The organism is Limnohabitans sp. Jir61, assembly GCF_003063545.1.
Classification (GTDB): Bacteria; Pseudomonadota; Gammaproteobacteria; order Burkholderiales; family Burkholderiaceae_C; genus Limnohabitans.
On the sequence record NZ_NESD01000001.1, the window covers coordinates 225,631 to 281,278 of the forward strand.

The 55,648-nt window shown below is 56.0% G+C and carries 60 protein-coding genes and 1 tRNA gene (2 of these 61 running past the window's edge); 41 read left to right on the forward strand and 20 right to left on the reverse strand.

The window, feature by feature from the left end; translation table 11 throughout:
- Nucleotides 1-335 carry the start of a S41 family peptidase gene (locus B9Z35_RS01090; protein ID WP_108281827.1) on the reverse strand. It extends 1,126 nt beyond the left edge of the window, so 335 of the gene's 1,461 nt are visible here — the first part of the coding sequence; its start codon is at nt 333-335; the stop codon falls past the left edge of the window.
- Nucleotides 336-412: 77 nt separating this feature from the next.
- Nucleotides 413-1,156, reverse strand: a complete 744-nt coding sequence (gene gpmA / locus B9Z35_RS01095; RefSeq protein ID WP_108281828.1) for a 2,3-diphosphoglycerate-dependent phosphoglycerate mutase — start codon at nt 1,154-1,156, stop codon at nt 413-415.
- 91 nt (nt 1,157-1,247) lie between these two features.
- Between gpmA and B9Z35_RS01100 the strand changes: the two genes are divergently transcribed.
- From B9Z35_RS01100 to B9Z35_RS13135, 6 genes are all read left to right on the forward strand, one after another.
- Nucleotides 1,248-1,655 carry a rhodanese-like domain-containing protein gene (locus B9Z35_RS01100; RefSeq protein WP_108281829.1) on the forward strand — a complete coding sequence of 136 codons (408 nt, stop codon included), beginning with the start codon at nt 1,248-1,250 and terminating at the stop codon, nt 1,653-1,655.
- Between the two features lie 17 nt (nt 1,656-1,672).
- Nucleotides 1,673-1,930: a glutaredoxin 3 gene (grxC, locus tag B9Z35_RS01105; RefSeq protein ID WP_108281830.1), complete on the forward strand. Its 258-nt coding sequence runs from the start codon at nt 1,673-1,675 to the stop codon at nt 1,928-1,930.
- Nucleotides 1,931-2,011: 81 nt separating this feature from the next.
- Nucleotides 2,012-2,458: a protein-export chaperone SecB gene (secB, locus tag B9Z35_RS01110; RefSeq protein ID WP_108281831.1), complete on the forward strand. Its 447-nt coding sequence runs from the start codon at nt 2,012-2,014 to the stop codon at nt 2,456-2,458.
- 21 nt (nt 2,459-2,479) lie between these two features.
- Nucleotides 2,480-3,496 (forward strand): NAD(P)H-dependent glycerol-3-phosphate dehydrogenase, encoded by a 1,017-nt coding sequence (locus B9Z35_RS01115; protein WP_108281832.1) that lies wholly within the window; start codon nt 2,480-2,482, stop codon nt 3,494-3,496.
- Nucleotides 3,486-4,268 (forward strand): hypothetical protein, encoded by a 783-nt coding sequence (locus tag B9Z35_RS01120; RefSeq protein WP_108281833.1) that lies wholly within the window; start codon nt 3,486-3,488, stop codon nt 4,266-4,268. The genes B9Z35_RS01115 and B9Z35_RS01120 overlap by 11 nt, the downstream gene beginning before the upstream one ends.
- Nucleotides 4,269-4,315: 47 nt before the next feature.
- Entirely contained in the window at nt 4,316-4,447 is a 132-nt protein-coding gene (locus B9Z35_RS13135; RefSeq protein WP_255416665.1) for a hypothetical protein, read from the forward strand.
- A gap of 324 nt (nt 4,448-4,771) precedes the next feature.
- Here the strand turns inward: B9Z35_RS13135 and panC are convergent, their stop codons facing one another.
- The 6 genes from panC to metG form a co-directional block, all read right to left on the reverse strand.
- On the reverse strand, nt 4,772-5,635 hold the full coding sequence (panC, locus tag B9Z35_RS01130; RefSeq protein WP_108281835.1) for a pantoate--beta-alanine ligase: 864 nt from the start codon (nt 5,633-5,635) through the stop codon (nt 4,772-4,774).
- A gap of 18 nt (nt 5,636-5,653) precedes the next feature.
- Nucleotides 5,654-6,526, reverse strand: a complete 873-nt coding sequence (gene panB, locus B9Z35_RS01135) for a 3-methyl-2-oxobutanoate hydroxymethyltransferase (protein ID WP_108281836.1) — start codon at nt 6,524-6,526, stop codon at nt 5,654-5,656.
- A gap of 23 nt (nt 6,527-6,549) precedes the next feature.
- Complete coding sequence (locus tag B9Z35_RS01140; protein ID WP_108282764.1) at nt 6,550-7,347, reverse strand: ScpA family protein; 798 nt, start codon at nt 7,345-7,347, stop codon at nt 6,550-6,552.
- 98 nt (nt 7,348-7,445) lie between these two features.
- A complete protein-coding gene (locus B9Z35_RS01145) occupies nt 7,446-7,649 on the reverse strand; it encodes a DUF3460 family protein (protein ID WP_108281837.1) in 204 nt (67 codons plus the stop codon).
- Nucleotides 7,650-7,689: 40 nt separating this feature from the next.
- On the reverse strand, nt 7,690-9,360 hold the full coding sequence (locus tag B9Z35_RS01150) for a SulP family inorganic anion transporter (protein ID WP_108281838.1): 1,671 nt from the start codon (nt 9,358-9,360) through the stop codon (nt 7,690-7,692).
- A 35-nt stretch (nt 9,361-9,395) separates the two neighbouring features.
- Nucleotides 9,396-11,468 carry a methionine--tRNA ligase gene (metG, locus tag B9Z35_RS01155; protein WP_108281839.1) on the reverse strand — a complete coding sequence of 691 codons (2,073 nt, stop codon included), beginning with the start codon at nt 11,466-11,468 and terminating at the stop codon, nt 9,396-9,398.
- 56 nt (nt 11,469-11,524) lie between these two features.
- On the opposite strand from metG, the gene B9Z35_RS01160 reads away from it, so the two are divergent.
- Nucleotides 11,525-11,806, forward strand: coding sequence for a cupin domain-containing protein (locus B9Z35_RS01160; RefSeq protein ID WP_108281840.1), 282 nt, complete (start codon nt 11,525-11,527; stop codon nt 11,804-11,806).
- A 102-nt stretch (nt 11,807-11,908) separates the two neighbouring features.
- Nucleotides 11,909-13,000: an iron-sulfur cluster carrier protein ApbC gene (gene apbC, locus B9Z35_RS01165; RefSeq protein ID WP_108281841.1), complete on the forward strand. Its 1,092-nt coding sequence runs from the start codon at nt 11,909-11,911 to the stop codon at nt 12,998-13,000.
- A gap of 15 nt (nt 13,001-13,015) precedes the next feature.
- Here apbC and B9Z35_RS01170 read toward each other — a convergent pair whose 3' ends face one another.
- On the reverse strand, nt 13,016-17,785 hold the full coding sequence (locus B9Z35_RS01170; RefSeq protein WP_108281842.1) for a hypothetical protein: 4,770 nt from the start codon (nt 17,783-17,785) through the stop codon (nt 13,016-13,018).
- Between the two features lie 244 nt (nt 17,786-18,029).
- Here B9Z35_RS01170 and B9Z35_RS01175 point away from each other — a divergent pair, with 244 nt between their 5' ends.
- The 14 genes from B9Z35_RS01175 to B9Z35_RS01240 all read left to right on the forward strand — a co-directional run bounded on the left by B9Z35_RS01175 (nt 18,030) and on the right by B9Z35_RS01240 (nt 32,337).
- Nucleotides 18,030-18,620, forward strand: coding sequence for a DUF3305 domain-containing protein (locus B9Z35_RS01175; protein WP_108282765.1), 591 nt, complete (start codon nt 18,030-18,032; stop codon nt 18,618-18,620).
- Nucleotides 18,610-19,227, forward strand: a complete 618-nt coding sequence (locus B9Z35_RS01180; RefSeq protein WP_108281843.1) for a DUF3306 domain-containing protein — start codon at nt 18,610-18,612, stop codon at nt 19,225-19,227. The genes B9Z35_RS01175 and B9Z35_RS01180 overlap by 11 nt, the downstream gene beginning before the upstream one ends.
- Nucleotides 19,154-21,253 (forward strand): 4Fe-4S binding protein, encoded by a 2,100-nt coding sequence (locus B9Z35_RS01185; RefSeq protein WP_108281844.1) that lies wholly within the window; start codon nt 19,154-19,156, stop codon nt 21,251-21,253. The genes B9Z35_RS01180 and B9Z35_RS01185 overlap by 74 nt, the downstream gene beginning before the upstream one ends.
- Before the next feature lie 8 nt (nt 21,254-21,261).
- Nucleotides 21,262-21,879, forward strand: a complete 618-nt coding sequence (locus B9Z35_RS01190) for a molecular chaperone (RefSeq protein WP_108281845.1) — start codon at nt 21,262-21,264, stop codon at nt 21,877-21,879.
- 189 nt (nt 21,880-22,068) lie between these two features.
- Nucleotides 22,069-22,287: a formate dehydrogenase gene (locus tag B9Z35_RS01195; RefSeq protein WP_108281846.1), complete on the forward strand. Its 219-nt coding sequence runs from the start codon at nt 22,069-22,071 to the stop codon at nt 22,285-22,287.
- 11 nt (nt 22,288-22,298) lie between these two features.
- Nucleotides 22,299-25,262 carry a formate dehydrogenase subunit alpha gene (locus tag B9Z35_RS01200; protein ID WP_108281847.1) on the forward strand — a complete coding sequence of 988 codons (2,964 nt, stop codon included), beginning with the start codon at nt 22,299-22,301 and terminating at the stop codon, nt 25,260-25,262.
- A 10-nt stretch (nt 25,263-25,272) separates the two neighbouring features.
- Nucleotides 25,273-25,902, forward strand: coding sequence for a formate dehydrogenase FDH3 subunit beta (fdh3B, locus tag B9Z35_RS01205; protein WP_108281848.1), 630 nt, complete (start codon nt 25,273-25,275; stop codon nt 25,900-25,902).
- Nucleotides 25,899-26,120, forward strand: coding sequence for a hypothetical protein (locus B9Z35_RS01210; protein ID WP_108281849.1), 222 nt, complete (start codon nt 25,899-25,901; stop codon nt 26,118-26,120). The genes fdh3B and B9Z35_RS01210 overlap by 4 nt, the downstream gene beginning before the upstream one ends.
- 15 nt (nt 26,121-26,135) lie before the next feature.
- The gene (locus B9Z35_RS01215) at nt 26,136-27,275 is read left to right on the forward strand and encodes a formate dehydrogenase subunit gamma (protein ID WP_108281850.1); all 1,140 of its coding nucleotides are present in this window, start codon (nt 26,136-26,138) and stop codon (nt 27,273-27,275) included.
- Between the two features lie 22 nt (nt 27,276-27,297).
- Nucleotides 27,298-27,663 (forward strand): hypothetical protein, encoded by a 366-nt coding sequence (locus tag B9Z35_RS01220; RefSeq protein WP_108281851.1) that lies wholly within the window; start codon nt 27,298-27,300, stop codon nt 27,661-27,663.
- A gap of 72 nt (nt 27,664-27,735) precedes the next feature.
- Complete coding sequence (locus tag B9Z35_RS01225; protein WP_108281852.1) at nt 27,736-28,614, forward strand: formate dehydrogenase accessory sulfurtransferase FdhD; 879 nt, start codon at nt 27,736-27,738, stop codon at nt 28,612-28,614.
- Entirely contained in the window at nt 28,611-31,190 is a 2,580-nt protein-coding gene (locus tag B9Z35_RS01230; protein WP_108281853.1) for an ABC transporter permease, read from the forward strand. Before B9Z35_RS01225 ends, B9Z35_RS01230 begins: the two co-directional genes overlap by 4 nt.
- Nucleotides 31,191-31,215: 25 nt before the next feature.
- A complete protein-coding gene (locus tag B9Z35_RS01235; RefSeq protein ID WP_108281854.1) occupies nt 31,216-31,905 on the forward strand; it encodes a DNA alkylation repair protein in 690 nt (229 codons plus the stop codon).
- A gap of 24 nt (nt 31,906-31,929) precedes the next feature.
- Nucleotides 31,930-32,337, forward strand: coding sequence for a group II truncated hemoglobin (locus B9Z35_RS01240; RefSeq protein ID WP_108281855.1), 408 nt, complete (start codon nt 31,930-31,932; stop codon nt 32,335-32,337).
- A 38-nt stretch (nt 32,338-32,375) separates the two neighbouring features.
- Here the strand turns inward: B9Z35_RS01240 and B9Z35_RS01245 are convergent, their stop codons facing one another.
- Nucleotides 32,376-33,017, reverse strand: a complete 642-nt coding sequence (locus B9Z35_RS01245) for a Smr/MutS family protein (RefSeq protein ID WP_108281856.1) — start codon at nt 33,015-33,017, stop codon at nt 32,376-32,378.
- Nucleotides 33,014-33,691: a DNA repair protein RadC gene (gene radC / locus B9Z35_RS01250; RefSeq protein ID WP_108282766.1), complete on the reverse strand. Its 678-nt coding sequence runs from the start codon at nt 33,689-33,691 to the stop codon at nt 33,014-33,016. Before radC ends, B9Z35_RS01245 begins: the two co-directional genes overlap by 4 nt.
- Before the next feature lie 64 nt (nt 33,692-33,755).
- Here radC and B9Z35_RS01255 point away from each other — a divergent pair, with 64 nt between their 5' ends.
- The 7 genes from B9Z35_RS01255 to B9Z35_RS01285 all read left to right on the forward strand — a co-directional run bounded on the left by B9Z35_RS01255 (nt 33,756) and on the right by B9Z35_RS01285 (nt 38,890).
- Entirely contained in the window at nt 33,756-34,214 is a 459-nt protein-coding gene (locus tag B9Z35_RS01255; protein ID WP_108281857.1) for a peptidylprolyl isomerase, read from the forward strand.
- A 6-nt stretch (nt 34,215-34,220) separates the two neighbouring features.
- Nucleotides 34,221-35,156 (forward strand): 4-hydroxy-3-methylbut-2-enyl diphosphate reductase, encoded by a 936-nt coding sequence (ispH, locus tag B9Z35_RS01260; RefSeq protein WP_108281858.1) that lies wholly within the window; start codon nt 34,221-34,223, stop codon nt 35,154-35,156.
- Between the two features lie 15 nt (nt 35,157-35,171).
- The gene (gene serS / locus B9Z35_RS01265; protein WP_108281859.1) at nt 35,172-36,494 is read left to right on the forward strand and encodes a serine--tRNA ligase; all 1,323 of its coding nucleotides are present in this window, start codon (nt 35,172-35,174) and stop codon (nt 36,492-36,494) included.
- Between the two features lie 31 nt (nt 36,495-36,525).
- The gene (locus B9Z35_RS01270; protein WP_146178922.1) at nt 36,526-37,005 is read left to right on the forward strand and encodes a hypothetical protein; all 480 of its coding nucleotides are present in this window, start codon (nt 36,526-36,528) and stop codon (nt 37,003-37,005) included.
- 34 nt (nt 37,006-37,039) lie between these two features.
- A tRNA-Ser gene (locus tag B9Z35_RS01275) sits at nt 37,040-37,129 on the forward strand.
- Nucleotides 37,130-37,209: 80 nt separating this feature from the next.
- Nucleotides 37,210-38,445 (forward strand): voltage-gated chloride channel family protein, encoded by a 1,236-nt coding sequence (locus B9Z35_RS01280; RefSeq protein WP_108281861.1) that lies wholly within the window; start codon nt 37,210-37,212, stop codon nt 38,443-38,445.
- Nucleotides 38,446-38,455: 10 nt separating this feature from the next.
- Entirely contained in the window at nt 38,456-38,890 is a 435-nt protein-coding gene (locus tag B9Z35_RS01285) for a hypothetical protein (RefSeq protein ID WP_108281862.1), read from the forward strand.
- Between the two features lie 28 nt (nt 38,891-38,918).
- Here B9Z35_RS01285 and B9Z35_RS01290 read toward each other — a convergent pair whose 3' ends face one another.
- Nucleotides 38,919-39,116 (reverse strand): hypothetical protein, encoded by a 198-nt coding sequence (locus tag B9Z35_RS01290; protein ID WP_108281863.1) that lies wholly within the window; start codon nt 39,114-39,116, stop codon nt 38,919-38,921.
- Nucleotides 39,117-39,136: 20 nt separating this feature from the next.
- Here B9Z35_RS01290 and B9Z35_RS01295 point away from each other — a divergent pair, with 20 nt between their 5' ends.
- From B9Z35_RS01295 to ccmI, 10 genes are read left to right on the forward strand one after another with little or no spacing between them, the layout of a single operon-like run.
- Nucleotides 39,137-40,060, forward strand: a complete 924-nt coding sequence (locus B9Z35_RS01295; protein WP_108281864.1) for a GNAT family N-acetyltransferase — start codon at nt 39,137-39,139, stop codon at nt 40,058-40,060.
- A gap of 3 nt (nt 40,061-40,063) precedes the next feature.
- On the forward strand, nt 40,064-40,702 hold the full coding sequence (gene ccmA, locus B9Z35_RS01300) for a cytochrome c biogenesis heme-transporting ATPase CcmA (protein ID WP_108281865.1): 639 nt from the start codon (nt 40,064-40,066) through the stop codon (nt 40,700-40,702).
- Nucleotides 40,699-41,370, forward strand: coding sequence for a heme exporter protein CcmB (gene ccmB, locus B9Z35_RS01305; protein ID WP_199219747.1), 672 nt, complete (start codon nt 40,699-40,701; stop codon nt 41,368-41,370). Before ccmA ends, ccmB begins: the two co-directional genes overlap by 4 nt.
- Nucleotides 41,367-42,110: a heme ABC transporter permease CcmC gene (ccmC, locus tag B9Z35_RS01310; protein ID WP_108281866.1), complete on the forward strand. Its 744-nt coding sequence runs from the start codon at nt 41,367-41,369 to the stop codon at nt 42,108-42,110. Before ccmB ends, ccmC begins: the two co-directional genes overlap by 4 nt.
- Nucleotides 42,107-42,298 (forward strand): heme exporter protein CcmD, encoded by a 192-nt coding sequence (gene ccmD / locus B9Z35_RS01315; protein WP_108281867.1) that lies wholly within the window; start codon nt 42,107-42,109, stop codon nt 42,296-42,298. Before ccmC ends, ccmD begins: the two co-directional genes overlap by 4 nt.
- On the forward strand, nt 42,298-42,768 hold the full coding sequence (gene ccmE / locus B9Z35_RS01320; protein ID WP_108281868.1) for a cytochrome c maturation protein CcmE: 471 nt from the start codon (nt 42,298-42,300) through the stop codon (nt 42,766-42,768). Before ccmD ends, ccmE begins: the two co-directional genes overlap by 1 nt.
- A complete protein-coding gene (locus tag B9Z35_RS01325; RefSeq protein ID WP_108281869.1) occupies nt 42,765-44,684 on the forward strand; it encodes a heme lyase CcmF/NrfE family subunit in 1,920 nt (639 codons plus the stop codon). The genes ccmE and B9Z35_RS01325 overlap by 4 nt, the downstream gene beginning before the upstream one ends.
- Nucleotides 44,681-45,262, forward strand: coding sequence for a DsbE family thiol:disulfide interchange protein (locus B9Z35_RS01330; RefSeq protein WP_108281870.1), 582 nt, complete (start codon nt 44,681-44,683; stop codon nt 45,260-45,262). The genes B9Z35_RS01325 and B9Z35_RS01330 overlap by 4 nt, the downstream gene beginning before the upstream one ends.
- A complete protein-coding gene (locus B9Z35_RS01335) occupies nt 45,259-45,723 on the forward strand; it encodes a cytochrome c-type biogenesis protein (RefSeq protein ID WP_108281871.1) in 465 nt (154 codons plus the stop codon). Before B9Z35_RS01330 ends, B9Z35_RS01335 begins: the two co-directional genes overlap by 4 nt.
- A 1-nt stretch (nt 45,724) precedes the next feature.
- Complete coding sequence (gene ccmI / locus B9Z35_RS01340) at nt 45,725-47,047, forward strand: c-type cytochrome biogenesis protein CcmI (RefSeq protein WP_146178923.1); 1,323 nt, start codon at nt 45,725-45,727, stop codon at nt 47,045-47,047.
- A gap of 63 nt (nt 47,048-47,110) precedes the next feature.
- Here the strand turns inward: ccmI and B9Z35_RS01345 are convergent, their stop codons facing one another.
- From B9Z35_RS01345 to B9Z35_RS01380, 8 genes are all read right to left on the reverse strand, one after another.
- Nucleotides 47,111-47,704 (reverse strand): response regulator transcription factor, encoded by a 594-nt coding sequence (locus tag B9Z35_RS01345; RefSeq protein ID WP_108281873.1) that lies wholly within the window; start codon nt 47,702-47,704, stop codon nt 47,111-47,113.
- Nucleotides 47,705-47,726: 22 nt separating this feature from the next.
- Nucleotides 47,727-48,923 (reverse strand): tryptophan--tRNA ligase, encoded by a 1,197-nt coding sequence (locus tag B9Z35_RS01350; protein WP_108281874.1) that lies wholly within the window; start codon nt 48,921-48,923, stop codon nt 47,727-47,729.
- A gap of 20 nt (nt 48,924-48,943) precedes the next feature.
- On the reverse strand, nt 48,944-49,615 hold the full coding sequence (locus B9Z35_RS01355; RefSeq protein ID WP_108281875.1) for a site-2 protease family protein: 672 nt from the start codon (nt 49,613-49,615) through the stop codon (nt 48,944-48,946).
- Between the two features lie 46 nt (nt 49,616-49,661).
- A complete protein-coding gene (locus B9Z35_RS01360; RefSeq protein WP_108282768.1) occupies nt 49,662-50,297 on the reverse strand; it encodes an L-threonylcarbamoyladenylate synthase in 636 nt (211 codons plus the stop codon).
- 66 nt (nt 50,298-50,363) lie between these two features.
- Complete coding sequence (locus B9Z35_RS01365; RefSeq protein WP_108281876.1) at nt 50,364-51,221, reverse strand: 3',5'-nucleoside bisphosphate phosphatase; 858 nt, start codon at nt 51,219-51,221, stop codon at nt 50,364-50,366.
- Nucleotides 51,222-51,224: 3 nt separating this feature from the next.
- Nucleotides 51,225-52,043 carry a TatD family hydrolase gene (locus B9Z35_RS01370; protein ID WP_108282769.1) on the reverse strand — a complete coding sequence of 273 codons (819 nt, stop codon included), beginning with the start codon at nt 52,041-52,043 and terminating at the stop codon, nt 51,225-51,227.
- Between the two features lie 30 nt (nt 52,044-52,073).
- Nucleotides 52,074-52,754 carry a lipoprotein-releasing ABC transporter ATP-binding protein LolD gene (gene lolD, locus B9Z35_RS01375; RefSeq protein ID WP_199219748.1) on the reverse strand — a complete coding sequence of 227 codons (681 nt, stop codon included), beginning with the start codon at nt 52,752-52,754 and terminating at the stop codon, nt 52,074-52,076.
- Between the two features lie 8 nt (nt 52,755-52,762).
- Nucleotides 52,763-54,034: a lipoprotein-releasing ABC transporter permease subunit gene (locus B9Z35_RS01380; protein WP_108281878.1), complete on the reverse strand. Its 1,272-nt coding sequence runs from the start codon at nt 54,032-54,034 to the stop codon at nt 52,763-52,765.
- Between the two features lie 60 nt (nt 54,035-54,094).
- Between B9Z35_RS01380 and B9Z35_RS01385 the strand changes: the two genes are divergently transcribed.
- Together B9Z35_RS01385 and recJ are read left to right on the forward strand one after the other, a co-directional pair.
- Nucleotides 54,095-55,114 carry a hypothetical protein gene (locus B9Z35_RS01385; protein ID WP_108281879.1) on the forward strand — a complete coding sequence of 340 codons (1,020 nt, stop codon included), beginning with the start codon at nt 54,095-54,097 and terminating at the stop codon, nt 55,112-55,114.
- Nucleotides 55,115-55,118: 4 nt separating this feature from the next.
- On the forward strand, nt 55,119-55,648 hold the start of the coding sequence (gene recJ / locus B9Z35_RS01390) for a single-stranded-DNA-specific exonuclease RecJ (protein WP_108281880.1). 1,180 nt of this gene lie beyond the right edge of the window; 530 of the gene's 1,710 nt are visible here — the first part of the coding sequence; the start codon lies at nt 55,119-55,121; its stop codon lies off the right edge, out of view.

The window sequence follows — 55,648 nt, forward strand, 5'->3', positions numbered from 1 at the left end:
AAGCCTTCTTCTTGCGTAATTTCAATGCCTACGCCTACAAAGCGGCCCGTCGTGCCTTCGCGGAATTCTTTGAAGGTCTTTTTGTCGTAGTACTGCGAGTGCGGGTCGAGGCTAGCGACCATGCCTGTGATGGCATCGCTGATGAGTTTTTTCTCGTCCACGGGCTCTACGTAGTCGCTCTTGACCATGCTGAACACAGCGGCGAGTTGCTGCAGTTCTTCCAGCGGCAGAGGGGCCATGTTGGCGCGTGCAGCGGTTTGCAGCGAAACAGTGGTCAGTGCACCGGTCAGGGCGCCGATGGCGACCCAGCCTGCAATCTTGAATTTTTGACGCATGTGGCCTTCGAGAAATAACAAATTTAACAGGTACTCAATATACAACGCGCCCAGAAGGCGCGCTGTAAGTCGGACGATTAGGCTTTGCCTTGTGTAGCTACTGCAGCAGCAGCTTTGGCTGCGGCTTCTGCATCACCCAAGTAGTAGTGGCGGATTGGTTTGAGGTTTTCGTCCAACTCGTATACCAAGGGAATGCCGTTGGGGATGTTCAAGCCCACGATGTCTTGGTCGCTGATGCCGTCCAAGTACTTGACCAAAGCGCGAATTGAGTTGCCGTGTGCGGCGATGACGATGCGCTTGCCAGACTTGATGGCGGGGGCGAGGGCTTCGTTCCAGAAAGGCACGACGCGTGACACGGTGTCTTTCAAACACTCGGTCAATGGCACGGGGTTGGGTTCAAAGCGGGTGTAGCGAGGGTCGCTGCGTTCGCTGCGGGGGTCGTTGGCTTCGAGTTCAGGAGGTGGCGTGTCATAGCTGCGACGCCAGACCAGCACTTGCTCTTCGCCATATTGCTTGGCCATGTCGGCTTTGTTCAAGCCTTGCAAGCCGCCGTAGTGGCGCTCGTTCAAACGCCAGCTTTTGACAACGGGCAACCAAGTGCGGTCCATCTCGTCTAAGGCGAGGAACAGGGTGCGAATGGCGCGCTTCAACACACTGGTGTAGGCCACATCAAACTCAAAGCCTTCGGCCTTGAGCAGCTTGCCTGCGTTCTTGGCTTGTTCGACGCCGGTGGGGGTCAGGTCCACATCGGTCCAGCCGGTGAAGCGGTTTTCAAGGTTCCAAGTGGATTCGCCGTGGCGGATTAATACGAGCTTGTACATGGTGATTCAAACAAAGTCAGTGAAAGATTGGTCATGATTTTAGAATGCTGCCCTGACTCGATACTTTTAACCCCCTGAACTGGATTCCCCCGTGAAATTTATTCTCGATAACTGGATGTTGATTGCCGTTGCTGCGAGCAGTGGTTTCTTTTTGCTCTTGCCAGTGGTGCAAGGAGCAACGGCCACCGGTATTTCGCCTGCTGAGGCTGTGCAATGCATGAACCGCGAAAAAGCAGTGGTGGTGGATGTGTGCGGTGCTGACGAATACGCTCAAAGCCACGTCAAAGGCGCCGTGAACGTGCCTTTGGACGAGCTGGAAGCTCGTTTGGACAAGGCCGTGAAAAACAAAAGCACGCCTGTGATCATGGTGTGTGCCGCTGGCGCCCGTTCGGCACGTGCCCAAGCCATTGCCCAAAAACTGGGTTACGAGAAGGTGCATTCGCTGCAAGGCGGACTGAAAGCTTGGAAAGAAGCTAATCTGCCTGTTGCCAAAGCTTAATTTCCGGAGAACCTGCCATGCCCGCCGTCAAGATGTACACCACCGCCGTTTGCCCATATTGCATTCGTGCCAAGCAGCTACTCACCTCGAAGGGCGTGGCCCAGATCGAAGAAATCCGCATCGACACCGACCCCGAGGCGCGTGCCCACATGATGGAAATCACGGGCCGTCGCACCGTGCCACAAATCTTCATTGGCGACACCCACGTGGGTGGCTGCGATGATTTGGTGGCCTTGGATGCCAAAGGCGGTTTGCTGCCTTTGTTGCAGTCTTGAGCTGACATAATTCAGCCATCCCGATTTGCTGCCCGCTTCGGTACTGCCGATGCGGGCATTTTTTTGTTTTAGGAAATCACAATGTCAGACGAACAAGCCACTCCAGTTTTTCAAATTCAACGCGTCTATTTGAAAGACCTGTCTTTGGAGCAACCCAACTCTCCCGCCATCCTGACCAGTACCGAGCAACCTTCGGTAGACATTCAGTTGGGCGTGGGCATGGAACAAGTGGCTGATGGCATCGTGGAAGTGACCGTGACTGCCACCGTGACAACCAAGATTGAAGACAAAACTGTGTTCTTGGTGGAAGCCAAGCAAGCAGGCATTTTTGAAGTGCGCAACTTGCCTGAAGACCAAATGGGGCCTGTCATCGGCATCGCTTGCCCACAAATCATTTACCCCTACTTGCGCGGCAACGTGGCAGACGTGATTCAACGCGCTGGCTTCCCACCTGTGCACTTGGCTGAAATCAACTTCCAAGCCATGTACGAACAACAGCAGCAACAAGCGGCTGGCTCAGTTCAGTAATTGCGCGTTTAGGCTGTCGATATGAAGATTGCCGTTTTAGGTGCAGGCGCGTGGGGCACAGCGCTGGCGATCAACGCTGGCGCACACCACACCGTGACGCTGTGGGCACGTGATGTGCCTCAAGCGCAAGCTATGCAAGCCGAGCGCGTGAACACGCGCTACTTGCCTGACTTGCCCTTCACCGCAGGCGTGCAAGTGTCTTGCGAGCCACTCGGCTCTTGGTTGGCAGAGCAAGATTTGGTGGTCATCGGTTCGCCCATGAGTAGCCTGCGCGGCGTGCTCACGCAACTTGCGCCCATTTTGGGTAGCAAGGTGCCTGTGGCTTGGTTGTGCAAAGGCTTTGAAGCGGTGCAGCCTGATACTTCCTCACACAGTGGTGTTGGTTTGATGGCCCACGAAGTCAAAGCCCAAGTGGCCCCCGCGCTACGCGGCGGCGCTTTGAGTGGCCCCAGCTTTGCGCAAGAAGTGGCACGCGGCATACCCACCGCTTTGGTGGCTGCCAGTGACGATGCCGCAACGCGCGACGCGATGGTGCAAGCCTTTCACAACAACAGCCTGCGCGTGTACGCCAACGACGACATCGTGGGCGTGGAAGTAGGCGGTGCAGTTAAAAACGTGTTGGCCATCGCCACTGGTTTGTGCGATGGTTTGCAGCTGGGCCTCAACGCACGCGCCGCACTCATCACACGCGGCTTGGCCGAAATCACACGCCTCGGCGTGGCGCTGGGTGCCAAGACCGAAACCTTCATGGGTCTGTCGGGCTTGGGCGACTTGGTGCTCACCTCCACCGGTGACCTGAGCCGCAACCGCAAAGTGGGCCTCGCCTTGGCGCAAGGTATGACCTTGCAACAAGCGGTGGACTCACTGGGCCACGTGGCCGAAGGTGTGTATTGCGCCCGTACTGTGGTGCAACGTGCGCAGCACCTCGGCGTGGACATGCCCATTGCTCAGGCGGTGGTGGCGTTGCTCGACGGTCAAATGACTCCCGCACAAGCTGTGGCTGTGTTGATGGGACGCGGAGCCAAGGGTGAAAACTGATCGTTGTGTTGCGGTGTTGCTTCTGGTGGGCTTGCTCGTTGCGCCAGTTAGTTACGCCAGTCAAGACCGCGCCAATATTGACCCTATTGATCCTTTGAACCCAGATCAAGCTGTTGCTTGGAAGGCCACACTCGGCAGTTACCGCGATTCAGTCACCAAATCCAACGCGACCGATATCAACTTACGCGGCAACACCCAAGACACCAAGTTTTGGTTGGGCTACTACCAAGACCAAGACAACTTCACGCAGTCGCGAGCAGGTTTTGAGCAGTCCACCAGCTTGGCCTCTTATGGTCAGTTGATTTCGTCATTGCAAGTGGCGAGTGGCGGCTTTGTGGGCGGCAGCATCACGTGGGATGGCAAGCAAGACAACGTCGATGGCTTTTCACCCTTGCTGGGTTGGGGGCGTACCAATACCAAGACCTATTACAACTTGAACTTCGATCCGAATGATTCGGTGTTGTGGGGTGGTACGTATTCGCAAAGTCAGCTGGGTCAGTTTTCGCTGTATCAAATTTTTGATGACCGTTTGAAAACTGGCCAGCGTGTGACGCACTTGGTGTGGCGTGGCACTTTGCTCAATGCCATGGGCTTGACGCTAGATGCGTTTGAGCGCTCAGGTGCTAGCGATGTGGGCGAGTCGAAGGTCAAAGGCAATGGCCTGTCGGCGACCTTGGACGTACGCAACTACTTTGTGCGAGTGGCGTATGACCAAAAGGCCAATTTCACAGATGCCAATATCACGCGTTTGGCGGTGGGCTTTCGCTTTTGATGCGCTTGGTGTTGCTTCTTTGTGCCCTGCTTAGTGCCTGTGGCGTGGTGACTGAGCAATCCTTCTATGAAGGCATTCGCGCTAACGAACGTGTCAAATCGGCGGGCACGGGGCAGGACGACAAGGCTTTGCCTGACTACGACCGATACCGTCAAGAGCGTGAGTTGTTGAAGAAATAACTTCTGTTTTTCTGAGCACGCTTCTCGCCTAGGGAATGAGCGGGTTCCTCATGCTGGGGTACCAGAAATCGTCACCCGCTCATTCCCTGGACGAGAAGACTGCGGCCGACAACGGGGTGTTTTTAAAACGTCTCGCGCAGGTTAGTTGCGTCAACGTCGCTTTAGTTCTAGCGAAGATTTTTTTATCTAACGATGTCGTGTGCGTGTGGCGCGGCGGCCAACGATTTCTGGTACTCCAGCATGAGGCGGCCGCTGTGCCTCACGCACACGACCTTAGCCGGAGAAAACAACCTCGAGTGCCAAGAAGCAACTCAAAGGCAAACCTCAAACTTCGAGGTTATCAATCAACCGCGTCTTGCCCAACTTAGCCGCCCCCAATACCACCAAGGGCTCAGCGCAGGGGCCGCTTACGGGTGACAAGTCATGCTGGCGGCGCAGGGTGATGTAGTCTGGAGCCCAGCCGCGTTGGCGCAGTGCATCCATCGCCGCGGCTTCGGCAGCAGGAACATCCAGCTGGCCAGCGGCATTGCCTGCACGGGCAGCAGCAGCCAAGCCTTTCAAAGCCATTGACAGTTGCACGGCTTCGGCCCGTTCTTCGGCGCTGAGGTAGCCGTTGCGTGAGCTGAGGGCCAAACCGTCTTCGGCGCGGCGGGTTTCGCCGCCGATGATTTCGATGGGCAAGGCCATTTGCTGCACCATACGGCGGATGACCATGAGTTGTTGGTAGTCCTTCTTGCCAAACACGGCCAAGTCGGGCTGCACGATGTTGAACAGCTTGTGCACCACGGTGCTCACGCCCACAAAGAAGCCGGGGCGGAACGCACCTTCCAAAATGTCGGCCAGCTCGGCGGGTGGGTGCACCTTGAACACTTGGGGTTCGGGGTAGAGGTCTTTTTCAGACGGCGCAAATACCACGTCGCAGCCGTTGGCTTCCAACAGGGCGCAGTCGTTTTCTAGCGTGCGGGGGTAGGTGTCAAAGTCTTCGTTGGGCCCAAATTGAAGGCGGTTCACAAAGATGCTGGCCACGGTCATGCCGTCTGTGCTAGCGCGCTGATCGACCTCTTGGCGAGCCATTTGCATCAGCTCTAAGTGGCCTTGGTGCAGGTTGCCCATGGTGGGCACAAAGGCGCGCAGGGCGGCCGGCTTTAAAGCGCGGCGCAGGTCCGCGAGGGTGTGAACGATTTGCATGAAACGAGAGGCGTTGGGTTAGGCCCACGCGTGTTTGGCGTTGTCGGGGAAGGTGCCGTTTTTCACCGCGGCAACATAGGCGCTCATGGCGGCTTGCACGCTGGCTTGGCCTTCCATGAAGTTGTGAACAAACTTTGGGTTCTTGCCCAAGTTGACGCCCAGCATGTCGTGCATGACCAGCACCTGGCCAGCCGTGCCGTTGCCTGCGCCTATGCCAATGGTGTGGCAAGTGGGCAGCTCTTGCGTGAGGGCGGTAGACAGTGGCTCGGGCACCATTTCCAGCACCAGCATGGTCGCACCTGCGTCTTGAAGGGCTAGGGCTTCTTGGCGCAGCTTGTTGGCCGAGTCGCCACGGCCTTGCACGCGGTAGCCGCCAAGAGCATGCACGGTTTGTGGGGTCAGGCCCAAATGTGCACAGACGGGGATGCCGCGCTCGACCAAAAAATGCACGATGTCGGTGGTCCAGCCGCCGCCTTCGAGCTTGACCATGTGAGCACCCGCTTGCATCAGAACCGTTGCACTGCGTAAGGCTTGCTCTTTGGATTCTTGGTAGCTGCCAAAGGGCAGGTCGCCAATGATCCATGCAGTGCCTTGCACGCGACGGATGCCACGGGCCACGCTTTCCACGTGATAGCGCATGGTGTCGAGCGTCACGCCCACGGTGCTGCTGAGTCCTTGGCAGACCATGCCCAGTGAGTCGCCCACCAAAATGCATTCCACGCCAGCGGCATCGGCCACGGCCGCAAAGGTTGCGTCGTAGGCGGTGAGCATGGTGATTTTTTCACCACGCGCGCGTAGCTCGTTCAAGCGAGGCAAGCTGATGGGTTTGCGAGCGGCGACGGGGGAAGCGGGGGGCAAAGTGCCGTAGGGCGAAGCGTTGGTGTTGCTCATGGTTGCCTCGGTATGGGGCAGTGTTAGGTGGGTGTGTAGGCCAAACGCACGTAAATAGGGGCAAAAGCCTCAGCCTGTGTGATTTCAATCAGCGTTTCTTTGGCCAGCTCAAGCAGGGCGATGAAGGTCACCACCAGCACGGGCACGCCTTGTTCGGGATTGAACAGGTTTTCAAACTCGACAAAGCGTTTGCCTTGCAAGTGCTTGAGCACGATGCTCATGTGCTCGCGCACCGACAGTTCTTCGCGGCTGATCTTGTGGTGCTGCACCAGCTTGGCACGCTTCAAAATGTCTGCCCAAGCTTGCTGCAACTCGACCACATGCACATCTGGAAAGCGGGGTTGCAGCGATTGTTCGATATAGACCTGCGCACGCAAGAAGTCGCGGCCAAACTGCGGCACTTCATTGAGCTTGGCTGCGGCCAACTTCATTTGCTCGTATTCGAGCAAGCGGCGCACCAGCTCTGCGCGTGGGTCTTCGGGCTCTTGGCCTTCAGCCACTTTCTTTGGCGGCAGCAGCATGCGTGATTTGATTTCAATCAGCATGGCGGCCATCAGCAGGTATTCGGCGGCAAGCTCTAGGTTGCGGCTGCGAATCTCGTCCACATAGCTCAGGTACTGGCGCGTGAGCGCGGCCATGGGGATGTCGAGGATGTTGAAGTTTTGCTTGCGGATGAGGTACAGCAGCAAATCCAGCGGGCCTTGGAAGGCCTCTAGGAAAACTTCCAGCGCGTCTGGCGGGATGTACAAATCCTGCGGCATGGCAAACAGCGGCTCGCCATACAGGCGGGCCACGGCCACGTTGTCGATCACCTCTGGCATGACAGAGGCGATGTGTGCCTCGTCGTTAGGCAGGGTGGGGTCGGCAGGATGCACGGTGGGCGCTTAATCGGAAGGGCTTAGGCCAAGACCGAAGGTCTTTAGGCGTTCGTTTGGTAAACGTACGGCTTTTGCGCCACGCGGCCCGCTTGCACGTCTTGCTGGATTTCGGTGTTCACTTGTTTGTCCCACAGCAAAGCGCGGCCATCGCGTTGGGCTTTTTCGAGCTGAGGGTTCTTGGCCTTGAGCGACTCGATGAACTGAGTGGCTTCTGAGGTGTAGTGGTCGCGTTGAAAAATCGACATGGTGAGCTTCCTAATTGGATTTCTTGAGATTGCGTAGATTTTAACGACCGAGGGCCAAGGCCAAACCATGGCTCAAATCGGGCACAAGGTCTGTGTCAGGTAAGGCGTGCAGCAGGCCGCTGCGTTGCGCCATGTCCAGCGGCTGGTGCCCTAGACCACAGACGATGAGGCGCACCTGCTTTTTCTTGCAAGTGCGGGCCAAGGCCAGTAGCGCGTCAGCGCCTGACGAGTCCACATAAATGAGGTTTTTCAGGTCCAACACCACTGCTTGAGCGGGCAGGCTTTCTTCGATGGCCTCCACCAGCTTGACCGCACCAAAGAACAAGGCGCCATACAAACGGTGGGCGTGCACGGCGGTTTCGTGGCCTGCCAGTTCAGGAAATGCATCGGCTTGCACATGTTCAGCACGGCTGAGGCTAGAGATGCGATAAATGAAGGTCAGGCATGCCGCTATCAGGCCGACCTCAACTGCCACTGTCAAATCAACAATGACCGTGAGCAAGAATACCGACAAGAGCGTGGCGCGGTAGGGCAGGCGGAATTGGCGCAGATGAACAAACTCATGCCACTCTCCCATGTTCCAAGCGACGAACATCAAAATGGCTGAGAGTGCGGCCAACGGCACATCGCCTGCCAATGGTGCTGCCACCAACATGACCACCAGCAATGTCACGGCATGCACCATGCCAGCCACAGGGCTGTTGCCGCCGTTTTTTACATTGGTCACGGTGCGGGCAATCGTGCCGGTGGCAGGCATGCCGCCGAAGAAGGGCGTGATGATGTTGGCAATGCCTTGAGCCATCAGCTCTTGGTTGGCATCGTGGCGGTCGCCGTAGGGGCCGTCGGCCATCATTTGGTCGGCAATGCGGGCGCACAACAACGATTCGATCGAGCCCAACAAGGCCAGCGTAGTGGCGGGGATGAGCAAAAACTTGGCGGTGTCCCAGCTGAACTCGGGCCATGCAAAGGCAGGCAAGTTGCTAGGAATGCTGCCAAAGCGAGAGGCGATGGTTTCGACCTCCAGCCCCATTATTTTGGCTGCGACGGTTGCACCCACCAACACCACGATAGAGCCGGGGATGGTGGAGAAGTTTTTGGTGCTGGGCATGGCGTTGGCCAAACGTGGCAAGGCCAGCTGCCAAAACGCGAGCAACACCAAACACACCACAGCCAAGCCCAAGGCTTCGGCGTTGAGCGTGCCAAAGCTGTCGCTCAGTGTGCGCAAGATGCCAAAAAAGTCAGCCGGCATGGCTTTGACTTGTAGGCCAAAAAAGTCCTTGAGCTGCGACACCATGATGAGCACTGCAATGCCGTTGGTGAATCCAATCACCACCGCCACAGGAATGAAGCGAATCAGCGTGCCCAAGCGCAGCAAGCCCATGGCAAACAACATCACGCCTGACATCGCGGTGGCGATGATGAGGTTGGCCAAACCATAGCGCTCCAAGATGCCATAGACGATGACGATGAACGCGCCCGCAGGCCCGCCAATCTGCACGCGGCTGCCTCCCAAAGCAGAAATCAAAAAGCCCGCAATGATGGCGGTGAACAAACCCGCTTCAGGCTTGAGCCCCGACGCAATGGCAAACGCCATGGCCAGCGGCAACGCCACCACCCCAACCGTGATACCCGCGCCCACGTCTTGGTAAAAACGTTGGCGGGTGTAACCCTTCAAAGAGTCGACGACGTGGGGGCGGAAAAAGTTGAGCATGAAGAGTCTTAGAGCTAATCGGGGTCGGAACCCAATTAATGGATACGCATACCGGGTTTTGCGCCGGGCCATGGGTGCAGCACATAAATGCCGGGCTCTGCCTTCTCATCTGCATGGCTAGCGGCAAGCACCATGCCCTCAGACACACCAAACTTCATCTTGCGCGGGGCCAAGTTGGCCACCATCACGGTGAGCTTGCCTTTGAGGTCTTCGGGCTTGTACATGCTGGCCACGCCGCTGAACACATTGCGCGTTTTGCCCTCGCCCACATCGAGCGTGAGGCGCAACAGTTTGGTGGAGCCTTCCACCGCTTCGCAGTTGACGATTTCTGCAATGCGTAAATCGACCTTCGCAAAGTCATCGATGCTGATGGTGGGGGCGATCTCTTCGCCGCCTGGCGTGACTTTTTCTTCCGCCACAGCTGGTGGCTCAAACAAGGCTTCGAGTTGTTCGGGGGTGACGCGTTGCATAAGGTGTTGGTAGGGTTGAATGTTGGCTACATAGCCTGTGGTGTTCCAGTTTTGCATGGACGTGCCGGTGAAGGCTTCGACCGCCTGTGCAAGTGAGGGCAACACGGGCGCCAAGTAGCGGCTCAGCTCGGCAAACGCATTGATGAGCAACGAACACACTTGGTGCAGGGCTTCGTTGTTGGCGGCGTCTTTGGCCAAGTCCCAAGGCTTGTGTTGGTCCACGTATGAGTTGACTTTGTCGGCCAGCAACATGATTTCGCGGGCGGCTTTGCCGTACTCGCGTGCGTCGTAGGCTTGGGCGATGCTCTCTTTGGCAGCGTGAATGTCATTTAGCAACGCAGTGCCTTGCTCGCCAAAACTTTGCGTGAGCTTCCCTTCGAATCGCTTGGTCAAGAAGCCCGCTGCACGCGACGCGATGTTGACGAACTTGCCAATCAAATCGCTGTTCACGCGCAGCATGAAGTCTTCGGCATTGAAGTCCACGTCTTCGTTTTTGCTGTTCAGCTTGGTGGCCAAGTAGTAGCGCAACCACTCGGGGTTCATTCCGAGGCTGAGGTACTTGAGCGGGTCAAGGCCCGTGCCACGGCTTTTGCTCATCTTCTCGCCGTTGTTGACGGTGAGGAAGCCGTGCACAAACACGTTGTTGGGTGTCTTGCGGCCGCTGAAGTGCAGCATGGCGGGCCAGAACAAAGTGTGGAACGTGACGATGTCTTTGCCGATGAAGTGGTATTGCTCCAACTTGTCGTTGGCCATGTAGGCGTCGTAGCTCTCGCCGCGTTTGTCGAGCAAGTTTTTCAGCGATGCCAAGTAGCCCACAGGCGCGTCAAGCCATACATAAAAGTACTTGCCCGGAGCGTCTGGAATTTCGATGCCAAAGTAAGGCGCGTCACGCGAGATGTCCCAGTCGCCCAAGCCTTCGCTGGTTGTGCCATCGGGGTTGGTGCGCACGGTGAACCATTCTTTGACCTTGTTGGCCACTTCGGGTTGCAGCTTTCCGTCTTGTGTCCACTTCTCTAAGAACGCCACACAGCGTGGGTCAGACAGCTTGAAGAAGAAATGCTCTGAGCTTTTCAGCTCAGGCTTGGCACCCGACAAGGCTGAGAACGGGTTGATCAGGTCGGTGGGGGCGTAGACCGCGCCGCACACCTCGCAGTTGTCGCCGTACTGATCGTGGGCGTGGCACTTGGGGCACTCGCCTTTGATGAAACGGTCGGGCAAGAACATGTTCTTCTCTGGGTCGAAGAACTGGTCAATCGTGCGGCGCTCAATCAGCGAGCCGCCTTGCACTTCGGGGATGTCGCGCAAGTCACGGTAAATCTGGCGGGCCAGCTCGTGGTTCTCGGGTGCATCGGTGCTGTGCCAGTTGTCAAACTGAATGTGGAAGCCGTCCAAATACGGTTTGCGGCCTGCGGCGATGTTGGCCACAAACTGCTGCGGGGTGATGCCAGCCTTCTCGGCCGCAATCATGATGGGCGCACCGTGTGTGTCGTCTGCGCCCACGAAATCGACCTTGTGGCCCTGCATTCGCTGGAAACGCACCCAGATGTCGGCCTGGATGTACTCCATGATGTGGCCGATGTGGAAGTTGCCGTTGGCGTAGGGCAGGGCGGTGGTAACAAATAGCTGGCGCTGGGACATTTGGAAGCAAGACCTTTGGGCGAAGGGGATGATTTTAGATCCTGCAGAATGCGCTGATGAACTTACCTAGCTTTGATGAATTCCGCGAAAAAGCCCGAGCTGCTGGCTTTGACGAAGTGATTGAGCGGGATTGGCCGCCCAACACCGTGCTAGAGACCCATAGCCACCCCTTTGGCGTGCATGCGTTGCTAACTCAAGGAGAGATGTGGCTGACCATGAATGGCCACACTCAGCATCTCGTGCCAGGCTCTGTCTTTGAGCTGGAACCCCATGTGCCGCATGACGAGCGGTATGGGCCTGAGGGTGCGGCTTATTGGGTGGCGCGCAGGAACGTCTGAGTATTTTTTAGCGACCAGTCGCCGTGATGACCTGTGCACTGTGCGGTCAAACACACCGCGCTAGACTTGCGCGCAATTTCTATTTCCAAAACAAAGACTTTTATGGCCCTGACCGAACAAACCCTGAGCGCTGCCCTGCAAACCGTGATTGACCCCAACACGGGCAAAGACTTTGTCACCACCAAAGCGTTGAAAAACCTGCAAATTAGCGGCGGTGACGTGTCGTTTGACGTGGTGCTTGGCTACCCCGCAAAAAGCCAAATTGCGGGCTTTCGCAAAGAACTGATTGCCGCTGCCAAAAGCGTGGCGGGCGTGGACAACGTGTCAGCCAACATCACCATGAACATCGTGGCGCACGCCGCGCAGCGTGGTGTGGCCCTGTTGCCGCAAGTCAAAAACATCATCGCTGTGGCCTCGGGCAAGGGCGGTGTGGGCAAAAGCACCACCGCTGCCAACTTGGCGTTGGCCTTGGCGGCTGAGGGCGCAAGCGTAGGTTTGCTCGACGCCGACATTTACGGCCCTAGCCAGCCCATGATGATGGGTATTGAAGGCCGCCCTGAGAGTAGCGATGGCCAAACCATGGACCCGCTGGAGAACTATGGCGTGCAAGTGATGTCCATCGGTTTCTTGGTCGACCAAGACGAAGCCATGATTTGGCGCGGCCCCATGGCCACGCAAGCCTTGGAGCAGTTGCTGCGCCAGACCAATTGGAAATCGCTGGACTATTTGATTGTGGACATGCCTCCAGGTACGGGCGACATTCAGCTCACGCTGAGCCAACGCGTGCCGATGACGGGCGCGGTGATCGTCACCACGCCGCAAGACATTGCATTGCTTGACGCCAAAAAGGGCATCAAGATGTTTGAAAAGGTGGGCGTGCCCATCCTCGGCTTGGTCGAGAACATGGCCGTGCACGTGTGCACCAACTGCGGTCACATTGAACACATCTTTGGCGCAGACGGCGGCAAGAAGCTGGCCGCAAAAGACGGCATGGACTACCTAGGCGCACTGCCACTCAACATGCAAATTCGCTTGCAAGCCGACAGCGGTAAGCCCACGGTGGTGGCTGACCCTGACGGCGAAGTGGCAGGTATCTACAAGGCGGTGGCCCGCCAAGTGGCAGTGAAGATTGCCGCGAAAGCCAAAGACTTTTCTAGCAAGTTCCCTAGCATCAAGATCTCCAAAGAGACTTGATGCTGGAGTGCTTGTTTAGGCGATGTCTCTAGACCAGCCGAGAGTTACCGTCAGAGCTGCAGACTGGGTTGTGTCCACAAACAAGCTGTGTACTTGAGCTGTAGTTAATGCGGCCACTTGATCGCTAGTCAATGCTTTCAGTTGTGCGGTACTTATCACTTTGAATGTATCTGTCGTGATTGCAGATATATCTTGTGTTTCGATCGCACGCAAGTTGGTTGTCGTCAAATTATTGAGTTGTGAACTTGTGAGGGCTGTGACCTGAGCGGTAGTCAAGGCTGCAACTTGTGCTGTTGCGAGCGCTGCTAGAGCAGCGGTATTAAGGCCGTTGATGATGGTGGTTGAGATGACTGCAATATCACCTGTCTCGATCGCTCTGAGGTTTGCTGGATTTGTCGTGCTGAGTGTATTGAGCGATGCCGAGCTCAAGCTGGCGATTTGGTTGGAAGTCAGTGCGACTACTTGAGCTGTTGAAAGCGCTGCTAGAGCAGCGGTATTAAGCCCGTTGATGTTGGTCGTTGAGATGGCTGCAATATCAGCAGTTTCGATAGCATTAAAGTTGGCTGTGTTTGTAGTGCTGAGTGCATTCAACGCAGGCAAACTAAGGCTGCTCACTTGGTTGGAAGTCAGTGCGACTACTTGAGCTGTTGAAAGCGCTGCTAGAGCAGCGGTATAAAGGCCGTTGATGATGGTGGTTGAGATGACTGCAATATCACCTGTCTCGATCGCTCTGAGGTTTGCTGGATTTGTCGTGCTGAGTGTATTGAGCGATGCCGAGCTCAAGCTGGCAATTTGGTTGGAAGTCAGTGCGACTACTTGAGCTGTTGAAAGCGCTGCTAGAGCAGCGGTATTAAGCCCGTTGATGTTGGTCGTTGAGATGGCTGCAATATCAGCAGTTTCGATAGCATTAAAGTTGGCTGTGTTTGTAGTGCTGAGTGCATTCAACGCAGGCAAACTAAGGCTGCTCACTTGGTTGGAAGTCAGTGCGACTACTTGAGCTGTTGAAAGCGCTGCTAGAGCGGCGGTATTTAGCCCGTTGATGTTGGTCGTTGAGATGGCTGCAATATCACCTGTCTCGATCGCACTCAGGTTGGCTGGTCGAGTTGTGCTGAGCGTGTTGAGCGATGCCGAGCTCAAGCTGGCGACTTGGTTGTAGGTGAGTGCAACTATTTGAGCTGTTGAAAGCGCTGCTAGAGCAGCGGTATTAAGCCCGTTGATGTTGGTCGTTGAGATGGCTGCAATATCAGCAGTTTCGATAGCATTAAAGTTGGCTGTGTTTGTAGTGCTTAGCGTATTCAATTGATCTACTGTTAAAGATCTGACTTGCGCAGTTGTCAAAGCTTGAATGTGTGTTGTATCAAGGCCTGCCAAAGCTGCAGTGGAAAGCACTGCAATCATGGTGGTACTAATTTTTTGCAATCCAGCGGTAGATGCATTGTTCAGCGCAGTTGAGGAGAACGTTTTGGTCCTACCATTCGTTGTGATTTTTGTTTGCTGATCCGCGTTCAGTGCCGTCCATTGATCCACAGTGATTTGATCAAGCTGATTCTGGCTAATTTTTGCCAAAACTTCGTCTTTCAGCTTTCCAAAACTAGATGCATTAATTTTTGAAATTTGGTCGGTAGAGACAGAAGCAATTTGCTTGCTAGTGAATGACGCAACTTCTTCGGTCCCTAATGCGCCTAAGACTTTTGTGCTGAGCGCTTTCACTTGATCGCCGTTGAGCAAGCCAAATACTTCACCTGTGAGGCCATTGGCGGCAGTGGTGGTCAAGTATGTAACTTGATTCGTTGTCAAAGCTTTGACTTGGGTTGCGCCAATTGCAGCAAACTGATCTGAACTCAGTTGAGACAGTTGCGTCGTATCGAACGCGCCTAGGGCGATGTTGTTCAGGGCGGCAATGTCATCTGTTTCAATGGCTTGAACTTGTGAGGAGTTCAGCTTTTGGATGAGCGATGAAGTCAAAGCATTGACTTGGGTTGTTGTTAAAGCCTGAATTAAGTCCGTATTTAGGCTGCCGAACTTGGTTGTATCTAGCGCGGCAATATTTTTCTTGCTGATTGCTTGAATTTGATCGGTTGTGAGTTGATCAAGCTCGGCGGTTGTGAGGCTGTTGACTTGGGTGGATGACAGCGTGGCAATTGCCGTGGCCGAAAGTGCAGGAATTTCTTCGTCAGAAAGATTGGCCAATTGCGCCGTTGTCAATAGTTTCACTTGCGCTGCCGTCAAAGCGCTGACTTGATCTGAAGACAGTGTTGCGAACACGGTTGAACTCAAACTTCCCAGTGTGCTGGCGGAAATCACTTGAATGTCATCTGTCGAGATGGCGCGCAGTTGCGTGGAAGTCAGGTTTTCAAGTTGGGTGGAGCTCAGTTTTGCAACTTGTGCGGTAGTTAAAGCGGTGATAAAGCTTTCGTCGAGCTGTTTCAACTTGTCAGTAGCCAATCCGTTGATCGCCGCAGTGCTGAATGCTTGAATTTGATCTGTACTGAGCAACGACAGTTGACCCACTTTGAGCGCGCGAGCTTGTGTGGATGACAGCTTGGCAATGGAGGAGTTTGATAGGCTGCTGATTTCTTCATCAAGCAAGGCTGAAATTTGGGCTGTGCCCAAGGCTTTGGTTTGAGTTGTTGTCAGTGCATTGATCTGCGCTGTTGAGAGTAATTGCAATTTAGTGGTTGTCAAATCTGAAATTGCAGATGTGGTTAGCGCTGCGAAATCTTGCGTTTCGATCGCTTGCAGTTGCTCTTCATTGAGCGCATTCAGTTGCTTAGCTTGCAGGGCATGGACTTGCGCGGTGGATAGCGCAGCAATGACTGAGCCTTCTAGTGAGCTGAATTTAGATGTGCTTAACCCAGCAATGGCAGCAGTGCTGATGCCTGCCAGCTGTGTGCTGTTCAAGGCTAAAAATTGATCAGCCGAAAAACCTTCAAGATTTGTGGCCGTAAACGCTGCAAACTGTTTGCTAGAGAGACCCACCATGGCCTCTTCAGAAATTGCACCGATTTGTGATGGTGTCAGTGCCTTTAATTGACTTGTGCTCAGTGCCGCAATTTGTGAGCTCGTCAGATCATTGATTTGCGTGGTGTTTAACTGGCTCAGCGTGGCTGTGCTGATTTGTGCGAGGTCAGTTGTTTCAATAGCTTTGACTTGTTCTTCGCTCAAGTTATTGAGTTGTGATGTGGTCAGAGCGCGGAATTGCGCGGTTGTGAGTGCTTTGATGGCTGAGTTGTCGAGTTGACCCAGTAAAGCGCCATCAATGACAGATATAGCTCGTGTAGAGATAGCTCCAATTTGTGCGCTGCTCAAGACAGACAGTTGGTCCAATGTCAAAGCTTGGACTAAGCTTGTGGTTAAGCTGGCGACTTGTTTGGTGTCAAGGCCTTTGATGCTGTCTTGACTGATGTTCTGTAGCTGTGTTGTAGAGAGTGCTTTTAGCTGTGTGGATGTGAGCGCTTTAATTTGAGAGCTAGACAGGTAGCTCACATGCGTGGAGTCAAGATTGTTAACTGCAGCTGTTGTCAGCTGGGCCAAGTCTGCAGTTTCAATTGCTTGAATTTGGTCATTGTTCAGGGCGTTTAGCTGAGTGCTACTCAGAGCACGCACTTGTGATGATGTGAAAACAGAAATCGTAGACGTATCTAAGCTTTGCAGTACATCAATATTTAAATTGTTGATGGCTGCTGTGCTCAAAGCTTGAATTTGCTTGGTGCTCAAGGCCGCAATTTGCGTTGCTTGCAAATTGTTCACATGGTTCGTGGTCAGCGCAGCGATTTGGCTTGAACTCAACCCTTTGATGCCATCTTCACTCAGATTGCTAACTTGGTTGGTATCCAAAGCCTTGAATTGAGAAACAGTCAGCGCGCTCACCTGTGTGCTGCTGAGTAAATTGATTTTGGATGTCGACAATCCACCAATTGTGGTTGCAGCAATTGCTGCTAAATCGACGCTTTCGATGGCTTTGAAGTTGTCTTCGGTTAAGCCTTCGAGTTGGTCCAGCGTCAGTGCTTTGACTTGTGTGCTGCTCAAGTCGGTGATGTTTTTGTCGCTCAACTTAGCCAAGCTGTCGGTACTCAATGTAGCCAACGCTTTGGCTGAAATGTTTTTGACTTGCAGTGACGTTAAGCCCAACGAATCTAGAGCGAACAATGCAGACACCTGCTGCGTCGAAAAAGTCGCAAGCTGGGCCCCAGTTAGCCCGCTCACTTGGTCATCGTGGAGCGCTTTGATATCTGCAGTGCTGAATGACGTAATTTGAGTCGCGCTGAGGCTTGAAATTTGCGACGAGGAAAGCGCGGCAACTTGGCTTGTCGTAAATGCAGAAATTTGCAACTGTGTCAGTGCCACCATCTGACTGTTTTTCAGCCCACCAATTTGGTCTTCCGTTAATTTAGCAACTTGCGTGGATGTGAACGATGCTATCTGTGTGGCAGTGAATGCGTTAATTTGTGTTGACGCATCCAGTGCCTGAATTTGTTTGGTGGTAAGCGCCTGAATTTTCGGAACCGCTAAAGAACTCAGCTGTGTGGCCGATAAACTAGCTATCTGATCTGTACTGAGTGTTGCAAATACAGTGGAGGTGATGGCAGCGAGTTGAGCTGTTGTAGCCCCAGAGATGGCATCTGTTGTCAATTTGGCCGCATTTGCTGCAGTCAAAGTGCTGAAAATAGTCGTGCTGAGCGATTTGATGCTTGTTGCGTCTAGTTTGCTGAAATCAACAACAGTAGCTGCTGCCGCAGTCGTAGCAGTGGTTCCTGAGAGTGTGATGTTGTTGATCGAGGACATGGCAAACCTTTGGTTATGAGTTGTGTGCTGCGAGTGATTTCATTCACGCGCTTTTCTACTTAAATTAGCAAGCGTCTTACTGATCGGCACGAAACTGAAAATCTTTAGTGTTTTTGCGAAAATAATTTTTTAATTTAATAAGTTAAACCTTGTGGGCTAAATTAACTTTTCTCTATGAGTCGCTTGGTGCTAGTCAATTACCCTGATGGGCGCATGTTTGGATGAGCTCGCTACCATCATGGCTATGAATCAGCGCCCTAATTTCCAAGTTGCCGTCGTCATGCGTCGAGAGCGTGTGCCGGGTGCTATGAGCCAATGGCAGCCTTGGCGTTGGGTTTTACACGATGTGACTGGACATGAGTTAGTTCCCCACAAGGCGCATTTCGGCACAACGCCTCGCTGCCTTCGCCAAACCGGCGACGAACAAATTTGGTTGCATCCCGGCTTCACGGTGGAGTTGTTCAAAGACGATGCCGAGGGCTATTACCTCAACGCCACATCACCTGCGCCGTGTTGGTTTGTGCTGTGGCGCATGGAGGAAGAGCCGAGCATCGGCGATGAAGTAATGGCTGTGCCTGTCATGGTGAGCCTGAGCTATCACGATGCAGGTCGTTGGCTAGACGCTCAAGAAAACGTAGACCAAGTGCCAGCGCCTGTCGAGGTGGTGGCATGGATGAGCGAATTCACGGATGAGCACTTGGTGGTCGAAGCCAAACGACGCAAGCGCCCCGACAGTTTCCAGCCTTTGCAAGACCGTTTCGGCAATCCAGCCTCTGTGAGCACAGGGAAGTTTCGCGGTGGCGGCCCCAAGCAAGGGGGTAATCATGGCGAGTGATCACGGATCCGATGGCTTTTTAAGCCGTTGGTCACGCCGTAAGGTGGATGTGCGCGAGGGCAGACCGTTAGACGAGCCCAAGCCGGTCCTTGAGGCCGCGTCAGGCAAACCCGCGCCAATGGCGGCCCAGCTCGCTGTACCTGAGTCCGCTGCAAGCCAAGAAGCAACGCCACTGCCATCCCCTACCTTGGTGGATGCACAGCAACTCACGCCAGAGTCAGACTTCAAAGGTTTCATGGCCCGCGGTGTAGCCCCGGAGGTGAAAAATGCCGCCATGAAAAAGCTGTTTGCAGACCCTCATTTCAATGTGATGGATCGCATGGATGTCTACATCGACGATTACGGTTTGCCCGATCCATTGCCCATGGCTATGCTGCGTCAAATGAGCAGCGCCAAAACCTTGAATTTGTTCGATGACGAGCAGGTAGCGTCCAATGATTTCAACATGGGCGACAAACCTGAAATCGAAGAAACCAAAGTCATGGCACAGTCCGTCCCTGCTGAAAACAATTCCAACACCGAGCCCACTACGCATGACCACGCTGATTTGCGACTGCAACCAGACCCAACCGTTAGACCCCAAGGCACTGAGCCAAAGCCTGTCTGAAAACCTCACGCTGCACACTGCACTGTGCCGTCGTGAGGCCGGCGCTTTTCTGCAAGCTGTGCAAGGCGCAGACGATGTGGTGGTGGCTTGCACCCAAGAACAACGCTTGTTTGGCGACTTGGCTGTGGAGGCGCAAGCTAAAACATCGGTCATTAAATTCGTCAACATCCGTGAGACCGGTGGTTGGAGCAGTGATGCCAAAAACGCCTCACCCAAAATCGCCGCGCTACTAGCCGCTGTACATTTGCCAGAGCCCGAGCCAGTGCCCACGGTCACGTTCAAGAGTGCAGGGCGCTTGTTGATCATGGGCCAGATGGACGAAGCTGAAAAAGCTGCAGCTTTGTTGGCTGATACGCTGAATGTGACGATCTTCACCCAAGGCGCAGGCGAGGCTGGCGGCGCACAAAGCCGCACCTACCCCGTGCTGGGTGGCCAAGTGGTGCGTGTGGATGGTTGGTTGGGCGCATTCAAGCTGACTTGGCAAAACAACAACCCCATCGACTTGGACTTGTGCACACGTTGCAATGCCTGCGTGGCCGCCTGCCCTGAGCAAGCGATTGGTCTGGACTACCAAATTGACATGAGCAAGTGCAGCTCGCACCGCGACTGCGTCACAGCGTGCGGTGCGGTGGGTGCGATCAACTTCCAGCGTGAAGCGCAAGAAGAAACAGCAGAGTTCGACCTCGTGCTTGACCTGCGCGAGCAAAGCGCTTTCACGCGCCACGCATTGCCTCAAGGTTATTTCCGTGGCGCCACTGCAGCCAACTTGCTGCGCTTGCGCGAGTTGGTGGGCGAGTTTGAAAAGCCCAAATTCTTTGACTACAAACAAAAGTTGTGCGCACACAGCCGCAACGAAAAAGTAGGCTGCAACGCCTGCGTGGACATTTGCTCGGCCGAGGCTGTTAGCTCGGACAAGTCGCGCCAACAAATCAAGGTCAACCCTAACCTGTGTGTGGGCTGCGGTGCGTGCACCACGGTGTGCCCGACCGGTGCGCTGACCTACGCCTACCCGCGTGCCAGCGAACAGGGTGCGAAGCTCAAGACGCTGCTGAACACATACCAAAAAGCAGGCGGCAAAGACGCGGTCATCTTGCTGCACAGCCAAGATGCGGGCCAAGCTTTGGTCAATGAGCTGGGCCGTGCGGCTCAACTTAAAGTGGCCAAAGGTTTGCCCGCGCATGTGATTCCCGTGTCGTTGTGGCACACCGCCAGCCTTGGTTTGGATGTGTGGCTCACCGCCTTGGCTTATGGTGCAGCTCAAGTGCTGGTGCTCAACACCGCCGAAGAAGCGCCGCAATATGCGGACGGCTTGCAAGCGCAAATGGCGCAAGCGCAAGCCATGCTTGAAGGTTTGGGCTATGCCAAGGCAGGCCACATGCCTGTGCAGTTGGTGCACGCCACACAAGCCATGGAACTCGATGTTGAGCTGCAACGCCTCACCACCGGCAAGCAACGCTTCAGCACCACTGTGCCGGCTGCCACGTTTGCCGTGATGGCGGACAAGCGCAGCACGCTCAGCATGGTGATTGACCATTTGCTGGAGCATGCGCCGGTCTTGAAAATTGCTGCGGCTCCCGAAGCCTTGGCCTTGCCCAAAGATGGTTCGCCGTTTGGCTCGGTGGAAGTCAATAAAGACAGCTGCACCTTGTGCATGAGCTGTGTCAGCGCCTGCCCCGCCAACGCGCTGCAAGACAACCAAGCTGCCCCACAGCTACGCTTCTTTGAAAAGAACTGCGTGCAGTGCGGTTTGTGCGTCAGCACCTGCCCCGAGAAAGCGCTCAACCTAGTGCCGCGTTTGTTGCTCACGCCCCAGCGCAAAGAAGTGCGTGTGCTCAACGAAACCCAGCCTTATGGCTGCGTGCGTTGCGGCAAACCCTTTGGCACGCTCAAAGGCATCGAGGCCATGATTGGCAAATTGGCAGGCCACTCGATGTTCCAAGGCGAGGCCTTACAGCGCCTGAAGATGTGTGGTGACTGCCGCGTGATTGACATTTACTCTGCTGGCGACGAGCAAAAAATTTCCTAAGTACCTGTATGACCGACCTTCACCTGTCCTCTGCCCTTGACGAAGAAACCGCACGCGCCGAGCTGTATGGTTTGATTTCTGAGCTGTTCTACGCACCTGCACGCCCCGAGTTGTTGGCGCAACTGCGCGTGGCCGCCACCGATGCCCCGACCTCGGGCGGCTTTCTCGAAGAGCCTTGGCGTCAGCTGGTGGGTGTGGCCCGCGAGATGGATGACAACAGCATCCAAAACGAACACCACACCTTGTTTGGTGGTGTGGGCAAGCCAGAGGTATACGTGTATGCCTCACACTTTTTGACTGGCTTCTTGAATGAAAAGCCCTTGGCGCAATTGCGCACCGACTTGACTGAGCTGGGCTTAGGACGCGACGACACCACCATGTCTGAAACCGAAGACCATGTGTCTTATGTATTTGAGGTCATGCGCTTTTTGGTGGCAGGCGATGATGTGTCAGTGTCCAACCTGACACAGCAAGCCAAGTTTTTTGCCGCTCATGTGCAAACCTGGGTGCCTGCGTTTTGCGATGCCTTGCAAGCCACACCTCGTGCGCGTTTTTACGCCGCGTTGGCCGACTTGACTCGTGCATTTGTCAGTGTCGAAGCGCAAGGCTTTGACATGCTGGCTTGAACGCACTTGGCATGCCTCGTTTGTTTTTTTTGAGTTCTATGCGAGACGCCTAGGTGACAAAGAGGCTTTTTTAATTACGAAACTTGAGTCAGTTTTGGGGGTTCTTGACGTAACTACGTACTAGACAAACCTACATCATTGGTACAGTATGCAAAGTTGTGCATAAGCACATCCAACGAGGAGCTAACAATGCAAAAAGAACAACCCCAGGATCAAGCGACCCCATCGCGCCGTGGCTTTTTTATGGGTGCCGCCGCCGCAGGCGCTGCCGCTGCTGCTGTGACCACGCTGCCCGGCATCAGCACCCCCTCTGCTGAATTGAACAAACTTCCTCCCGCGCCTGAAAACGGCGGCGGCTACAGCTTGAGCGAACACGTCAAGCGTTACTACCAGACCACGCGCGTCTGAAGGAGCCTCACATGTTGTTGACCCGTAAATCCGATTCGGCCGCCAAGGTCTCTGGCAGCTCTGCCTTCGTAGGCCGCTTGCAACGTGGCTTGTCACAAGCTTTGCCAACCCTCGACCGTCGTGGCTTTTTGCGCCGCTCAGGTTTGGGCATTGGCGTGGGTTTGGCTGCTACACAGCTGAGCCTCGTTAAAAAGGCAAATGCCTCAGGCTCAATGGTCAGCAATGGCGCTGGCAAGATCGAAGTTAAACGCACTGTGTGTACCCACTGCTCTGTGGGCTGTGCTGTAGACGCCGTAGTTGAAAACGGCGTTTGGGTGCGCCAAGAAGCCGTATTTGATTCCCCCATCAACCTCGGCGCGCATTGCGCCAAAGGTGCTGCCCTGCGTGAGCACGGCCACGGTGAGTTCCGTTTGCGTTACCCCATGAAGTTGGTCAACGGCAAGTACGAGCGCATCAGCTGGGATACGGCCTTGGATGAAATCAGTGCCAAGCTGCTTGAGCTGCGCAAAACATCAGGCCCAGACAGCGTGTACTGGATTGGTTCATCCAAGCACAACAACGAACAGTCTTATTTGCTGCGCAAGTTTGTGAGCTACTTCGGTAGCAACAACTGCGACCACCAAGCCCGTATCTGTCACTCCACCACCGTGGCGGGTGTGTCGAACACTTGGGGTTACGGTGCGATGACCAATTCGTACAACGACATGCAAAACAGCAAGGTCGCGATGTACATCGGTTCGAACGCGGCTGAAGCGCACCCAGTGTCCATGTTGCACATGCTGCACGCCAAAGAAAACGGCTGCAAGATGATCGTGGTCGATCCACGTTTCACACGTACAGCAGCCAAGGCTGACGAGTACGTGCGCATTCGCTCTGGCTCTGACATTGCCTTCTTATTTGGTCTCTTGCACATCATTTTCAAGAATGGTTGGGAAGACAAAAAGTACATCAACGACCGCGTGTTCGGCATGGACAAGGTCAAAGAAGAGGTCATGGACAAGTGGACACCCGAGAAGGTGGAAGAAGTCTGTGGCGTGACCCCTGACCAGCTGCTCAAAGTTGCAACCATGCTTCATGAGAACAACCCCGGCACTATCGTCTGGTGTATGGGCCAAACACAGCACACCATTGGCAACGCCATCGTGCGTGCCTCTTGCATCTTGCAATTGGCCTTGGGCAACATCGGTAAATCCGGTGGCGGTACCAACATCTTCCGTGGCCACGACAACGTGCAAGGCGCCACCGACGTTGGCCCTAACCCCGACTCATTGCCTGGCTATTACGGCATTGTTGAAGGTGCGTGGAAACACTTTGCCAAAGCATGGGGCGTGGAATTTGATTGGCTCAAAGGCCGCTTCGCCAACCCCGGCATGATGAGCAAGCCCGGCATGACCGTGTCACGCTGGATTGATGGCGTGTTGGAAAAGAACGACCTCATCGACCAAGACAGCAACCTCAAGGCCGTGTTCTATTGGGGCCATGCACCCAACTCACAAACCCGTGGTTTGGAAATGAAGCGCGCCATGGACAAGCTGGACTTGTTGGTGGTGGTCGATCCTTATCCATCGGCCACAGCTGCCATGGCCGCCATGCCCGGCAAAGCCGAAGACCTCAACCCTAACCGTGCGGTGTACCTGTTGCCCGCTGCGACACAGTTTGAAACCAGCGGCTCATGCACTGCTTCGAATCGTTCGTTGCAATGGCGTGAGAAGGTCATTGAGCCATTGTGGGAAAGCCGTTCCGACCACATGATCATGTATCAGTTGGCGCAAAAACTCGGCTTCGGTCCAGAGCTGGTCAAGAACTACAAGCTGCAAAAAGTCAAAGGCATGGACGAACCCATGGTCGAAGACATCTTGCGCGAAATCAACAAGTCGGTGTGGACCATTGGCTATACCGGCCAAAGCCCAGAGCGCTTGAAAGCGCACATGCGCAATATGCATTTGTTTGACGTCAAGACCCTCAAGTCCAAGGGCGGTAAAGACAAAGAAACTGGTTACGACTTTGGCGGCGACTACTTCGGCTTGCCATGGCCTTGCTACGGCACGCCCGAACTCAAGCACCCAGGCTCCCCCAACTTGTACGACACCTCGAAGCACGTCATGGATGGCGGCGGTAACTTCCGCGCCAACTTTGGTGTGGAGCGTGAAGGTAAAAACCTGTTGGCTGAAGATGGCTCGCACTCCAAAGGCGCTGACATCACCACGGGCTACCCCGAACTCGACCACGTCTTGCTCAAGAAACTCGGCTGGTGGAACGAACTCACCGATGCTGAAAAAGCATTGGCCGAAGGCAAGAATTGGAAGACCGACAACTCCGGCGGCATGATGCGTGTGTTCATGCAAAACCACGGTTGCCATCCATTTGGCAACGCCAAAGCGCGTGCGGTGGTGTGGAACTTCCCAGATCCCATCCCACAACACCGCGAGCCTTTGTATGGCACACGTCCTGACTTGATGGAGAAGTACCCCACGCACGCTGACAAAAAAGCGTTCTGGCGTCTGCCCACCTTGTACAAAACCGTGCAAGACAAAAACATCGCCGATAAAGTGCACGAGAAGTTCCCACTCATCCTTACCTCTGGCCGTTTGGTCGAGTACGAGGGCGGCGGCGAAGAGACCCGTTCCAACCCATGGTTGGCCGAGTTGCAACAAGAAGCGTTTGTGGAAATCAACCCCAAGACCGCAGCAGACCGTGGCATTCGCAACGGCGAGCGTGTGTGGTTGAAGAGCCCCACCGGCGCACGCTTGAATGTGCAAGCCTTGGTGACAGAGCGTGTGGACACAGGCACCGTTTGGATGCCCTTCCACTTCTCTGGCCGCTGGCAAGGTGAAGACATGCTCAAGTACTACCCCAAAGGTGCTGCGCCCATCGTGCGCGGTGAGGCGGTCAACACGGCCACCACGTATGGTTATGACAGCGTCACCATGATGCAAGAAACCAAAACCACCGTTTGCGACATCGAACGCGCCTAAGGAGAATTAAATGGCACGCATGAAATTTATCTGTGACGCTGAGCGTTGCATCGAGTGCAACGGTTGCGTCACCGCTTGTAAAAACGAACACGAAGTCCCATGGGGTGTGAACCGTCGCCGTGTGGTCACTCTGAACGACGGCGTTCCCGGCGAGAAGTCGATCTCTGTCGCGTGTATGCATTGTTCCGACGCGCCTTGTATGGCAGTTTGCCCTGTGAACTGCTTCTACAAGACCGACGAAGGCGTGGTCTTGCATGACAAAGACATTTGCATTGGCTGCGGCTACTGCTCATACGCTTGCCCATTTGGTGCACCTCAGTTCCCAAGCCAAGGCACCTTCGGTGTGCGCGGCAAGATGGACAAGTGCACCTTCTGCGCCGGTGGCCCTGAAGCCAACGGCAGCGAAGCTGAGTTTGAAAAATACGGTCGCAACCGTTTGGCCGAAGGCAAACTGCCTGCGTGTGCCGAAATGTGCTCGACCAAAGCCTTGCTCGCCGGTGACGGCGATGTGGTGGCCGACATCTTCCGCAACCGCGTGGTCAAACGCAACAAGGGTGCTGAAGTGTGGGGTTGGGGCACGGCTTACGGCTCTAAGCAAGCCGGCCAAGCGCCTGCCAAAGTCGAAGGAGTGAAGAAATGATGAAACGCATGTCACTCATCATGCTAAGCGTGGCAGCACTCACCGCTTGCGGTGAAAAGGCTCAAAACCTCGGCACCAAAAAAGACGCCACCGCTTTCAGCGGCGCTGAAAACCACTTTGTCCAGCCCGGCTGGACAGCTGGCGACAAAAACAGCTGGGAGCAACACCTGCGCGCTCGCGGCCAGTACGGCATGAACGACCACAGTCGCGCACCGTAAACCAAGGGGCACATCATGTACCGCTCTTTTCAATCGGTGTTGTGTGCAGCGTTGACGGTGTTTGCACTGTCGGCTGTCGCGCAAGACAAAGCGCCTGCGGCAGCCCCAGCTGTCAAAAGCGTCAACATTCAAGACGTCAAGCCTGACGCCAGCGACTCTCCCGGCTACGCCGAGCAAACCAACGGCGAACGTGGCAAGGTCCAACCTGGCAACAACGCACCCATGTGGCGCGATGTGGGCAAAGGCGTGGAAGGCTACAGCAGCCTGCCCAAGTCACAAGCCCCTGAAGCTGGCGTGCTCATTCAACCCTTCGTGCAATACCCAGGTTCGCGCCTGACCAACGGTGGTGAAGCGTGGCGTCAAGTGCGCAACAACTGGATCATCCCTTATGGTGGATCTTTGCTGTTGATCGTCTTCGGCGCGATTGCCTTGTTCTACTGGCGCAAGGGCATGATCATGCTGCATGGCAAGCCCACAGGCGTGGAGATCGAACGCTTCACACCGTTTGAACGCTCAGCCCACTGGGCCAATGCGGGTGCGTTTGTCGTGTTGGCCTTGTCTGGCCTCACCATGGCCTTTGGTAAGTTTTTCATTCAACCCATCATTGGTGACACGCTGTTTGGTTGGATCACTTACTTGCTGAAAAACGCGCACAACTTTGCAGGCCCGCTCTTCGCTGTGTCGCTGACCATCGTGTTTGTGACGTTCGTGAAAGACAACTTGCCGAGCAAAGAAGACATCACTTGGATTCTCAAAGGCGCCGGCTTGCTCAGTGGCCAAGAAGTGCCTTCGCACCGTTTCAACGCGGGCGAAAAAGTCGTGTTTTGGGCGGGTGTGTTTGGCTTGGGTTTGGTCGTGGTGGCGTCTGGCTTCGTGCTCGACAAAATCATTCCATTCCTCGTGTACGAACGCGGCACCATGCAAATGGCACACATGATTCACGCAGTGGCCACTGTTTTGATGATGGTTATGTTCATGGGCCACATCTACATGGGCACCATCGGCATGGAAGGCGCTTACAAAGCCATGCAAACCGGCTATGTGGATGAGACTTGGGCCAAAGAGCACCACGAACTTTGGCACGACGACATCAAAGCCGGCAAGATTCCAGCCCACCGCTCCGAAGAAGCTTCGGGCACCACAGCGCACGTTTGATGCGTTGAACAGGAGAACAACAATGAACAAAGCACTCTTAGCAATGATCTTGGCCGCAGCTAGCGCCACGGCCTTTGCCAAACTGCCCCCGCTCAGCGACGAAGCCAAAGCCAAAGCTGACGAAGCCAAAGCGAAAACTGCTCACACAGCTAAGGCTGATGCCTACTTGCTGTGCAAGTCACAAGACAAAGTTGCAGCCTACGTGCAAAAGACCAACAAAGCCAAAGCAGGCAAGCCTGAGGCTACGCCACCTTGCGCTGACCCTGGCAAGTTTGTTTACACACCACCAGAGGCTGCAGCTTCTGCACCAGCTGCCGCTGCATCTGCTCCCGCTGTGGCTGCCGCCCCAGCAAAAGCTGCCGCACCTGCAGCACCGGCTAAAAAGTAATCCACACAGCCTCGCTGTTCATTGGGCCGCGCCGAAAGGTGGCGGCCCTTTTTGTTGTAGCCTACTCAGCTTATGTCCTTAGATTCTTCTGTGCTGCCGCACCTCACCCAAGCCCAAGCCGAACTGACCCGCCACATCGACGTGGTCAATGAGCACGGTGTGCGCGAGCAAGTGTCCATTCCCGCCGAGCGGGCACTGACGGTGTATGTAGACAAACGCGAAATCGTCACCCTCATGACCTTGGGCGCACACCCCGAGTTGTTGGTGTTGGGCTATTTGCGCAACCAACGTTTGGTGGGTGATGTGAGCGAGGTTGAATCCATCACGGTGGACTGGGATGCAGGCGAAGATGGCGCAGGTGTGGCGGCAGTCAAAACTCGTCACGGCATTGCCGACATTGCGGCACGCACCGAAAAGCGCGTGGTCACCACAGGTTGCGGGCAGGGCAGTGTGTTTGGTGATTTGATGGCTGAGATTGACACCTTGGCATTGCCCGATGCTCGCATCAGTCAAGCACGTTTGTATGCGGTGCTCAATGCCATTCGCTTGCAAGAAACCACCTACAAGTCTGCTGGCTCGGTGCATGGCTGTGCGCTGTTCAGCGGCGAACAAATGCAAATCTTTGTAGAAGATGTAGGCCGCCACAACGCCATCGACACCATCGCAGGATGGATGTGGATGAATAACGTGAAGGCCAATGCTGATTCGATTTTTTACACCACTGGTCGCTTGACCAGCGAGATGGTGATGAAGTCTGCGCAAATGGGCGTGGCCGTGGTGGTGTCGCGCAGCGGCATCACGCAAATGGGCTACGACGTGGCCACACGTTTGCAGCTGTGCACGATTGGCCGTGCGACGAACAAACACTTTCTTTGTTACACATCACCTGAACGCATGCAGCTCGATCCATCGCTGGCCGTGGGTGGTGTGCAGAAGGTGGCTGGCATATGAGCGCAGGCGTGACATGGTGGTCGCAGGCATGGCGCACGCTGTGGCGTGACGCCCGCGCGGGCGAGCTGCGCTTGCTGGTGGTGGCTGTTGCATTGGGCGTGGCAGCCCTCAGTTCGGTCAGCTTTTTGGCTGATCGTTTGAACGGTGGTTTGCAACGCGATGCACGTCAATTGCTCGGCGGTGATGTGGTGGTGGTGAGTGATCAAGCCACGCCTGCACACATCATGCAACGCGCCAAAGAAGACGGCTTGCAAGGTGTCACTACCTTGAGCTTTCCGACCATGGCGCGTGGACAAGCGCAAAACGGTGCGCAGAGTAGTAGCCGTTTGGTAGCGCTCAAAGCCGTGGAGTCAGGCTACCCCTTGCGTGGCGAACTCAAAGTTGCCAGCAGATTGGCGCAGGCAAATGTGGCAGAAAAAACCACGCTCATTCCTCCCATGGGTGAAGTGTGGATAGAAGCGGGCGGCTTAGAAGCCTTGGGTCTTGATGTGGGCGACAGCGTGTTGCTCGGCAACAGCCGTTTGCGCATCAGCCGCGTGTTGGTGAATGAGCCCGACCGTGGTGCTGGCTTCATGAACTTCGCACCACGTGTGTTGATGAACAGTGCTGATCTAGAAGCTACCGCCCTGATTCAACCTGCCAGTCGTGTGACGTGGCGCTATGCAGTGGTTGGCGCTGATAACGCCACGAAAAACTTTTTGGCATGGGCCGAAGCAGAGAGTAAAAAGCCAGAGGTGCGTGGCGTGCGTGTGGAGTCGCTCGAAGCGGGCCGCCCAGAGATGCGCCAAACCTTGGACCGTGCGGGCAAGTTCTTAAACCTCGTGGCACTGCTAGCCGCCTTGCTCAGTGCTGTAGCTGTGGCCTTGGCGGCCCGAGCCTTTGCCGCACGACATTTGGATGACTGTGCCATGTTGCGCGTGTTGGGCTTGAGCCAACGCCACATTGCCTTGTCTTACACCGCTGAGTTTGTGTGGGTGGGCAGCTTTGCCAGCGTGTTGGGTTTGGCCTTGGGCTATGGCGTGCACTTGGTGTTCGTCGCTTTGCTCAAAGGCTTGGTCGAAACGGCTTTGCCTGCGCCCAGCGTGTGGCCGGTGGTGTATGGCCTAGGTACGGGCCTAACGTTGCTGCTCGCGTTTGGTTTGCCACCCGTGTTGCAGTTGGCCAGCGTGCCAGCGCTGCGCGTGATGCGCCGCGATGTGGGCGAACTCAAAGCCACCACACTCAGTGTGTGGGCCTTAGGACTCACAGGTTTTGCGGTGTTGCTGATTGCCGTTAGCCGTGATTTGAAACTTGGCCTCATGGTGGTGGGTGGATTTGCTGGTGCGGTGATGTTGTTTGCTGGCATGGCTTGGTTGGCGGTGTTTGTATTGCGTCGCAGTGTTGTCGAGGGTGCTGCGCCCCCCTGGTTGATGCTGGCCACGCGTCAAATCAGCGCGCGCCCTGTGTATGCCATGGTGCAGGTGAGTTCTCTCGCGGTGGGCTTGCTGGCCTTGGCCTTGCTGGTGTTGCTGCGCACTGATCTGATCAGCAGCTGGCGCAATGCCACGCCGGTGGATGCACCCAACCGTTTTGTTTTGAATATCCAGCCATCTCAGTCAGAGTCGTTTTTACAAACCTTGCGCGAAGCAGGTGTGACCAAGCTCGATTGGTACCCGATGGTGCGTGCGCGTTTGGTAGCCGTGAACGACCTGATCGTCACGCCTGATAGCTACACCGAAGAACGTGCCCAGAGATTGGTAGACCGCGAGTTCAACGTCTCGTTCAGTGCCGACAAGCCTGAGCACAACACCGTGGTTGCGGGTGCGTGGCAAGCCGAAGAAGTCGATGGCTTGAGCATCGAAGAAGGCATTGCCAAAACCTTGAAGCTCAAGATGGGCGACAAGCTGCGCTTTGACATGGCGGGTGTGTTGCACGAAGCACGCATTACTTCAGTGCGGCGTGTGGACTGGACATCCATGCGTGCCAACTTCTTTGTGATGTATCCCGTCAGTCGTTTGACCACGGGTGCGGGGTTTAATGTGCCCACCACGTACATTGTCGCGTTTCGTGCGCCGCAGCGTGTCACGGCTGCTGAAACCAATCAGCCTACGCCCAACTTTGACAACCAACTCATCAACCGTTTCCCCAACGTCACCAGCGTGGACATGGGTGCAACCTTGAACCAAGTGCAAAGCGTGCTCGGCCAAGTGGTGAGTGCGGTGGAGTTTTTGTTCTTGTTCACTTTGGCGGCAGGCCTTGTCGTGTTGTTTGCCGCAGTGACGGCCACGCGTGAAGAGCGTGCGCGTGAATACGCGGTGCTGCGTGCCCTCGGTGCATCCAACCAACTGCTGGCAAATGTGCAACGCGCCGAGTTGGCAGGCATTGGCGCACTGGCCGGTTTGCTGGCCACTGGTGTGGCCATGCTGATGGGCTGGGGCTTGGCCCGATTTGCGTTTGAGTTTGAATGGACGGCCAGCCCGTGGGTGCCTTTGTTGGGCGCAGTGGTGGGTGCGTTGCTTGCGTTGGCGGCAGGCTGGTGGGGCTTGCGCGATGTGCTGCGCCGCCCTGTGGTGCAAACCTTGCGCCAAGCATCTTGAATCGCCTAGAAGCTTGTAGAGCAAGATGACGCCAAAGCAGTTTGTCCATGCCGTTGAACATGCTTTGATCCCCTTGGCTGATGAAGCCAAGGCCCAAGGCATGAAAGCCTATCTGCTCAACCAATTTGAGTTCTTAGGATTGGCCGCGCCCGTGCGCCGTGCAGCGGTCAAAGCAATTGGCAAAGTGAAGTGGCAAAGCTCAGCTGATTTGTTGGCCGCCGCCGAACTACTGTGGCAAAAGCCCGAGCGTGAATACCGCTACACCGCTGTGGATTTACTGCGCCAACAAAGCGCCCAGTTAAACGTGAAAGACCTACCCGCATTGCAGGCATTGCTGCTGCGAGACGCTTGGTGGGAAACCGTGGATGGCCTGAGTGCCGTCATTGCCGAGGTCATGCATGCAGCGGTGCAGCAAAAGCCCAATGCAGCCGTCACGATGGACGTGTGGCTCAAACACCCCAGCCATTGGGTGCGCCGCTCGGCAATGTTGCACCAGCTGGGCTGGCGCTTGGACACCGACACCACGCGCTTGTTTGGCTATGCAACACAACTGGCAGATGAGAAAGAATTTTTCATTCGTAAAGCCATCGGTTGGGCACTGCGCGACTACGCACGCTGGAACTCGCAAACCGTGACGGAATTTTTGGTGCAACACCGCGCACGCTTGTCGGGCCTGACGGTGCGCGAAGCTGCCAAACACTTGACCTTGCCGTGATTCATTGGCGCGACAATCAACCTTATGCAAATCGAAGAAAAACCACCTTTTGATACCCCGTTTGAATGGATAGGCGGCGAGCCGCGCGTGCAACTCTTAGTCGACCGTTTTTACGATTTGATGGATTTGGAGCCAGGCTACCTAGAGCTGCGTCAAGCCCATGGCCCAGAGCTGGCCAACGCGCGTGAACGCCTGTTCATGTTCTTGTGTGGCTGGTTGGGCGGGCCTGCCTACTACATTGAAAAACACGGCCACCCGCGTTTGCGTATGCGCCACATGCCGTTCTCCATCGGTATCAAAGAACGCGACCAGTGGGTGGCGTGCATGGACCAAGCGATGGGCGAGACGGGTGTGCCTGAAGAATTGCGTACACGTTTGAAAGCCAGTTTTTTCCAAACGGCGGATTGGATGCGCAACAAAGGCGGCGCATAAACCTCGCAGACTTCGGACACAGTCTGCGCTGTGACCTGTTAGATATTGCTAGGCCCCAGCAACACCACCAACGCCCCCGCACCCCCATCCGAAGGCTTGGCCTGCACAAAAGCCAAGACTTCGTTTTTCTGCACCAACCAGCGCTGCACTTTGCTTTTGAGCACAGGCTCTTTGCCGGGCGAGCCCAAGCCTTTGCCGTGCACCACGCGCACGCATCGCCAGCCCATGCGTTTGGCGTCGCGCACAAATTGGCCTAGCGCTTCGCGGGCTTCATCGCTGCGATAACCGTGCAGGTCGAGTTGGCCTTGCATGGCCCATTCGCCTTTGCGCAGTTTGCGTGTCACGTCGGTCCCGATGCCAGGGCGTCTGAAGCTGAGCTGATCGTCCACATCGAGCAAGGTGCTCACATCAAACTCGTCGCTCATGCTTTCGCTCAGAGCTGCTTGATCGTCTAGGTCTTGTTGCAAGGGGCGCGCCGCAGGGCGGGGTGGTGTGATGAACACGCGGTCTTTGGCGGCAATGGGTTTGACGTTGCCAATGGTGCTGGTGAATAAGTTGCGCTCTGCCTCGGCGCGGCGTGCGGCCTCTTTGCGTGCTTCTTCGGCCGCAGCAGCGGCTAGAGCCGCGTCATTCACTTGCTTGCGAATCGCGCCCAAGTCTTGCAGTGATTTGGCTTTCACAGCAGCCCCTCTTCGGCCATCGACAAATACTTGCCTTGCGCCACGATGATGTGGTCGCGCACGGTCACGTCAATGAGTGCCAAGGCTTCTTGCAGGGTGCGGGTGAGTTTCATGTCGGCTTGTGAAGGTTTGACCGTGCCGCCCGGATGGTTGTGGGCAAGTACCACGCCGTCCGCGCCCAAGGCGAGGGCGGTCTTGGCCACTTCGCGTGGGTAGACCATGGTTTGCGACAGCGAGCCGCGAAACATGGGCTGGTACGACAGCAGGCGGTTGTGGGCGTCAAGAAACAAAACTGCAAATACCTCGTGTTTGAGTTGGGCCAGTTCAAGCTGCAGGTATTGTTTCACCGCATTGGGCGAATTCATCACCGTGGTTTCAGTTAATTGTTGGGTCAGGGCGCGGCGGGCCATCTCGAGCACCGCCACCAGCTGCGAGCGTTTGGCGTCGCCGCCCATGCCTTTGAAGGTTTTCAGCTCAGCCGCACTGGCGTGGATGAGGCCAGCAAAGCCCTTGAAGCGGTCCAGCAGCTCTTGGGCCATCACAAAGACGCTTTTGCCTTTGATGCCGGTGCGCAGGAACAAGGCCAGCAGCTCGGTGTCGGTCAGCGCCGAAGCCCCGTGTTTGAGCAGTTTTTCGCGCGGACGCATCTCGGCGGGTAGCTGGGCAATGGTCATGGGTTCGGGCATTCGGTCCATAGCGAGAGCTTTCTACAATAGGCGGTCTAACACTGAGAGTCCTATGACTGCATCCAACGCTCACCCTACCATCGGCCCCGCTTCTTTTTTAACGCTGCACTATCGGCTTTCGGGACCGCAAGGCGACGTGATCAACACGTTCAATGACAAACCCGCAACGCTTTCGCTGGGCTCGGGTGAGTTGTCGCCTGCTTTGGAGCAACGTTTGATGGGGCTCGAAGAAGGCGCGCACACCACGTTTGAGTTGGCTGCTGGCTTGGCCTTTGGTGAGCGCAACCCCGACATGCAGCAGTGGGTGAGCAAGAGCTTGCTCAAAGAATTTGGCGATCCTGATGAGCAATACAACGTGGGCGATGTGGTGCAGTTCCCCGCGCCCAACGGCCAAGGCTCGTTTGCCGGCGCGGTGCAACAAGTCACTGACGACCAAGTGCTGTTTGACTTCAACCACCCACTGGCCAACCAGCCCGTGACGTTTGAAGTGCAAGTCATCGGCATTTTGTAAATCAGCATGAGCAATAGCCTGCAAGAAATCGTCCTCGCCGAGCCCCGTGGTTTTTGTGCGGGCGTGGACCGTGCCATCGACATCGTGGACCGTGCGCTAGAAAAGTTTGGCGCGCCTGTGTATGTGCGCCACGAAATCGTGCACAACACGTTTGTGGTGGCCGACCTCAAAAACCGTGGCGCGATCTTCATCGAAGACTTGGCTGATGTCCCCCCAGGCGCCACGCTGGTGTTCAGCGCCCATGGTGTGCCTAAGGCGGTGGAAGAAGAAGCGACGCGACGCGGCTTCACCGTGTTTGATGCCACTTGTCCGCTGGTCACCAAGGTGCATGTGGAAGTGGCCAAGCTGCACAAAGAAGGCTTCGAGTTCATCATGATTGGCCACAAAGGCCACCCCGAAGTCGAAGGCACGATGGGCCAGTTGCTGGACGGCATTTACTTGGTGGAAGACGTGGCCGATGTGGCGCATGTCACGCCAAAACAAACCGAGCGCTTGGCTGTCGTCACGCAAACCACGCTCAGCGTGGACGATGCGGCGCACATCACAGAGGCTGTGGTGGCTCGTTTCCCCAATATCCGTAAACCCAAGATGCAAGACATTTGCTACGCCACCCAAAACCGCCAAGACGCGGTGAAGGTGTTGAGCAACGAGGTAGAGCTGGTCATCGTGGTGGGTAGCCCCACCAGCTCTAACAGCAACCGTTTGCGCGATGTGGCGCAACGCTCGGGCACGCAAAGCTACATGATCGACAACGCCGAAGAACTCAAAGAAGAATGGTTCGAGGGCGTGACCCGTGTGGGTCTGACCGCTGGCGCGTCAGCGCCCGACATCTTGGTGCAACAAGTCATTGCCCGCATGCGCGCCTTAGGCGCCGTGTCTGTACGAACACTCGATGGCGTGGAAGAAACCATCAAGTTTCCCTTGCCCAAGGGACTGAAATAAAAGGACTGAAAGTAAATGCTCGATATCAATCAACTGCGCCGCGACCTGCCCAGCGTCATTGCCAAACTCGAAACTCGCAAGAACCCACAAGCGTTCTTGAATGTGGATGCGTACCAAGCTTTAGAGGCCGAGCGCAAAACATTGCAAACCCGCACCGAAGAGTTGCAAGCCAGCCGCAATGCGCTGTCAAAGCAAATCGGCATGCTCAAAGCCAAAGGCGAGAGCGCCGATGGCGTGATGGCGCAAGTGGCCGACATCAAAACCGAACTCGACACCTCGGCCGTGCGCTTGGATGCCTTGCAAGCCGAGTTGCAAACTTTGTTGTTGGCCGTGCCCAACTTGCCGCACGACAGCGTGCCTGCCGGCGAAGACGAACACGGCAACGTGGTGCTGCGCAGCTGGAGCCCCACAGGCACCGAGCCAGCCCCCTTGGGTTTCGAGCCCAAAGACCACGTCGACCTGGGCGAGCCTTTGGGCCTCGACTTTGAAATGGGCGTCAAGCTCTCTGGTTCACGCTTCACCGTGATGAAGGGCCAGATCGCTCGCATGCACCGTGCGCTCGCGCAGTTCATGCTCGATGTGCAAACCCAAGAACACGGCTACACCGAGTGCTACACGCCTTACATCGTGAATGCCGAAAGCCTAAAAGGCACAGGCCAGTTGCCCAAGTTTGAAGAAGACTTGTTTGCTGCCAAGAAGGGCGGCCAAGAAGGCGAAGCCACGAGCGAGAGCACTGCGCTTTACCTGATCCCCACCAGCGAAGTGCCCTTGACCAACTTCGTGCGCGACGTGGTGTTGGCTGAAAACGAGTTGCCCATCAAGCTCACCGCACACACACCTTGCTTCCGCTCCGAGGCAGGCAGTGCAGGTCGTGACACACGTGGTTTGATTCGTCAGCATCAGTTCGACAAAGTCGAGATGGTGCAAATCGTTCACCCCGACAAGAGCTACGAGACCTTGGAAGAAATGACAGGCCATGCCGAAGCTGTGTTGCAAAAGCTCGGCTTGCCTTACCGCGTGATGTTGCTGTGCACCGGCGACATGGGCTTTGGCGCAACCAAAACCCACGACCTTGAAGTGTGGCTGCCTGCGCAAAACACTTACCGCGAAATCAGCTCGGTGTCGAACTGCGAAGCCTTCCAAGCGCGTCGCTTGCAAGCACGTTTCAAAAATGCACAAGGCAAGAACGAACTCGTGCACACCTTGAACGGCTCTGGCCTTGCTGTGGGCCGCACTTTGGTGGCTGTGCTTGAGAACTACCAACAAGCCGATGGCAGCATTCGCGTGCCTGAGGCGCTGCGCCCTTACATGGGTGGCGTGGCTGAATTGCGCGGCTGATACAGTTCGAAAACTTTAAGGGGTGAACGCTGTGAAAAAACTACTTCTCTTGTTGGCGACAGCGTTGTTGACTGCTTGCGGCACGACCACTGAATCGCAAACCAATGCAGACAATGGCCAGCGTCCGACGATGGAACAACTGGGCCGCATGCCTTTACCTGTGGGCACCAAGCTGCGCACGACGGAGTCGTTAATTTTTGGTGTGGGTGAGGGTTGGCTGGGTCGCGCTGTGTTTGAGTTGCCCAATGACGCAACCAGCAGCTATAACTTCTTTGCTGAGCAGCTGCCGCGCCAGGGATGGACCATGATTGCCTCTGTACGCGGTAAAAAGAGCTTGTTGGTTTTTACCCGTGCAGAGCGTGCTGCCACGATTGAGATTGAAGACAGTGGTTTGTTTACGGGTTCTCTGGCATCCATGACCGTGAGTCCTGCAGGAAGTGCAGGTGGAGCGTCCGCTGGCGCAGGAGTGGTGGTACAGCCTATTGGTGGCGCTGGCGCACGTCGCCCCTGATAGAATTACAGCTTCGACAAACGACACCGAATCAGGAGAAGTGGCAGAGTGGTCGAATGTACTTGACTCGAAATCAAGCGTAGGGGCGACCCTACCGAGGGTTCGAATCCCTCCTTCTCCGCCAAGCCCAAAAAGCACCTTAAAAAGCCGTTCGTCATTGAATGGCTTTTTTCATATTTGGTTGTCAGTCTCACGGGGCGACAGATGCCACATCTTGAGCAATCTTCCAAACTAGACCTCCTACGCTACGTGGCGAAGTGGGTGGCTTTGGCGACGGTGGTGGCAGCTCTTGCGGGCTCAGCTTCAGCCCTGTTCCTTTTCTCACTCGACTGGGCTACCCAGACTCGCGAAGCCAACCGTTGGCTAATTTGGGGCTTGCCTGTGGCGGGCTTCTGTGTGGGATGGCTGTATCTCAAGTTTGGCCAGCACGTCGAAGCGGGTAACAACTTGCTGATTGACGAAATTCACGACCCTAAAAAAGTGGTGCCCCTGCGTATGGCCCCCTTTGTGTTGGGTGGCACAGTGATCTCTCATTTGTTTGGCGCGTCTGTGGGCCGTGAAGGCACGGCGGTGCAAATGGGTGGGGCCTTGGCCGATCAGCTCACGCATTTTTTCAAACTTGACCACTCTGACCGTCGCATGGTGCTCATGGCGGGAATCAGTGCAGGCTTTGCTTCTGTGTTTGGTACGCCACTGGCAGGCGCTGTGTTTGCGCTGGAAGTGTTGGCCATTGGCCGCATGCGTCTAGATGCCTTGCTGCCTTGTGTGATTGCGGCAGTACTGGCCGATCAAGTGGGCTTGTTGTGGGGTGTGCAGCATACGCAGTATGAAGTGGGCTTGGTGCCACAAATCACAGCTTGGTTGTTAGCCGCCATGGTGGTGGCCGGTGCGGCGTTTGGCTTTGCGGGCAAGTTGTTTGCGACTGGCACACATGCATTGAGTGGTGTGATGAAAAAGCACATTGCTTACGCTCCGCTGCGCCCCTTGTTGGGTGGCGCGGTGATTGCTGCTGCAGTGATGTGGGGTAGCTTTGACCGTTACATCGGTCTGGGTATTCCGGTGATGGTGGAGGCATTTGCTCACCCACTTGCACCAACTGACTTTCTGGGCAAGATGATGTTCACCATTGCATCGTTGGGCTCAGGCTTCAAAGGCGGCGAGGTGACACCTTTGTTCTATATTGGCGCGACATTGGGTAATGCAATGGCTCCAGTATTGGATGTGCCATTTACGCTCTTGGCTGCCGTTGGCTTTGTGGCGGTGTTCGCAGGGGCTGCGAACACGCCGATTGCATCAACTCTGATGGCCATGGAATTGTTCGGCACAGAGATCGGCGTGTTTGCTGCACTGGCTTGTGTGATGAGTTATGTGTGTTCGGGTCATACCGGCATCTACCGTGCACAACGTGTGACGCATCGCAAGACAAATATGCCTTCTTAAAATGGGAGCTATGACCATGAACCTCACTCGTTTATTGCAAACTGCGCTGTGCGCAATGGTTTTGCTTTGTACGTCCGCATTTGCCCAAACCTTCAAAATGCCTTGCGAGGTGGAGGGTGTCATTCCTGCAATGGATGATCTCAAGATCAAGCCTCAAAAGGTGGTGATTGAAATTCAATCGATGGGCAAAAACATTTTCTTGAAAATGAATGGCCCCGAGCCTTATGTGTTGATCGCCAACAGTTTGGCCACTGAAGAATTCACTGGTAAAAACTTAACCACCGCCAAAGAGATGGGTGCGTTCCGTAAGCACAAGGTGACGGGTGCGGAGTCAGAGATTCGCATTGAGCAAGCCACGGTGATCGTGACGGCTTTCACTGACACCACCTACATGGGCAAAAAAGTGCGTGTCAACATCACGGGGCCTTGCAGCGTGCCTCGTTAAGGCCTTGCAAACAACGATGGCCCAATCTTTAAAACCAGCACCAAAAACCGGTGCAGTTACCCGTGATTTGCTGAATCAGCAAGTCCACCAAACTGCTCACGACGATCAAGGGCAGGCCCACGTAAATAAATGCCCACAGCACCAATATGAGGGTGGGGCGGGGTTCATCCAAGCGGTAACCCATCACGGTTTGGGCTTGTTTGCGAAGGCGAAGTTTGTTCAACATGGTGCGAGGATTTTAGGCGCATGAAAGTCAACTGGGACACCCTAGTCCACACCGAATGGGATGCACACCATGCGGCCGCTGCCGCACCTTTGCAGCAAGACTGGGCTTACGGCGCTTGCATGAAGACCTTGGGCGTGGGCGTACTGCGTGCGCTGGTTGAGCAAGACGGAACACCTGTGGCTTTGGCGCAGTTCATCATTCGCCGCTTTGTGGGCGGGTTGGCACACATGGCCTTGTGTTCGCTGGGGCCTGTTTGGCTGCAGCCCATGACGGGCGCAGACAAAGCCAAGGTTTACAAAGCACTCAAGAAAACCATCCCGCTGAAAAATTTGCGTGTGGTGGCTTTCACACCGCTGGAAGCGCAAGGCCCCGAGCTGGGCCTGTCGCCTTGGCGCAAAGTGATGACGGGCCATAGCACTGTGATGCTCGATCTCACCCTGTCGATGGACGAGTTGCGTGCCCAGTTGGATAAGCGTTGGCGTCACCGCTTGGGCGGTGCTGAAAATTCAGAGCTCACCGTTCACCGCGTGGGCACCAATGCGGGCCAATACCGTTGGTTGCTCGATGCCGAAATGCAGCAGCGCGAACAGCGCGGCTTGCATGGCTTGCCGTTACATTTTTTTGATTTATATGTACCTTCGCGTCAGCAACCATCTAAAACTATTTTGACGATGCGCGCAGACTTGGGCCGCGACCGTGTGGCAGGCATGATGTTTTTGATTCACGGACAAGCTGCCATTTACCAAGTGGGTTGGACCAGCGACGCAGGCCGCGACTTGCATGCCCACAATTTGATTTTGTGGAAAGGCATCGAAGAGTTACGCGAGCGCGGTGTGCGCAAGCTCGACCTAGGCGGCGTCAACACCACACGCAGCGCAGGCATTGCGCGTTTCAAGATGAGCACGGGTGGCCAAGTGCTGACCTGCGCAGGGACGTTCATTTAATCCATGCTGCGCGTCTCCAACCTTTCTTGCAGCCGTGGCAACAAGCCACTCTTTGCCGACGTCAGCTTCGAGCTGAAAGCGGGCCAAGCCTTGCACCTTGAGGGTGACAACGGCGTGGGTAAAACCAGTTTGCTGCGCATCGTGTGTGGCCTGTCACCCGCCGATGCGGGCGAGGTGTGCTGGCAAGACAAAACCATTCAGCAAGACGCGACAGCCTTTCGCTCGTCGCTTTTTTATCTGGGCCACGGCTTGTCGCTCAAAGAAGAGTTGACCGCTTTGGAAAACCTCATGTCAGACGCCGCAGTGTCTGGCCGCAACCTCAGCCAGCAGCAAGCCTTGGTGGCTTTGGCCCGTATGGGTTTGCGCGGGCGCGAGCACTTGCCGCTGCGCGTGATGTCGCAAGGCCAAAAGCGCCGCACGGCTTTGGCCCGTTTGTTGGCCAGCCAAGCGCCGTTGTGGGTTTTGGATGAGCCTTTTGTGGCTTTGGATGTGAAAGCGGTTGATGGACTGCGTGGTTTATTGGCTGAGCATGTGGCCAATGGCGGCATGGTGTTGTTCACCAGCCATCAGCCTGTGGCGCTGACCAGTGCGAGTGGCACCTCGGTGGATGTGCAAACCTACCGATTGAAAGGCGTGGCATGAGTGGCGGCGCTTTCATGGCTGTGCTGCGGCGCGATTTGCTCTTGGCCATGCGTCGCAAGAGCGAGGTGCTGACGGCAGTGTTTTTCTTTGTGGTGGTGGCCGCCTTGTTCCCATTGGGCATTGGTCCTGAGCTGAACACCTTGCGCCTAGTCGCACCTGGCGTGCTGTGGGTGGGCGCGCTCTTGTCGAGTATGTTGGCGCTGCAACGTTTGTTTGAAGCGGATTACCGCGATGGCACGCTTGAGCAAATGGCTTTGTCGCCCACGCCAATGCCCTTACTGATCAGTGCCAAACTCTTGGCGCATTGGCTGGTCTCAGGGGTGCCGTTGGTATTATTGGCCCCAGTTTTAGGGCTGCAGTTTGACCTCTCGGCCGATGCCCTGATGACCCTCACATTGGCCCTGTTGTTGGGCACTCCCGTTTTGTCTTTGGTAGGCGGCATTGGTGCTGCGTTGACTTTGGGCGTGCGTGGCGGCGGGGTGTTGCTCTCGCTGTTGGTGTTGCCTTTGTTCATCCCGGTGCTGGTGTTTGGTGCTGGCGCAGTGGAGGCGCAAGCCAGCGGTTTGGGCGCACAGGCGCACTTCTCAATTTTGATGGCGATGTTGTTGCCTGCAGCCTTTTTCAGCCCGTTCGCATGTGCAACGGCTTTACGGATCGCGTTGGAATGAAGAATATCAACTGGTTTTATTACGCAGCACCGCAAACCTTTTATGGTTTGGCGGGCAAGTCGTGGCCTTGGTTTGCTGCATTGGCCACCTTGCTGATGCTGGTGGGCATGTGGCTGGGCTTTGCTGTGGCCCCGACGGACTTTCAGCAAGGCGAGGGCTACCGCATCATCTTCGTGCACGTGCCTGCGAGCTGGATGTCGATGGTCATCTACTTGGCCATGGCGTTTTGGAGCGTTTTGGGTTTGACCTTCAATACACGCCTGTCGGGCATGATGACTCGTGCATTGGCCCCCACCGGAGCCTTGTTTGCATTTTTGTCTCTGTGGACCGGCGCACTATGGGGCAAGCCCATGTGGGGCGCTTGGTGGGTGTGGGATGCGCGCCTCACGTCTGAGCTGATTTTGTTTTTCTTGTACCTCGGCTACATCGCCTTGACCTCGGCCATTGACGACACGCGCCGCAGCGACCGCGCAGGTGCACTGATTGCCATCGTGGGTGCGATCAACGTGCCCATCATTTATTTCTCGGTGAAGTGGTGGAACACCCTGCACCAAGGCGCTTCGGTGTCTGTGACACAAGGCTCAAGCATGGCAGCCATCATGTTGTGGAGCATGTTGCTCATGGCCTTGGCGTTTTGGTTCTATACCGTGGCGTTGGTGTTGTACCGCGTGCGCACGCTCATCTTGCAGCGTGAGAGCCAAGCGACTTGGGTGCACGAACTCGACGAGGTGAAGTCATGAGATGGGAAAGCTGGAGCCAGTTTTGGGCCATGGGCGGCTACGCCGTCTACGTGTGGGGCAGCGTGGGCGTGACCGCTTTGCTTCTGGCCGTCGAAGTGTGGCAAGCCCGTTGGGCGCACCGTGTTGTGCTGAATCAATTGAAAGCCGAGCAGGCTGTGGCTCAATTACCTGTTGAAGAATTGATGTGATGAAACCCAGAACCAAAAGATTTGCACTGATTGCCGCTGGCATTGTGGTGTTGTGCGCCGCAGCGGCTTTTGTGCTGAATGCCTTCCAAAGTAATTTGGTGTTTTTCTTCACGCCTACGCAAGTGAGCAAAGGCGAAGCGCCCAAGGGTCGCACCTTCCGCGCAGGCGGCATGGTCAAAGAAGGCAGCTTGGTGCGTGACGGCAACACCGTGCGCTTTGTCATCACTGACACCGTGAACGAAATGCCCGTGACCTATGTGGGCCTGTTGCCTGATTTGTTCAAAGAGGGCAAAGGCGTGGTGTCGCAAGGCAAGCTGGGTGACGACGGTTTGTTTGTGGCCACCGAAGTGCTGGCCAAGCACGATGAAAACTACATGCCTCCTGAAGCCCAACATGCGATGGACCAAGCGGCCGCAGCCAAAGCGGCCAAGTCTGTGCAAACGCCAGCCCCCATCAAAGGCAACCCATGATTCCAGAACTCGGTAATTTCGCGCTCATGCTGGCCGCCGTGGTGGCGGTGATGCAAGGGGTGCTGCCCATTGCAGGCACCTTGGTGCGCAACCCACAAACGCAAGTCACCTTGCAGTCATTGGCTCGCCCCACGGCTGCGTTGCAGTTTGTGTTGGTGGCGTTTGCGTTTGGTGCATTGGCGATTTCGTTTTTGAACAACGATTTCTCAGTGTTGTATGTGTCGCAGCACTCCAACTCCTTGCTGCCCAAGCCCTACCAATTCGCCGCGGTGTGGGGCGGCCACGAAGGCTCGCTCTTGCTGTGGGTGTTGCTGTTGTCGGTGTGGACGGTGGCTGTGGCGGTGTTCTCGCGCAGCTTGCCACTCGATATGGTGGCGCGTGTGATTGGCGTGTTGGGCTTGATCTCGGTGGGCTTCTTGTTGTTCATCTTGACCACCTCCAACCCCTTTGAGCGTTTGTTGCCAGCCGCCTTGGATGGCAAAGATTTGAATCCGCTGCTGCAAGACCCGGGCTTGGTGATTCACCCGCCCATGCTCTACATGGGCTACGTGGGCATGGCCGTGGCGTTTGCGTTTGCCGTGTCTGCTTTGATGAGCGGCCGCTTGGATGCCGCTTGGGCGCGCTGGTCGCGCCCTTGGACGGTGGTGGCTTGGACATTTCTGACCTTCGGCATTGGCCTCGGTTCTTGGTGGGCGTATTACGAACTCGGCTGGGGCGGCTGGTGGTTTTGGGACCCGGTAGAAAACGCCTCGCTCATGCCTTGGTTGGTTGGCACGGCACTCATTCACTCGTTGATGGTCACAGAGAAGCGCGGCAGCTTCAAAGCATGGACGGTGTTGTTGGCGATTGCTGCTTTTTCGTTGTCTTTGCTCGGTACGTTCCTCGTGCGCTCTGGCGTACTCACGTCAGTACACGCATTTGCATCTGACCCCAAACGTGGCGTGTTCGTTTTGATTTTCTTGGCCGTGGTGGTGGGCGCTTCGCTCACGCTGTTTGCATGGCGCGCGCCTCGCGTGGCTTTGGGTGGTCGCATGGAGCTGGTGTCGCGCGAATCGTTCTTGTTGGCCAACAGCGTGTTGCTGGTGGTGGCCACTGCTGCTGTGTTGCTGGGCACAATTTATCCGCTCATCATTGACGCTCTGAACTTGGGCAAGCTGTCGGTGGGTCCTCCTTACTTCAATGCCGTGTTTGCACCGCTGCTCGTGCCCACCGTGTTCTTGATGATTCCTGGTTCAGTGGCGCGTTGGCGTGATGCCAATGTGCGCGAGATTGCGCATAAGCTGCGTTGGACGTTTGCGGGTGCGGTTGCCTTGGCCGTTCTGTTGCCATTTGTGTTGGGTGGTTGGTCACTCGGCGCTGCGTTTGGTTTGTTCCTCGGTTGTTGGGTGGCTTTGGGTACAGCCCAACAAGTCATTGAACGCGTGGGTAAGCCCGGCCGCATCGGTGCATCCTTCTGGGGTCAGCACATCGCTCACTTTGGCATGGCTGTGTTGGTGATTGGCATCACCGGCGTCAAGTGCTACGAGGTCGAGCGCGATGTGCGCATGCAAATTGGCGACGTGGTCACCATCGCACCCTATACCTTCCGTTTGAACTCGCTTGACGAAGTCCGCGGCCCCAACTACAAGGCCGTGCGTGCCGATGTGCAAGTGCTGCGTGACGACAAGATCATCGAAATTTTGCAGCCTGAAAAACGTCGCTATTTCTCATCGGCCATGGCTATGACAGAAGCTGGTATTGATTCGGGTTTCATGCGCGACTTGTATGTGTCGCTGGGTGAGCCGCTGGACGACGCGCGCACCGAGTGGAGCATGCGCGTGTACTACAAGCCCTTTGTGCCGTGGCTGTGGGGCGGTGTGTTGCTCATGGTGTTGGGTGGCGTGTTGGCCGCACTGGACCGGAGATACCGCAAATGAAAAAGGTTTTGATTCCGCTGGTCTTGTTCATCGGCCTCGTGGTGTTTTTGGCCGTGGGCTTGAAGCGCGACCCGCGTGAAATTCCATCGCCCTTAATTGGCAAGCCTGCGCCGCATTTCACTTTGTTCACGCTTGAGCCGGGCGACACCAAGTTCTCGCCCATCGACATGCAAGGCCGAGTGTGGATGCTCAATGTGTGGGCCACTTGGTGTGTGGCATGCCGCGAAGAGCACCCTGTGCTGGTAGCGTTTTCTGAAAAGTACCAAGTTCCCATCGTGGGCCTGAGCTACAAAGAAATTCAGCCGCAAGACCCTGCGTACAAAGCGCCGTTCGACGAGAAGCTCAAGCTCGCGCGTGAGCGCAGCCAAGTGTGGCTCAAACGTCACGGCAACCCGTATGTGACGTCGGTGATGGACCTCGATGGTCGCGTGGGCATCAACTACGGTGTGTATGGCGTGCCCGAGACTTACGTCATCGACAAGGCTGGTGTGATTCGCTACAAGTTTGTGGGTGCTGTCACGCCTGCTTTGCTGGCGGAAAAAATCTTGCCTCTGATTGCGGAGTTGAACAAATCATGAAGCGTCTGATTCTCAATACCGCCCTGGCGGTAAGCATCGTGTTGTTTGCTTCTGTGAGTACTGGCCGTGAGGCCGTGCCTATGGCTGAAGACCCCAAGCTCGAAGCACGCTTGGTCGACATCTCGCAAGAGCTGCGTTGCCTGGTGTGTCAAAACGAATCCTTGGCTTCCTCGCATGCTGAGTTGGCGGACGACTTGCGTCAAGAAGTGCGTGAGCTCATTCGCTCAGGCAAGTCAGACCAAGACATCAAAGATTTCCTCGTGGCTCGCTATGGCGATTTTGTGTTGTATCGCCCTGAGGTCAAGCCTTTGACTTGGGTGCTGTGGTTTGGTCCGTTTTTATTGCTAGCAATTGCCGCCATCTTCTTGGGTGTGTATCTGCGTCAACGCCGCGCGGTGGCTGCGCCTGCAGTCATGACGGACGATGAGCGCGAACGCGCCAAGCAACTGTTGAAAGGTTGATGTGAACCCCGCACTCGCTTTTATTTATGTCGCCGTGGCCATGATGGCTGTGGTGATGCTCGTGTTGAGTGTGGCGCTGTGGCGCGGCTCGCAACAGGGTGCACGTTGGGCAGCACACCAAGCTGATGCCAACACCAACCCCGCCCAAGCCAATGCCGCTGTGTACCGCGACCAAATGGTCGAGCTCGACCGCGAGTTCGTGATGGGTAACCTGAATTACGAAGAGCTCAAGGCCGCGCGTGATGAACTGTCGCAACGTTTGTTGGCAGATGCGACTGCGGATGATGCTTTCAATGAGCCGCTCAGTCCTGCAATGCCTGTGGTGTGGCGCAAGCCTTGGTTGGCGGTTTGTTTGTTGGTGTTTGTGGTGCCTGTGGCGTCTGTGTTGATGTACAGCGTCTTAGGTGAGCCTGCCGCACTAGACCCAATGGCTTTGAAGCAAGGGGTAGATAACTCAGCTGAAGTGACGCCTGAGAAACTGACCGAGATGGCCACGGCCCTGACGCGCCGCTTGCAAGATGAGCCCAACAGCATGGAAGGCTGGGTCATGCTTGGTCGCGTTCAACGTGCGCGCGCCCACTTTGAAGAAGCCGCAGAGGCTTACGGCAAAGCATTGGCTTTGAGTCGTGATGACAACTTATCGATTGAGCGCGCTGAGGTGTTGGCTCAAAAGAATGGTGGCAGCTTTGCGGGTGAACCTTGGTCCATCATTCAACGTGTGCTCACGGCGGATCCACATCACCTCAATGCCTTGTTTTTGGCAGGCAGTGCGTCCTATGCGGAGATGAATTATCAAACGGCTTTACGCTATTGGGAGCGTGCACGTGAAGTTGTGCCTACGGATTCACCCGATGCACCAGAGCTAGATCGTGCCATTGCTGAAGCGCGAGACAAGATGGGCTTGCCAGCCATTCCGCCGCGTGCAGCCATACAGCAAGAAACAGTCGCTAGCAAAGCTGCCCTGGCTGCCAGCAGCATCAGCGGACGTGTGAGCTTGGTGAAAGAGCTGAAGGGCTTAGTGGCTGCAACAGACACTGTGTTTGTGTATGCAACCCCTGTGAGTGGCTCGCGTATGCCAATTGCTATTTTGCGAACCACCGCTGATAAATTGCCATTGGACTTTGTTCTGGATGACAGCATGGCGATGAGCCCTGCGGTCAAGCTTTCTGGCATGGACGAGGTGACAGTGCGTGTGCGTATTTCAAAGAGTGGTCAAGCCACTGCGCAGCCCAATGATTACGGTGTGAGTTTGACGCCAGTCAAACCCGGTAGCAAAGGCTTGAACCTCATGGTGCGTGATACTTTGCAATCTACTGCGCAATGACGCTTTGAGTGAGTTGAAAAAAAGCCCCGCAGTGCGGGGCTTTTTTGTTGGGCCTTTCGCTGATTACAGCAAGCCGTTGGTGCGTGCAAAGTGCAATGTTTGCGTACGACTCTTCACGTCCAAGCGACGGAACAGGCGCCACAAGTGAACTTTCACTGTGTGTTCGCTGATGTCGAGTTCAGCCGCGATGTCGCGGTTGCTCAAACCACGGTCCAACATGACGATGAGTTGTTTTTGGCGCTTGGACAATTTGGTCTCGCCGATGGCAACAGCCGTCTCTTCGTCACCGTTTTCTGCAGCAAACAAGCCTTGGAGCGCGGAGGAAATTTCGTTGGCTGGTGTTGACTTCTCGATGTAGATGTCAGCACCTGCTTCAATACATGTTTCTTCTGCTTCGCCTGCTGGCATAGAAGAAATCACCGCCAAAGGTACGGTGGCGTACATCGTTTTAATTTCTTTGACGGCCGATGTGCCTTTGACGCCTGGGAGCAATAAATCGAGCACGAACAGCTCTGGATCACCGTTCTTGATGATGGCTGCTTGCAATTCGCTGAACTTTTCTAATTCAACAACTTTCGATGCGGGACGCATGCGGCGCAACAACATAGCAATGGCTTGGCGGACCAATGGGTGGTCGTCAATGATGTACATACTCATTTTTATTACTCCTGAATCAATATTAGTAGTTTAGCCCCATTGCAGACCGAACATCCTGCATGGTTTCCCGAGCTGTTTTGCGTGCTTTTTCAGTACCTGCGTCGACGATATCACGAACGATCTTGGGGTTGGTGATGTACGGCTCTGCACGTTCGAGCATGGGTTGCTGCTCGCGCAAGATAGCATCGATGATGGGTTGTTTGCACTCTAAGCAGCCAATTCCTGCAGTTTTACAGCCTTTAGCCACCCATTCGCGCTGGCCTGCATCGCTGTAAACCATATGAAATTGCCACACAGGGCATTTGTCAGGGTCGCCCGCATCCGTGCGTTTTTGGCGTGCAGGGTCGGTGGGCATGCGCTTAACTTTTTGTTCAATCGTGGCGCGGTCTTCACGGATGGCAATCGAGTTGTTGTAGCTTTTGCTCATCTTGGCGCCGTCAAGGCCCGGCAATTTGCTGGCTTCTGTCAGCAGCGCGTGTGGCTCGGTCAAGATGACTTTGCCTGTGCCTTTGAAGTAACCACCCAAACGCTCGCGGTCTTGTTCGTCTAGCTCTGGCGCTGATGCGATGTAGCCCAGCGCACCTTCCAAGGCTTTGGCATCGCCTGTTTCTTGGTAGGCCTTGCGCGATTTCTCAAAGCGTTTGATGCTGTCTTTGGGCAACTTGGCCAGCGACGCTTGGATTTTTTCTTCCGCATTGATTTCGCGGCCGTACAAATGGTTGAAGCGGCGCGCGGCTTCGCGCGTCAGCTCCACATGGCTAGCTTGGTCTTCACCCACGGGCACATGCTTGGCTTTGTAGATCAAGATGTCAGCGGCTTGCAGGAGTGGATAGCCCAAGAAGCCGTAGGTGGACAAGTCTTTGTCCTTGAGCTTTTCTTGTTGGTCTTTGTAGGTGGGCACGCGCTCGAGCCAGCCCAGCGGTGTGCCCATGGCTAAGAGCGTGAACAACTCGGCGTGTTCAGGGATACGGCTTTGCAAGAAGATGGTGCAAGCGTTGGGGTCGAGGCCAGCAGCGAGCCAGTCGATCACCATTTCGTACACGTTCTTCTCGATCACCTCGCGGTTTTCGTAGTGGGTGGTGAGGGCGTGCCAATCGGCCACGAAGTAATAGCAATCCATCTCGGACTGCAAACGCACCCAGTTTTTCAAAGCGCCGTGGTAGTGGCCCAAATGCAAAGCGCCCGTGGGGCGCATGCCGGAGAGAACGCGTTCTTTCATATCGTGCTTACTTTTAAAAATCAGGGATTCAATAAAAATTCAAAGGGGCTGAGCAAGAGCGACAAAGCGAACACTGTCCACTTCATCAAAGGTCCAATCCAAATATCGTCGAGTTTGTTGAAGGCCACCAGCGCCAACACAATGTAAATGCCGTAAGGCTCAACCTTAGACAGCCACACAGCTGCGCGCCAAGGCAGCAAGCCGACCAACACACGACCGCCATCGAGTGGTGGCAGAGGGAACAGGTTGAACACAAACATCGACACGTTGACCACAACGCCAGCCAAACTCATTTTCAAGAAGTAGGTTTCAGTCACGCCGAAATGCTTCATCAGGTAGAAGGCCAACAGCCAAGCCAGCGCTTGAAAGAAGTTGATGGCCGGGCCTGCCAATGCCACCCAAATCATGTCGCGCTTGGGGTGATTCAAATTGCCGAAGCGCACCGGCACAGGGCGGGCATAACCAAACAAAAAGTTGCCGCCAGAGGCAAGGTAGAGCAGTGCAGGTACTGCAATCGTGCCCAGCGGGTCGATGTGGGGGATGGGGTTGAGGGTGACGCGGCCCAACATCCAAGCTGTGTTGTCACCCAACTTGTGCGCCACGTAGCCGTGCGCAGCCTCGTGCAACGTGATGGCAAACACCACGGGCAAGGCATAGATCAGGATGGTTTGAATCAGCTCTGGGAAATTCACAGCGTCATTGTCGCATTCAACACTTTGGGGCTAGCAGTGGGGCGATTTACAGGCCCAAAGTGCTCAGTGGGCCACGTCCTTCGCGGATGACCTCAGGGTCGCCGCCACCGTCCATGGGCGTGAGGTCCACCACGGTGGTGGGTTCGAGTGGACAAGCCCCTGCGTCAATCACGGCGGCGAGCTCGTGCTCGAAACGGTCGCGAATTTCCTCGGCGTCGTTCATCGGGTCGGTCTCGCCAGGAGCGATGAGCGTGGTGGCCAGCAGAGGCGCGCCGTGCATCTCGAGCAAGTCGAGCAGGGTTTTGTTCAGCGGCACGCGCAGGCCAATGGTTTTGCGTTGTGGGTGGCTCACGCGGCGGGGCACTTCTTTGGTGGCTTCCAAGATGAAGGTGTACGCACCGGGCGTGGCGGCTTTGAGTAAACGGTATTGGCGGTTGTCCACACGGGCGTAATTCGCCAGTTCAGACAAGTCGCGGCATATCAAGGTGAGGTGGTGTTTCTCGTCCACTTGGCGAATGCGGCGCATGTGTTCAACCGCCGCTTTGTCGTCCAAGTGGCAGACCAAGGCATAACTGGAGTCGGTAGGAACGGCCACGATGCCGCCGCGCTCAAGTAGCTGAACGGCTTGCTTGAGTAAACGGGGCTGAGGGTTGTCGGGGTGAACTTGAAGAAACTGAGCCATGAGCGGGTACGCCGAGAAGTGAGCGGGTGTGGTGTCGGACACCACGAAGTTTTGAATTGAATGTGCTTATTGAATGCGGTCAGCCAGTGCTTCCCACACGGGGGTGAGTTGGCCTGGCAGCCAAGGCAGTGTGCCGAGGTCAATGCGGCTTTCATCAGGGCTATGGAAATCGCTACCGCGTGAGGCGAAGAGGTCGAACTCTTTGGCCATGTCGGCGTAGGTCACGTACTCGGCGGGCGTGTGGCTGCCGGTGACCACTTCGACGCCTTGGCCACCGTGGTTTTTGAATTCGGTGAAGAGCGCAAATTCTTCGTTGGGTGTGAAGCCATAACGTGCAGGGTGAGCAATAACTGCCATGCCCTTGGCTTGCACGATCCAATGCACCGCATCTTTGAGCGATGCCCAACGGTGCGGCACATAGCCGGGGTTGCCTTCGGTCAAGAAGCGGCGAAACACTTCGTTGGTGTCTTGGCAAGCACCGGTTTCAACGAGGAAGCGGGCGAAGTGCGTACGTGAAATCAGTTCGTGGTTGCCTGCGTATTTCAGGGCACCTTCGTACGCGCCGTGGATGCCTACTTTGGCGAGGCCTTCTGACATTTCTTTGGCACGCTCGCCGCGACCACCGCGTGTTTGGTGCAGACCTTGTTTGAGCTGTTCGTCGTGCGCATCAAAGCCGAGGCCCACGATATGCACGGTTTTGTTGGCGAAGGTGATGGAAATTTCTACGCCAGTGAGGTACTTCATGCCATTGGCTTGCGCCGATGCGAGGGCGCGGTCTTGGCCGCCTACTTCGTCGTGGTCGGTCAAAGCCCACAGTTCCACACCGTTGGCTTTGGCGCGAACGGCCAATTGTTCAGGTGTGAGTGTGCCATCCGAGACCACGGAGTGGCAGTGCAGGTCGGCGTTGAGGATGGAAAAAGTCACGCCTCATTGTAGGCGTGGCAAGGCTTGTCGTGCGTTGGCGCTGGTGGCTGCAGCCAGTTCGCCTAGAGAGATGCCACGCAGGTCAGCTAGCACTTGGGCGATGCGCGGCAGTTCAGCGGGTTCGTTGCGGCCTTGGGGCTGGCCGGCGGCGCGTTGCTCGGCGGTGGTGTAGAGCCAATGCGGCGGGATATCAGGCGCATCGGTTTCTAGCACGATGGCCGAGAGCGGCAGCTCGGTGGCCAAGCGGCGCAGCTGCAGGGCGCGGTCATACGTCAGCGCTCCGCCAAAGCCAAGTTTGAAACCAAGCGCGATGAAGGCCTGGGCTTGCTGCACGCTGCCATTGAACGCATGGGCAATGCCGCCCACCACGGGTGTGTCGCGCAAACCTTTGAGCAGCTGGTCGGCACTGCGGCGCACATGCAAGATGACGGGCAGTTGGTGTTGTTGGGCGAGTTTGAGTTGGGCTTTGTAAAACAGTTGTTGTTTGACCAGTGCTTGCGAGTTGTTGAGCTCGGGCACAAAACCATCGAGGCCAATTTCACCGACGGCCACCAACCGTGGGTCATCGCGGTGGGCGCGCAAAGCGGCGTCTAGCTGGACCAAATGTGCGTCGGTGGCGTGTGGTGTGTAGAGCGGATGAATGCCCAGCGCATACGCGTCTTGCTGGGTGTGTGCCAGCAAGCGCACGGTGTCAAAGTTGGCTGCTTCAACAGCGGGAATCACACACTTGGCCACGCCCGCTGCGCGTGCACGCAGATGCACGCCTGAGCGGTCGGCATCAAACTCGGCTGCGTCTAGGTGGGCGTGGGTGTCGATGAACATAGGCTGCATCATCTGCCCCCGTTCATCGGTTTAGGCCAGTTGGCCTTGCACCAAACTCAGTTGACGGTCGCAGCGAGCAGCCAAAGCGTTGTCATGCGTCACCAGCACAAAGGCGGTGTTGTGTTCGCGTGCCAGTTGCAGCATGAGGGCAAACACGTTGTCTGCCGTATTGCGGTCGAGGTTGCCTGTTGGCTCGTCGGCCAGCACGCACGCAGGGCGTGTGACCAAGGCACGGGCAATGGCCACGCGTTGACGTTCGCCGCCAGATAGCTCGGCTGGGCGGTGGTGCATGCGTGGGCCTAAGCCCACCGCTTCGAGCATGGCCTGCGCTTGGGCGTTGGCCGCGGCGCGGTCCATGCGGCGAATCCACAAGGGCATGGCCACGTTGTCGAGCGCGCTGAACTCGGGCAGAAGGTGGTGGAACTGATACACAAAGCCCAAGTGCTGGTTGCGCAAATCGCCCAAGGCCGCAGCACTCAGGCCTGCCAAGGGTTGGCCCATCAACGACACAGTGCCTGTGGTTGGCTCGTCCAAGCCGCCCAACACATGCAGCAAGGTACTTTTGCCCGAACCCGATGAGCCGACGATGGCCAAGGTTTCGCCGGCATTCACCGACAGGTCGACGTTGTGCAGCACGGTCACATCCAGTGGCCCTTCATGAAAGCGACGGCTGATGTTGTTGGCAACGAGAACAGGTGTGTGGTGTGTCATAGCAAGCCTCATTCGTAGCGCAAGGCTTGAGCGGGGTTGACGCGACTGGCGCGCCAACTCGGGTAGATGGTGGCCAAGAACGCCAGCACCAAAGAGATGATGGTGATGGGCCAAATGTCCGCCGCCTGTGGGTCGCTGGGCATTCGGCTGATGAGGTAAATGTCGCGTGGCAAGAAGCTGGCGCCCAACAGGTTTTCAATGGCAGGCACGATGACGTCAATGTTGAAGGCCACTGATAGGCCGAGCAGCAAACCGCCTAATGTGCCGAGCACACCGACAGTCGCACCTTGCACCACAAAGATGGCCATGATGCTTTTGGGGCTGGCGCCCAGTGTGCGCAGAATGGCAATGTCGGCGCGTTTGTCAGTCACGGTCATCACCAGCGTGGTGACGAGGTTGAACGCGGCCACCGCCACAATGAGTGTGAGGATGATGAACATCATGCGTTTTTCCACTTGTACTGCGGCAAACCAAGTGCGGTTTTGGCGTGTCCAATCGCGCACGATGACATCTGGGCCGAGCTGCAGCGATAAGTCATAAGCCACGCTGCGAGCATGCTGGCTGTCTTTGATTTTCAAGCGCACGCCCGTGGGTGCTTCGAGGCGGAAGATGCGTTGCGTGTCCTCGATGTGCAGCAACGCAAGTGATGCGTCGTATTCGTAATGGCCCGAATCAAAAATACCAGACACATGCAACTGCTTCAAGCGAGGCATCACGCCTGCGGGCGTCACTTGTCCGCCTGGAGCAATGAGGGTGATTTGGTCACCCACACGCACACCCATCGACATGGCCAGTTCGCCGCCGAGCACCACATTGAAGCTGCCGGGTTGCAAGGTGGCACGCACTTCGGGTGGGATCTGCAAGGTGAAGTCGCTCACCTGTGTTTCGGGCTCGGGGTCAATGCCACGCACCATCGCGCCGCGCATGTCTTCGCCACGGGCCATCAAGGCTTGTTGTGAAACGAAGGGGGCGGCTGCCACCACTTCTGTGTTTTGTTTGGCTTGGGTGATGAGCGCATTCACATCGGCAAAGCCCTCGCCACCGGGGGCGAGCAGCTCGATGTGCGACACCACGGCCAACATACGGTCGCGAACTTCTTTTTGAAATCCGTTCATCACGCTCAACACAATGATGAGCGCGGCCACGCCCAGCGCAATGCCCAGCATGGACACGCCCGAGATGAACGAAATAAAACCGTTGCGGCCCGCCACGCGACCTGCGCGCGTGTAACGCCAGCCGATCAGCAGTTCGTAGGGAAGTTTGGAGGAGGTGGGTTGCATGTGGGCTGGATTATCCCGTAGTGGCCAAAGTGCTAGGCCGCATCACGGACAATCGGGGTTATGACTTCTGTGCTGATCCATTCTGTGCGTGACACCACCCTGATTCCTTTTTCGCTGTGGACCCTCCACGGCCCCGAGGCATCGGTGTTGGCCAAAGCTGAGTTGCTTCATTTGCGCGCATGGCTGGCGCAAGCGAAACGTGTGGATGTGCAGGTGGATGCCGTGCAAGAGCCCCTGCTCGCCACGCTCTCGCCACCACACGAACGTGCTTGGGCGCTCGCCGCTGGGTGGCCTGCGCAGGATGGCTGTTTGCCTTGGGCAGCTCGTGCAGCAGCAGAGCGTGGCTTGGTTGCGAACAACGCAACAGACGGCTGGGCGTTCATCAATCTGTGCAACTGGCATGTGAGCAACGGCCAGGTCACGCTGGGTGACCCTGCGTATTTGCAAATCGACGAAGCCACAGACGCTACGTTGTTTCAAGCCATGCAAAGCTTCTTTGCCGAAGATGGCATTGCCTTGCATCCCTACAAACCCGGCCAGTGGCTGGCACAGTCGCCGCTGTTGGTTGACTTACCCACCGCTTCGCTAGACCGTGTGATTGGCCGCAACATTGACCCGTGGTTGGTGGGCAGTCATGTGGCTGCCGATGCGCTCAGCCCTGCCGCCAAACTGTTGCGTCGTTTGCAAAACGAAATGCAAATGTTGCTCTATACCCACCCTGTCAACGAGGGGCGTGGCCTCACCATCAATTCGTTTTGGGTGCATGGGACGGGCGCGTTACCTAGCGAAGCGAGCGAGCCAGCAAAACAAGAGCCCGTCGTCATTCAAACCCTACGTGAAAGTGCTTTGCAGCAAGACCTGATTGGTTGGCTCGAAGCATGGCAACACGTCGATGCCCATGTCATCGCGCCCATGCTGGCCCGCTTAGCTGAAGGCGAACCGCAGCGTCTGGTGTTGTGTGGCGAGCATGAGTTTCATGTGTACGACAGCGCAGCACCTTCAATATGGCAACGCTTGCGTACGCGCTTCGCTCCCACTTCTTTAGACACCGTGTTGGCCGTTGCGCCATTGAAAGACTAAGCCCATGCAATTCATCCCACGCGACATGCCACCGCGCAGCATTTGGGCGTTGGAGCAAGCGGGTGTGCATCCGCTGTTGGCCCGCCTGTATGCCGCACGCGGCATTCAAGATGCGGCCACGCTCGACGCCTCGTTAGCGCAACTGCTGCCACCCACAGGTTTGAAAGGCATTGAAGCCGCTGCTGAGTTGCTGGCCGATGCAATGGCTGCCAACAAAAAACTCTGCATCGTGGCGGACTACGACTGTGATGGTGCAACTGCTTGTGCCGTGGCCCTGCGTGGCCTGCGCTTGCTGGGCGCGAAGCAGGTGAGCTACATCGTGCCCGACCGCGTGGTCGATGGCTACGGCCTCACGCCACCGATTGCCGAGCGTGTCAAAGCCAGCGGTGCAGATGTGCTGATCACCGTGGACAACGGCATTGCCAGCGTGGAGGGCGTGGCCACTGCGCGCAAGCTGGGCTTGCAAGTGCTCGTCACCGATCACCATTTGCCTGCTGCTGTGTTGCCCGAGGCTGATGCGATCGTGAACCCCAA

Coding starts and splice junctions, on each gene's coding strand:
- radC (WP_108282766.1), bottom strand. CDS start 33,691: ATGACCATTGCCCAGCTACCCGCCGAGATGCGTCCGCGCGAAAAACTG.
- B9Z35_RS01225 (WP_108281852.1), top strand. CDS start 27,736: ATGTCCTTAGATTCTTCTGTGCTGCCGCACCTCACCCAAGCCCAAGCC.
- B9Z35_RS01145 (WP_108281837.1), bottom strand. CDS start 7,649: ATGTCGATTTTTCAACGCGACCACTACACCTCAGAAGCCACTCAGTTC.
- B9Z35_RS01240 (WP_108281855.1), top strand. CDS start 31,930: ATGCAAATCGAAGAAAAACCACCTTTTGATACCCCGTTTGAATGGATA.
- B9Z35_RS01115 (WP_108281832.1), top strand. CDS start 2,480: ATGAAGATTGCCGTTTTAGGTGCAGGCGCGTGGGGCACAGCGCTGGCG.
- ccmA (WP_108281865.1), top strand. CDS start 40,064: ATGCTGCGCGTCTCCAACCTTTCTTGCAGCCGTGGCAACAAGCCACTC.
- gpmA (WP_108281828.1), bottom strand. CDS start 1,156: ATGTACAAGCTCGTATTAATCCGCCACGGCGAATCCACTTGGAACCTT.
- secB (WP_108281831.1), top strand. CDS start 2,012: ATGTCAGACGAACAAGCCACTCCAGTTTTTCAAATTCAACGCGTCTAT.
- B9Z35_RS01385 (WP_108281879.1), top strand. CDS start 54,095: ATGACTTCTGTGCTGATCCATTCTGTGCGTGACACCACCCTGATTCCT.
- B9Z35_RS01230 (WP_108281853.1), top strand. CDS start 28,611: ATGAGCGCAGGCGTGACATGGTGGTCGCAGGCATGGCGCACGCTGTGG.
- B9Z35_RS01360 (WP_108282768.1), bottom strand. CDS start 50,297: ATGGCTCAGTTTCTTCAAGTTCACCCCGACAACCCTCAGCCCCGTTTA.
- serS (WP_108281859.1), top strand. CDS start 35,172: ATGCTCGATATCAATCAACTGCGCCGCGACCTGCCCAGCGTCATTGCC.
- B9Z35_RS01160 (WP_108281840.1), top strand. CDS start 11,525: ATGAACTTACCTAGCTTTGATGAATTCCGCGAAAAAGCCCGAGCTGCT.
- B9Z35_RS01330 (WP_108281870.1), top strand. CDS start 44,681: ATGAAAAAGGTTTTGATTCCGCTGGTCTTGTTCATCGGCCTCGTGGTG.
- B9Z35_RS01140 (WP_108282764.1), bottom strand. CDS start 7,347: ATGCCAGAGGTGATCGACAACGTGGCCGTGGCCCGCCTGTATGGCGAG.
- ccmC (WP_108281866.1), top strand. CDS start 41,367: ATGAAGAATATCAACTGGTTTTATTACGCAGCACCGCAAACCTTTTAT.
- B9Z35_RS01220 (WP_108281851.1), top strand. CDS start 27,298: ATGAACAAAGCACTCTTAGCAATGATCTTGGCCGCAGCTAGCGCCACG.
- B9Z35_RS01335 (WP_108281871.1), top strand. CDS start 45,259: ATGAAGCGTCTGATTCTCAATACCGCCCTGGCGGTAAGCATCGTGTTG.
- B9Z35_RS01345 (WP_108281873.1), bottom strand. CDS start 47,704: ATGAGTATGTACATCATTGACGACCACCCATTGGTCCGCCAAGCCATT.
- B9Z35_RS01180 (WP_108281843.1), top strand. CDS start 18,610: ATGGCGAGTGATCACGGATCCGATGGCTTTTTAAGCCGTTGGTCACGC.
- B9Z35_RS01325 (WP_108281869.1), top strand. CDS start 42,765: ATGATTCCAGAACTCGGTAATTTCGCGCTCATGCTGGCCGCCGTGGTG.
- B9Z35_RS01190 (WP_108281845.1), top strand. CDS start 21,262: ATGACCGACCTTCACCTGTCCTCTGCCCTTGACGAAGAAACCGCACGC.
- fdh3B (WP_108281848.1), top strand. CDS start 25,273: ATGGCACGCATGAAATTTATCTGTGACGCTGAGCGTTGCATCGAGTGC.
- ccmD (WP_108281867.1), top strand. CDS start 42,107: ATGAGATGGGAAAGCTGGAGCCAGTTTTGGGCCATGGGCGGCTACGCC.
- B9Z35_RS01210 (WP_108281849.1), top strand. CDS start 25,899: ATGATGAAACGCATGTCACTCATCATGCTAAGCGTGGCAGCACTCACC.
- B9Z35_RS01200 (WP_108281847.1), top strand. CDS start 22,299: ATGTTGTTGACCCGTAAATCCGATTCGGCCGCCAAGGTCTCTGGCAGC.
- panC (WP_108281835.1), bottom strand. CDS start 5,635: ATGCAAATCGTTCACACCCTCGCGGACCTGCGCCGCGCTTTAAAGCCG.
- B9Z35_RS01175 (WP_108282765.1), top strand. CDS start 18,030: ATGAATCAGCGCCCTAATTTCCAAGTTGCCGTCGTCATGCGTCGAGAG.
- B9Z35_RS01150 (WP_108281838.1), bottom strand. CDS start 9,360: ATGCTCAACTTTTTCCGCCCCCACGTCGTCGACTCTTTGAAGGGTTAC.
- B9Z35_RS01215 (WP_108281850.1), top strand. CDS start 26,136: ATGTACCGCTCTTTTCAATCGGTGTTGTGTGCAGCGTTGACGGTGTTT.
- ccmB (WP_199219747.1), top strand. CDS start 40,699: ATGAGTGGCGGCGCTTTCATGGCTGTGCTGCGGCGCGATTTGCTCTTG.
- ccmE (WP_108281868.1), top strand. CDS start 42,298: ATGAAACCCAGAACCAAAAGATTTGCACTGATTGCCGCTGGCATTGTG.
- lolD (WP_199219748.1), bottom strand. CDS start 52,754: ATGACACACCACACACCTGTTCTCGTTGCCAACAACATCAGCCGTCGC.
- B9Z35_RS01195 (WP_108281846.1), top strand. CDS start 22,069: ATGCAAAAAGAACAACCCCAGGATCAAGCGACCCCATCGCGCCGTGGC.
- B9Z35_RS01285 (WP_108281862.1), top strand. CDS start 38,456: ATGACCATGAACCTCACTCGTTTATTGCAAACTGCGCTGTGCGCAATG.
- B9Z35_RS01280 (WP_108281861.1), top strand. CDS start 37,210: ATGCCACATCTTGAGCAATCTTCCAAACTAGACCTCCTACGCTACGTG.
- B9Z35_RS01290 (WP_108281863.1), bottom strand. CDS start 39,116: ATGTTGAACAAACTTCGCCTTCGCAAACAAGCCCAAACCGTGATGGGT.
- B9Z35_RS01185 (WP_108281844.1), top strand. CDS start 19,154: ATGACCACGCTGATTTGCGACTGCAACCAGACCCAACCGTTAGACCCC.
- B9Z35_RS01295 (WP_108281864.1), top strand. CDS start 39,137: ATGAAAGTCAACTGGGACACCCTAGTCCACACCGAATGGGATGCACAC.
- grxC (WP_108281830.1), top strand. CDS start 1,673: ATGCCCGCCGTCAAGATGTACACCACCGCCGTTTGCCCATATTGCATT.
- B9Z35_RS01170 (WP_108281842.1), bottom strand. CDS start 17,785: ATGTCCTCGATCAACAACATCACACTCTCAGGAACCACTGCTACGACT.
- B9Z35_RS01380 (WP_108281878.1), bottom strand. CDS start 54,034: ATGCAACCCACCTCCTCCAAACTTCCCTACGAACTGCTGATCGGCTGG.
- B9Z35_RS01255 (WP_108281857.1), top strand. CDS start 33,756: ATGACTGCATCCAACGCTCACCCTACCATCGGCCCCGCTTCTTTTTTA.
- metG (WP_108281839.1), bottom strand. CDS start 11,468: ATGTCCCAGCGCCAGCTATTTGTTACCACCGCCCTGCCCTACGCCAAC.
- ispH (WP_108281858.1), top strand. CDS start 34,221: ATGAGCAATAGCCTGCAAGAAATCGTCCTCGCCGAGCCCCGTGGTTTT.
- apbC (WP_108281841.1), top strand. CDS start 11,909: ATGGCCCTGACCGAACAAACCCTGAGCGCTGCCCTGCAAACCGTGATT.
- B9Z35_RS01235 (WP_108281854.1), top strand. CDS start 31,216: ATGACGCCAAAGCAGTTTGTCCATGCCGTTGAACATGCTTTGATCCCC.
- B9Z35_RS01370 (WP_108282769.1), bottom strand. CDS start 52,043: ATGTTCATCGACACCCACGCCCACCTAGACGCAGCCGAGTTTGATGCC.
- B9Z35_RS01350 (WP_108281874.1), bottom strand. CDS start 48,923: ATGAAAGAACGCGTTCTCTCCGGCATGCGCCCCACGGGCGCTTTGCAT.
- panB (WP_108281836.1), bottom strand. CDS start 6,526: ATGAGCAACACCAACGCTTCGCCCTACGGCACTTTGCCCCCCGCTTCC.